Here is a 57,671-nt window from a genome sequence, read left to right as displayed (position 1 = left end):
ATTTTGTCGACTCGGCCCGGCCATTACGACAGTTATCTGACTTCCAATCCGGCGCCTTGCGTACGCGAGGACGGCTCGGTGCTGCTCATCTACAAAGCCCGTAAATACGAAGGCAACGATTTCGGCCGGATGATGGTAGGCGCGGCGGAAGCGCCCTTCTATACGGGCCCGTATCGCGTCATCGGCGACGGCCCGGTCTTTCCGCCGGATACGTTCCATATGGAAGATCCGTTCATCTGGAAGACGGCGGACGGCTATGCGCTGATCGCCAAAGATATGGACGGCGATCTGTGCGGCGAGAAGTACGGCGGGGTGCTGGCTTATTCGGCGGACGGGCTCAATTGGCGATTGGGCCCCGAGCCTCTCGCTTACTCGCGTCTGGTTACCTGGGACGACGGCTCGCAGACGCGGCTAGGGAATATGGAGCGCCCGTTCCTGCTGTTTCAGGACGGCAGGCCGACGCATCTGTTCGCGGCGGTGTCAGACGGGAAGAATGGCTTCCGGGATGCGTCCCAAACGTGGAACCAGGTGTTTATGATCGCGCTTTAACAAGTATGCGCCGCACTTCCCCGAACCGGGCGGCGGCTCGAAAAGTCGTTATTCTTCCCTCAAGCATCGTCTTTATGCACTCCAAATTCCGCTTACAGGGAGTAGGATGATGCTTGGGGGATCTTACCCAATCAAGGAGGCACTAATCGGCGAACACAAGAAAATAGTCCTTGGTGCTTGCTCTGAGCACAGCATTGATTCTGATTCTGGGGGCGTGCGTCGGCAAAGAGTCGCAAACTCCGTACCCGTCGTCCCCGGCAGCAGCTTCGCCGTCCGAGACGGCGAAAGCATCGGACAAGCCTGCAGAGAAGACCAAAATTATTTACTGGACGGCAGGCCGCCATGACGCCGATTATGTCAAAAGCGCGATCGACATTTCAATTCCTCCAATCTGGACAATATTGAAGTGGAAATGACCATCATGGCGGAAAATGGATATCGCTGGAATCGAAAACTTCCTGCCGGAATCGTATGACGGCATGGGCGGGCTGCGCCGCAAGGCTTTAAGCCCGCAGGAAAGACAGGGCAGGAATAATTCATGAAATATATTTTTGTCGACGGTAAATTCGACGGCATCGCGGAAGATCTGAATAACCGCTACAACGCCGCACTGGATAAAGAGAAGACGGCAGGCACGATCAAAACCGATCCGATGCCGGATTTCAACCCGATCAAGCTGTAAGGCGCTGCTCAATAACGGATTCCGATTCCGCACATAGGTGAATGAAATGAGAACATGGAGAAGAAGCGCCGAGCTCTATCTGTTCATCATGCCTAGTCTCGTGCTGAAGCTCGCAGTTATGAATCTTGACAACATTGGTTCATTACACTAAAATCAAATTATAATCGTTTATAATTAAAGGGATGATTAGACTGTCATAAATATATTACGCTAGTGCACTTCTATATTCATTGTTAGGATTTCACTAATATAAAAGCGGTAGTTTCGTTTTTTTTTCAATCAATATTATAAACGTTTATAATTTTGTGTCGGCAAGGAGAGAGACAACGATGACTTTTTACTTGGGGGTAGACGGCGGGGGCAGTCATACGCTGGCAGTCGTAACCGATAGCCAGGGGCGGGTAAGGGGCCATGGCGCAGCCGGTCCTGGGAATCATCAGATCAATGAGGAGCTGGCGTTCAATAATATCGACAGCGCGATCCGGCAAGCGCTTAAGCAGGCGGGATTGCAGCGAGAGGACATTGCCCGCGCCTGCTTCGGCCTGGCGGGAGCCGATCGCGAGGCGGACTTCCGTATTTTAAGACCGATGATTCGAAAACTCGGCTATGACAATTCGGAGATTGTATGCGACACCATCATCGCACTGCGAGCGGGGACGAATCGCTCTTACGGCGTCGTCGTCATATGCGGGTTCGGCATGAATTGCGCGGGCATCGGCAAAACCGGGGAGGTCGTGCAATGCGGCGGCTTCGGCTACGAGTATGGCGATTTCGGCGGCGGAAGAGAGCTGGCCATAGAGGCTTTCAGATCGGCGATCCGCTCTTGGGAAGGGCGTACGGAAGCGACGCTGCTCGCCGATATGGTGCCGCAAGCGCTGGGGTGTTCGTCGGTGCCGCTTATGTACGACGATTTCCTCGATCATGGGCGAACCATTCCGCCGAGTCTTGCCGAGGTGCTGTTCCGGGCGGCGGAGCTTGGCGACGAGACGGCAATCCGCATTTTGCGAATCCAGGGAAGGGAGCTGGGGATGTCCGCACGGGCGGTTATTCAGAGGCTCGGCCTGCATTCGGAGGTGTTCGACCTGGTGCTGGCGGGCAGTATTCTGACCAAAGGGGACAGCAAATATACGCATCCGTATATAGCCGAAGAAGTGCGAAAGATTGCGCCAGGCTGTCGGTTGAAACCGCTGACGTTCGAGCCTGTAGCCGGAGCTCTCCTGCTGGCGATGGATAAGGACGATGCCGCGATTACGGAAGAGGTTTATTCGCAATTCAGTCATCTTCATCATTTGAAAGGAGCGATGAGCGTTGAATAAGCGATTCAAAGTGGCTGTCATCGGAGGGGGTTCATCTTATACTCCGGAGCTGATCGAAGGATTCATTCTCAATTATAGGGAACTGCCCGTCACCGAAATATGGCTGGTTGACATTCCCGAAGGAGAGCGCAAGCTGAACATTGTCGGCAAATTGGCCCAGCGCATGATCGAGAAATCCGGATTGCCGATTAACGTACGGTTGACGCTGAATCGCCGGGAAGCGCTGGACGGCGCCGATTTCGTATCGACGCAGATGCGGGTCGGCTTGCTGCAGGCGAGAATCTGGGATGAGACGATTCCGCTGAAGTACGGAGTCATCGGGCAGGAAACGACTGGTCCGGGCGGGATGATGAAAGCGCTCCGCACGATTCCGGCGCTGCTCGACATCGCCCGCGATATGGAGGAGCTTTGTCCGAACGCCTGGATGCTGAATTTCACGAACCCGGCTGGCATGGTGACGGAGGCGGTCAACAGGCATTCCCGGATCAAGGCGATCGGGCTTTGCAATGCTCCGCTGGGCATCTACAAATGGCTGGAAAATATGTTCGGCGTTCCCGCCGATCGAATCTACGCCGAGTTTGTCGGCCTGAATCATCTGCACTGGGTCACGCAAGTCAGCGTAGACGGGCAGTCGCGTCTGTCCGAAATGATGAACGGAGACGCCTACTCTGCCGTCAACGTTCCGCAGTCCGCCTGGAATCCCGCCCTGATTCGGGCGCTCGGCGCCATCCCGTCCTATTATCTGAAATACTACTACTTACAGAAGGAAATGCTCGAGGAGCAGTTGGACTCGTCGAAGAAGCAGGGGACTCGCGCGGAAGTCGTCAAGAAACTCGAAGACGAACTGTTCGCGTTGTACGAGCAGCCGGATTTGGCGGAGAAGCCCAAGCAGCTTGAATTGCGCGGAGGCGCCTATTATTCGGAGGCGGCGGTGCGGTTGATGAAATCCCTGTATACGGATGCTCGTGACATTCAGACCTTAAACGTACCGAACGGGAGCGTGCTGGACTTTTTGCCCGAAGACGCCTGTATTGAAACGAATTGCGTCGTCACCGCTCAAGGGCCGATCCCGCTTGCGGTTAAGCGGGTCCCGCCAGCGATTAAAGGGTTGATGCACGCCGTCAAAACGTATGAGCGGCTTGCTATCGAAGCAGCCGTAACGGGCGATCGGAATCTGGCCTTGCTTGCGCTCGCCCATCATCCGCTCGTGCCCTCGGCGAACGTCGCCGAGCCGATGCTGGACGAGATGTTGACGTTAAACCGCTCGTATTTGCCGCAATTTTTCCCGCTCAAGGGATAACGACGAAAGGAGCCGTCGGCAATGAAGCAACAAATTGTGCGGTTTTTTCGCCAATGGGACCTGCAAATTATGGTCATTCCGGCCATCGCATTTATTTTTATCTTCTGCTACATCCCCATGTACGGAGTGCTGATGGCGTTTCAGGACTTCAGCCTGTTTAAGGGCTTCTATCACAGCTCGTGGGTCGGGTTCCATCATTTCAAAATGTTCTTCGCCGCTCCGGAGCTTGGCAATGTGATGCGCAATACGGTTGTCATCGGCTTGCTGAAGCTGTGCATCGCTTTTCCGGCTCCCATCGTGCTGGCGCTCATGCTCAACGAGGTCCGGAAAATGATTTTCAAGCGCGTTATCCAGACGGTGAGCTATTTGCCGCATTTTCTGTCCTGGGTCATCGTGTCCGGCTATGCGATTTCGATCTTGTCCGTGGACAACGGCAGTCTCAATATTTTGCTGGAAAAGCTGCGGCTGATCGACGGACCGATCAACTTCCTGTCCATTCCCGAGTATTTCTGGACGATTCTGATAACGACTAACGTTTGGAAAGAGATTGGTTTCGGTTCTATCGTCTATCTGGCGGCGATCTCGGGCATCGATCCGAATATGTACGAGGCGGCGTCGATGGACGGGGCCAGCCGGTTCAAGCAGATTTATTTGATTACGCTGCCATCGATGCTGCCGGTGATCATCATTTTCGGCATATTGGCCATCGGGGACTTTTTGAACGCAGGCTTTGAGGATATTTTGCTGCTCGGGTCCAATCCCGTGCTCAGGGACGTGGCGGATGTGATTGACACGTACGTGTACCGCATCGGCATACAGAACAATCGCTATTCCTATGCAACCGCCGCCGGATTGTTCAAGGCGCTGATCAGTATCGGATTGCTCGCTATGGCTAACTATATGGCCCGCAAGACGGACAATAGCTTATGGTAAGCAGCAAGTGCCAACGGGCATTCGACAATATTTCGTAAAGGTTGATGCGATCATGATTCGAGCAAGCGCAAGCGACAGGCTGCTCTCTATCTTCGTTTACTTTTGCCTGACGATTCTTGGCTTTGTCGCTTTCTATCCGTTCTGGAACGCGGCTGTCATCTCGTTTAACGAAGGTACGGATACGAGTATGGGCGGCATTACCTTCTGGCCGAGAGCGTTCACGCTCGCGAACTACCAAATCGTGCTGGAGAATAACCAACTGGTAAGCGCTTTCGTCGTATCGATTCTTCGAACGACGATCGGCACGGCGCTGGCCATCCTGGCCACCGCGATCTTCGCTTTCGGAATGTCGAGGAAAGAGCTGGCGGCGCGCAAATTTTACATGATCTTTTGCGTCGTCACGATGTATTTTAGCGGAGGCTTAATCCCCTACTATTTGCTGATACGGGACTTGGGGCTGATGGATACGTTCTGGGTAATGGTCATTCCCGGGCTCGTCAGCGTGTGGAACATGATCATTTTCAGAACCTTTTTTCAGGGACTTCCTGCGGGACTTGCCGAATCGGCCAAGATCGACGGCTGTGGGAATTGGGGCGTTCTGTTTCGGATCGTGCTACCGCTGTCGGGTCCGGTAATCGCCACGCTGGCTTTGTTTACCGCGATCAATCATTGGAACGACTGGTTCGCGCCCGGCCTGTTCATCTCGAACGCCGATCTGCTGCCGATCCAGACGAAGCTGCAGCAAATTCTGAACTCGAATCTGATGTCCCAGCAGATGTCTTTTCTGGATTCCGCGGCGGCAAGCCACATGCAAAGCATGAAGACGGTAACCTCCCGCTCGCTGACGATGGCGACGATGATGGTGGCGACGGTGCCGATCATCCTCGTCTATCCGTTTGTGCAGAAGTATTTTGTGAAAGGCGTCCTGATCGGGTCCATGAAAGAGTAACGTTGCGTCTAAGCCTTATGGCCTTGACGATAGATATCATCCATTTTTGAAAGGGGTAGAAGCAAATTGAAACAGAGAACGAAGATGACCGCTCTGCTGCTCGCGGGGGCGATGGCCCTCCTGCCGGCGATGACGGGATGCAGCAAGGGAGAACAGACCGAGGGAAGTCCGAGCGCAAGTTCGAGCCCAAGCGCAAGCACGGCAACAGGCGCCGCGTCGCCATCGCCGGCGGGAGACAGGTTCGAACTCGGCAGCGAGCCGCTGGAGTTCAGTTTCTACGGCAACTACGACTGGTACACGATGCCGAAGTGGGGCGGCGATCTGTCGTCGCAATGGATCAAAGAGAATAAGAAGGTCGACGTCATTGCTGTGAATTCGGGCGGATCCGCCATGCAGAAGCTCAGCACGATGATCGTGTCGAACAACTTGCCTGACGTGATTTGGACCGAGCGCGACGCGGAAGTCGAGAAGCTGCGCGCAGCCGGAATGCTCGTTCCGTTCGACGACTACCTGGACAAATATCCGAACTTGAAAAAATGGGCCGGCGAGGAGACGCTCAACATGCTTCGTTCTTCGGACGGCAAGCTGTATCAATTTCCGAACTGGTACACGAGCACGCCGCAAGGGAATGCGGGTTACGTTGTAAATTCGAAAATCTACAAGGAACTCGGCTCTCCGAAGCTGGAGACGACGGACGATCTGTACGCCTATTTGAAACAGGTCAAGGAGAAGTATCCGGATGTCGTTCCGTTCGAAGCGGGAGAAGGAGCGGTAGGGATAGATACGATGTATTCGGCATTCGGCGAAAATCGCACCGCCTATTTCACCGGGATGATGGGCGTTCCGGAAGGAAACGAACTGAAAAGTCTGTTCCTCGATCCGGCGTACCGCGAGTCTCTGCAATTCGCCAACAAGCTGTACCGTGAGAAGCTGATGACCCAGGACGCCTTCTCGCAGAATGGGGACCATGTGTCCGAGAAAGTGACGACAGGCCGCGTTGCGGTATTCGCTTCGGCGACTCCGACTCAGCTTGGAGCAAGAGGGGACACCGCTTTACGGGAAAAGGATCCGGAGGCTGGCTATTTCATGATTTGGCCGATTCACAAAGCAGGATTGGATAAAAACAAAATTTATCCCGGCAATTACAATCAATTGGGATGGAACGTCAGCGTCATTACGAAAGCGGCGAAAAATCCGGAGGCGATCTTTGCGTTCCTCGATTGGTTCACGGGGCCCGAAGGACAGCGAATCATTATTTGGGGGCCGGAAGGGATGTACTGGGAAGGAGCCGGTGAGGACGGCGCGCCCAAATTCACCGAGAAGTTCGTGACCGATCCCGTCGGGCGCAACAAGCTCATGGATTCGACAGGGGACTTGCAATGGAATGGCAATACGACCTTCATCGATCAGTCGAAGATGAAGTTCGAGCAGACGCTGGCCCCGGATCAGCAGAACTGGGAAACGCGCTGGCAGTCGCAAATTACTTGGAAAACGCAAATGAACGTGACTGAATTTTCGAATCTGGATCCGACCAAGGATTCTCCCGAAGGCATTATCGCTCAAAGCGTAAACGATATTTTGCTCAAAGTACGGGCGCAAGCCGTGCTGAATGCCAAGAGCGAGGAGGAAGTCGCGGCGATGCTCGATCAGGCGGAGAAGGACGCGCAGAAGGTCGGGTACGCTCAGTTGCTCAAGTACAAAACGGACAGCTGGCAGGAAAACTTAAAGCGCATCGGCAAATAAGCCATCTATCATTCAGAATGGATTTGGGCGGCGAGCTTGTTGGAACGGAGACGGCGGCAGGGTAGAATAGATTGTATATAGTAGAAGCAATAAGCGTGAGGGAGCTCTGTCGCCATGAAAAAAGCAAGCATTCTGGACGTTGTCGCGAAATCGGGCGTATCGCTGGCCACTGTCTCAAAGGTATTGAACAATTCGCCGACCGTGCGGGAAAGCAACCGGCAGAAGGTGCTGCAGGCGATCAAGGAGCTGGACTATCGGCCCAACTCCGCTGCTCGCAGTCTGGCCCGGGGATCGACCGGCGTTATCGGGCTGACGCTCGTCACTTTGCAGGACACCGTGTTCGACGGCATTGTGCAGGCAGTGAACGAGTATTTGGAGGATAACGGTTATTTCCTGGCGTTGTCCATCTACAATCCTGAGAAGCACGATACCGAACATGTTTTGTTCCAGGAGGATCGCGTGGACGGCATCATCGTCCTCTCGCCGCTGAACGAGGAACGTTACGTCTCCGAGTTGGAGCGCAAGGGCATTCCTTTCGTCATTATTGATAACCATGATGAACGGACAAGGGCGATCACGATAAACGTGGATAACGATAAGGGCGGCTACGACGCGACGAGGCACTTGCTTGAGCTAGGTCACACGAAGATTGCGCATCTGAGCGGTCCGGGGCATTTTATGAGCGTTAGGCAGCGCAGGCAAGGATTTGAACGAGCGCTGGGCGAAGCCGGATTGCGGCCGCTTTGCGTTACGCACACGAGATTCGGCATACGGAGCGGGTTTAACGTAGGGATGGAATGGCTGCAATCCGGCGGCGAAATGCCGACGGCGGTATTTGCCGGAGACGACGCGTTGGCGCTTGGGTTTATGGAAGCTCTGAAGAGCCAAGGATATCGTATTCCGCAGGAGATATCCGTGATCGGCTACGACGATCAGGTCTTCGCGCAGGAAATTCATCCGCGGCTCACGACGATCCGCCAGCCGATGGAGCAGATGGGCCTGCAGGCCGCTCGCCGGCTGCTCAAGCTGATCGGAGGAGCGAAGCGCAACTCTTCGATCTTGCTGCAGCCCGAACTGATCGCCCGCGAATCGACGGCGCGGGTGCCGAGCGGCCGCTCGCAGCCGTCTTGATGGTCTAATTTTATTGATGTAGGTGCCGGCGGTTTCCATTCTGTTCGCAAGAAGGCGTGCAGACGACACCGGAGACCGCCGCGCCGTTTCGCATGAACCGAATTGTAAGCGGCATCATCCTTACGGGCCCTGCGACGATACAGCAAGCGGAGGAATGGAAAATGAAAGGCTCCTTGTTGAAGAAGCAAAAATGGGCGGTCGGAAGCGCGCTGTTGATCGCGCTGTGCGTTGCGTCGGCGCTTGTGGTTACCGCTTTCACCCGCAGCTCGCATGCCGTGGTTGGGCATATCAACGGCGATTCCGTGTCGGCGGAATGGTTCCGCATGCAGCTGCAGCAAGAAGCCGCCGGTACGTTCCAGTACTTTCATGAACAATACGGAGCCGAGGACAGCGCAGAATTCTGGAACCGCGCTCATGGCGGCGAAGTCCCGATCGAACATGCCAGGCGAGCCGCGAAGCGCAATCTCGTCGCCGTTATGGTTCAACTGCAGTTGGCGAAGGCACACGGTCTTCTGGACGACATCCGCTACGAAACATTCGAGCAAGAGCTCAAGGAAGAGAACGAGCGGAGGCGGGAAGCGCTGGCTACGGGCAAAATCATTTACGGGCCGACGGAATATGCCGAGCCGGATTTTTTCAACTACAGGTTCAGCAATCTGGTTATCCGCTTGAAGGAGAAGTTGCGGGAAAGCGATTTCCGGATGTCCGACGAAGAGTTGAGGCGCATGTATGAGTTCGACAAACGCAGCTTCAGCTTTATGAACAAGAGAGTTGTGCGAGTATCGGTGCCGACAGGCGAGGACGGCGCCAAGGCCGCCATTGAGGAAGCGCGAAATCGGGCGCTGGAAGAGGAAAATGGGGAAGCGTCTGCCGACGCTTACCGTTCTCCGCTCAAGGCGGAGGAGTTTTTGTTCGACAATCGGGCCGGCCGGGCGGATTATGCGGCTACCGGCGTGTCCAGAGAAGTCGCCAACCCATTGACGCAGGGTCAAGTCAGCGGAATCTATAAGGAGAACGGGTTTTACTGCTTCCTGAAAGTTGTCGAACTCTTCCAGGCGGAATTTCCCGATTTCGAAAGCCGGGTCGACGCGATGAAGCAGGAGCATACGGAACAGGAGTATGCGAGGCGGGTAGACCGGTTGGTTCGGGAAGCGAAGACGGAATGGAACCCGGAGGCATTGAAGCGTATGAAGATCAGATAAGAGTTTCCGGAACATAGAGGGAGATGAGAAGATGCGTACAGTAATTCGACAAGCCGTCTCGATCATGGCCATCGTCGCCCTTCTCGCGGGTGCGCTGATAACGGCGCCTGCCGAGACGGCGGCGGATGCGGGTCTCGGCACCAGCTACTATGTAGATTCGGTGGGCGGCAATGACGACAATGCGGGGACGAGCCCCCATACCGCATGGAAGACGCTGGAGAGTGTGAACGAGGTCGCGGCGTTCCAGCCGGGAGACCGCATTCTGCTCAAAGCGGGCAGCATCTGGACCGGCATGTTGAACCCGAAAGGCTCGGGCGCGGACGGCAGTCCAATCGTCGTCGACATGTACGGCACGGGGAACAAGCCGATCATTAACGGAGCCGGAATCGAATATCCCGATGCTCCTCTGCGGCTAGGAAATCAGTCTTATTGGGAGATTCGCAATCTTGAAATCACGAACAACGATTACGAAGAAGGCTATCGCGCGGCCGTGCTGGTCCGATCCGACAATCTACAGGTGAACCGTCACCTGGTGTTCTCCGGTCTGAACATTCACGATGTCAGAGGGGACAATCACTTCGGAGCGGGGAAATCCACCGGAGGCATCATCATCGACGCCCTGGGCTCCATCGGCACACGCTACGACGACGTACGGGTGGAGGGAAGCACCTTCACGACGGTAGACCGTACGGGGATCAATATCGGCTGGGTCGACGAGACGCTCAGCGGTCAGACGGGGTCTCCGAACTACCATACGAACATCGTCGTGAGGAACAACACGCTCAGCGATATCGGCGGCGACGGCATCATGGTCATGCACGCGAAGGCGCCGCTGGTCGAGTATAACGTAAGCCAGAGCGGCAATGTCAGAGCTTCCCTGAAGAGCCCGGCCGACGGCTTCTCGGTTGCGATGTGGCCGTGGTCCACGGATGACGCGGTGTTCCAGTTTAACGAAGTGTACGGAGAAAAGTGGAACGAGGCGCAATATCGCGTGTACGGCGGCTTCGGCGAAGACGGCACCGCATTTGACGTAGACGGGTTTAATTTCAGGAGCATTCATCAATACAATTATAGTCATGACAATCAAGGCGGATTTATGATGGTGTGCGGCAATGCGGACGTGTACTCGGACACCTCGATTATCCGGTACAACATCAGCCAGAACGACGGAGACGATCTGTTCGATATCAACGGTCCGAATCTTAACACTTATATTTACAATAATGTGTTCTATACCAAGGAAGGCATGAACGTCAAACCCTATCATTTCAGGGGCAACGGAGGATACTCCGACAATACGCAGAGCTATAACAATATTTTCTATAACCTGGGCACCGGGGACAACGTATGGGGCGAGGCGACGAACGTCGTGTTCGACTACAACGCGTTTTACGGTCATCATTCCGCGACAGAGCCGAACGATCCGCATAAAATCACCGCCGACCCGATGCTCGTCAATCCCGGCAGCGGCACGACCGGTCTGGATTCCCTGGAAGGTTACAAGCTGCTTGAAGGGTCGCCTCTGATCGACGCAGGCATGCCGATCGGCCAACTGGGCGGCATCGACAACGGAGGCCAAGATTTCTGGGGTCATGCGCTGTACAACGGCGCGCCCGACATCGGCGCTTATGAATTTACGACAAGCAATCTGCTCGTCAATCCGGGATTCGAAACCGGTGATCCAACGGGCTGGAGCTCGGCGGCGGGAACGGCGGCCGTGATTGGCGGCGGAAGCGCGCGCAGCGGCAACTATGCGATTCAGGCGAGCGCGGGCGGCGACATTGCGCAGAGCGTGTCCGGCAGCGTGTATGACAGCCGGGCGTACACGTTGTCCGCATGGGTGAAGACTGAGACGGGAGCCGTCGGAACGATCGGCGTCAATGCTTACGATAGTTCGAATGCGCCGCTTGCGACTGCGCTAATTGAAATGTCGGCATCGAATGCGTCGGCGTATGAAAAGGTGGAGCAAGCTTTCACGGCGCCGGCGGGAACCGCAAGATTGGAAATCTACTTCAAGGCGGCAGGCGGAGCGGCGTATGCGGACGACTTCTCGCTGGAGGCCGGGAATCCGGTCGGGCAGCCGCCAGCCGTACCGATGGGGCTTACTGCCGTTGCGGACAGTTCATCGCAGATTCGGGTAAGCTGGCAGACAGTCGCCGGAGCTGCGAGCTACGATTTGATGGTGGACGGCATGGAGATCGGACAAGTGTACAGCCCTTATACGCATGCCGGATTATCGCCGGGCTCATCGCATACTTATCGGGTAAGAGCCGTAAACGGGGACGGAGTCGGCGCCTGGAGCCCGACCGTCAGCGCGGTTACGCCGGCTGCGGCGACCAACCTTGTCGGCAATGCCGGATTTGAAGCGAGCGCGCTCGCGGATTGGGGCATTTGGGGCGGGACGCCGACGGTTGTCGCCGATACGCCGTCCGTTAAAATTGCACACGGGGGCGTCCAGGCGCTTCATCTGGCAGACGGGGCCAGCGTTTATCAGGATATCGCCTCGAATGTCATCGCGGACAAGCACTACACGTTCTCGTTCTGGGCGAACAATCCGGAGGACGAAGCCTGGATCGGGATCAGTTGTCTGGATCAAGCCGGCAACGGCATAGACGGCTGCGGTCTGGATTTTACGCTGGACGTCGGCGAAGGCTACAAACCGTACGTCGGCACTTTACGTACGCTGCCCGGCGTGAAGACGCTGCAGATCTACGCTGTTGCAGGCGCTTCCGTTTATTTGGACGACGTGCTGCTGGAGCGTTCGCCGCCGGTGCCTTCGGGCGTATCGACGATCCCTGCGGGCGGCTCCCGGATCGATGTCGTCTGGGCGGCTGTCGAAGGCGCGATGGGTTACGACATCCTGATCGACGATCAATTGATAACCGACGTGAGCAGCCCGTATGCCCATACGGGTCTGGAAGAAGGCGAGACGCATACTTATCGTATCCGGTCCAAGCACGGAGGCGGAGCCAGCGCTTGGACGCCAAGCGTCAGCGCAAGCCTGACCGAGCAGTCGAACCTGCTTACGAATCCCGGCTTCGAGGCAGGGACGACCGGATGGGAAGTAAGCTGGGGGGCGGAAGTCGTTGCGGGCATCGGTTATAACGGCGCCTATGGTCTCAGGGGAGACGGCTGGGACGGCCGCTCGCAGATGGTCTCCAAAGGCGTGGAAGGCGATAAGACGTATCTGGTGTCCTTGTGGGGCAAAGTGTCCGCGATCGAAGCGGGCAAACCGGATGCGGGCAAACCGGGACTGGGCACCATCGACGTCGTGTTCTACGACGGCAACAACGTTATGCTGCAAGGACACGCAACTCCGATCAGCGTCACGAGCGAGACGTTCCAGCATTATACGGGATCGTTCGTCACGCCTCCGGGCACTGCCAAGATGGAATTTTCGTTCCAGGCGAACGATCAGGGCGTCTTCGTCGCGGACGATATCGTTCTGGAGGCCAGCGTGCCTGCCGGATTGAAGGCGGCGCCGGTGAGCGAAACGCAGATTCAAGTGACGTGGAACGACGTGACGGGAGCAACCGAGTACGATCTGCTTGTGGACGGAACGCTTGCCAGCAATGTGACGTCTCCGTACCAGCATCAGGGGTTGGCCGAGGGCTCTGCGCATACTTACCAAGTGAGGGCGACGAGAAGCGACACGGGGACGAGTACTTGGAGCGCGCCGATTACTGCGGTTGCGCAGAAGTCGATCGTCAACCTGCTGCCGAACCCGGGGTTCGAGAAAGGGGACATGTCCGGCTGGAACCATGATGCCCCCGACAATGAAATTTACGGCGACGTGACTGTGGTGAAGGACGAGGTGCGCAGCGGTTTGTTCGCGCTGAGGTCCGGCGCGGCCTCCGGATTTCTGCATACCGGGATTACCGGGTTCACGCCTGGGCAATCCTACACGCTGCTCGTATGGGCCAAGGCGGTAGACGGAGCGGTCGGGTACATCGGCGTCAACTGCATCGACAGCGAAGGGAAGAAGATCAAGGACGGGGTTGTCGAGCTTGCGGTGACCAACGCCGATTACAAGCAACTCGGCGGCAAGTTTACGATCCCGGCCGGCACGGCGAGCCTGCAGCTCTACTTGACTGCGACCGGGAAGGGCGCCATCTATGCGGACGATTTCATGCTAACGAAGACTCAGCCTTCGTTTACGATCGTTGCTGCGGGACTAGACAGATCGTTTGGCATCCAGGCGGCGGCCAGCATCAAGCCGACTTCCGGAGCCATCGATCACAGCGGCAAGGAAACGGTCGTCTTCCAACTAATGGACGGGGACGTTCCCGTCAGCATCGTCTCGCTTATCGAAGATATTCAGACGACGAAGGAATTGACTGCGGAATTCCATGTAGCCGATCCGCAGAAGCCGTCGTATCGCGTAAAAGTATTCGTATTTGATCGGTTGGGCAGCAGCGCCGGCGCGGCGGAAAATTTGGCAGCGCCGAGAACGATGGAGTAACGGGGTGGCTGCCATGTTCAAGAAGGCAATGACCGCATTGATCGGCCTGTTCATTTTCCTTCAGCCGTCGGCTTGGGTAGGGGCTGAAGCGACGCAGATTACGCTGAACGCTGTCGAAGACAAGGCTCCGGGCGGCATGGTGACGATCTCCGGCAGCACGACGCTTGAAGAGTTGACGATAACCGTGCTGCGGCCGAACGGAACGATCCTCCATACGGACGTTCTGAACGGCGGCGGTTTCAGCGGACGGTTCAAGCTGCCGAACGATCTCGCCGCGGGCGCATATCGGGTGATCGCGGGGAACGCAACGACAAGCGCGACAACGTCGTTTAACGTTGCGGCGGCGCGCCCGGGTTCCGGAGGAGGCGGAGGGGGTTCCGCTCAGCCACCCGCAGCGCCTAAGGACGCGCGTATGGTCAAAATATCGTCTCCGTCGTTCGATGCGGCTAAGAGCAATGCCAGCGCCGACGTTCCGGAGAGCGATATGGTCCGGGCCCTTGCCGGCGGTGCGCAAGGAGAAGAACCCGTCACCGCGATTATCGAATTTCCGAAAGTCGAGGGCGCCGTCTCCTACACGGTGGGCATACCGGTTCCGTATCTCAACACAGCCGTCGAAACGCATCGCATCGAAATCAAAACCGAATGGGGACGGCTCTTGCTCCCGAGCCACATGTTAAATTCGCTGCGCCTGCAAAGAGCCGAAATCGCCAGGCTGACGATCAGATCGCTCGATCCTTCCGAACTGAACGCCAAGGCGCAAACCGTCATCGGAAACAGGCCCGCCATCGGAATCGAGCTGGCGGTCGATAACAGGAAGATCGCTTGGCATAATCCGCTTGCGCCCGTCGTCGTCTCGATTCCTTACGTCCTGACCGATGCCGAACGGGCTGCCACCGAGCATATCGTCGTTCTGTCGATCGATGAATCCGGCCGCGCCGTTCCGGTCCCGACCGGGCGGTACGACGCTTCGGCGGGGACAGTTTCTTTCAAGACGACCCGGTTCGAACGGTATGCGACGGCGTTTGTTTTTCGGACTTTTAACGACATCGACCGTTACGGATGGGCCAAAAAAGCGATAGAGGTGCTGGCTTCCAAAGGGGTGATCAGCGGGACATCCGAGCTTGCTTTCGACCCGGGAGCGCCCATCCGGAGAGCGGACTTCGTCCTGCTGCTGGTCAAGGCGCTAGGCCTGACCGCAACGGCAGGGGAGAGATTCGCCGATGTCGGAGAGCTGGATTATTATGCGGACGCCGTGGCTATCGCAAGGGAGCTGGGCATCGCATCCGGCGTCGGGAATAACGCGTTCAACCCCCGCGCTTCGATCTCGAGGCAGGAAATGATGGCAATGAGTCACAGAGCGCTTATCGTTGCGAACAAGCGGCTGGACGCCGGAGCGCCGGAAGAGCTGAGCGGGTTCGTCGATCGCGACCGCATTGCTTCCTATGCGGCGGATAGCGTGGCGACGTTTGTCCGCAACGGCATTGTTGCCGGCGACGGCAAGCGAATCAATCCGCTCGGCGATGCAACCCGCGCGGAAACGGCCGTTTTAATTTACAAAATTTATAATTTGCAATAATTGATTGCCGCAAACCGAACATACGACTCTTCGTAAAAAGGAAGCTCCCCCGTGAACAAGATTCATGGGGGTTGCTGCGTTTGCGGTCAAAAAAAGTAATCTTTCATGCACCATTTAACCCGATTTTTTCAGGGGCTACTACGTAATGGTCATCATCGGATACATTTTGTTTACATCTTGGACAGCTTTTTTTTACAACCTTGATATAGGATGAACCTTGGAATCGCGATTCATGGATGGGAGAGAAGCAGATGAGAAGAGTAACCTTGTTGATTGTTGGCTTTGCGATGCTTTTGACGATGGCGGCTTGCAGCGGCAGCGGCAGCAATGGGAGCGTCGGAAGGAATGACATTGCAATCCCGGACGGAGGCACAGGAACGGAGAGCGTGCGGAACGAAGACAAGCAGCCGGATCGAAGCGCCGGAGTTTCCCCAGGGGAAACGGAGAAAAATAAAGGCGGAAAAAAGACCATTGTATTGGCGACAGGAGGAAGCTCGGACTATTTCAAGGAAGCCAAAAAGAAATACGAAGACCGGCATCCCGATATCACGATTCAGTTGAAAGATTATCGTGGCGAAGGAAAGCTCGACGAAAGCGAGTACGATAAAATCGTAACCAAGATGAACACGGAGCTGCTATCGGGAAAAGGGGCGGCTGATTTGATCGTCCTGGACTTTTTGCCTGTCGGCAAATATGTGAATAAGAAAATGCTGGTTGACTTGAGCGAAATGATGGAGCAGGATTCGTCGTTCCAGAAAGAGCAGTATTACAGCAACATATGGGACAACAGCAAGCTGAATGGCGGGCTATACAGCATGCCGCTCCATTTTTATATGGATTTCTTTTGGGTGGACGAAGAAGCCGTTTCGAAGACAGGCGTGAACATCGACGACAAAACATGGACATTCGACCAGTTTATCGATACGACAAAGGAATTGATCAAGAAAGGCAGTTATCCGCACGGGTTATTGGGCATAAGCAAGACAGGCGCCCTGGAGCTGCTGTTTCAAGATAATTACGCTGCGTTTGTAGATGAAGCCGGCAGGAAAGCGAATTTTGACTCCGACCTCTTCGTCCGGCTGCTTGAACAAGTGAACACCTTATTCGACGAACAGGTCATGACCGAAAACTATGAAGGGCTGCAAGGCTACTTTGATTTCAGAGCTTCAATCCGGTCGATCGAAGATTATTTCACCTATCCCGTCATGTTTCATGGCACAGGAAAGCTGTACCAAAAGCCGATTGCCGAGGGGCAGCAGACAGGCACGTATTTTACGACAGGCTATAACGTAGGCATCTATTCGAACTCAGCCGTGAAAAAGGAAGCATGGGACTTTATCAAGTTTTTGCTGTCCGACGAGATGCAAGGGTCAAAAAACAGGCAGGACCAAAACCGTTCGTATTTAATGTTCCCCATGAACAAAGCGACGCTGGAAGGACAATTAAAGGAATTGCTGAAAGAAGGAACGGTCAAGTTTGAAGATATGGATGGCAAGGTCAAAACCGTAAACATCACGGAGGCGGGGCTGAGCATATTCAAGCAACGAATCGCCGCGGCAAATAAACCGTTGCACCAAACGCCGTCACAAATCAGTGAGATCCTGTTTGAGGAAGCCAAAGCGTTCTTCAACAAGCAGAAATCGGCTGAAGACGCAGCGAAGCTCATTCAAAGCAGAGTCGGGATTTATTTGAATGAATAATACAGGAACAGGGAGTGGCGAGCATGAACATTCATTGGCGGAAAAAAGAGATTGCCGCGGCCTTCATGTTCCTGATGCCGAGTGCAGGAGGCTTCGCTCTTTTCTATGTCATTCCGTTTGCGATGGGACTCGTCTATTCCTTTCAGGACGGCACGCCGGATGGCGCATTTGTCGGATTGGCGGGCTATCGGGAGCTGCTGGCAAGCGCCTCCTTCCGCAAAGCGGCATGGAACACTGCGTTGTTCACATTCATGAGCGTGCCGCTCATGATCGGCAGTTCTTTATGCTTGGCGATTCTGCTGAACAAGAGCGTCTACCTCCGCAAATGGCTGAGAACGGCCTTTATCCTGCCGCTTGTCGTGCCCGTTGCCTCTGTCGTTTTTATATGGCAGATCGGATTCGACTGGAACGGGGCGGTCAACGCATGGATGCACAGCTTCGGGATGGAGCGAATCGATTGGATGAAATCGGACTGGGCCATCGTGACCGTAACGCTGGTCTATGCATGGAAGAACATGGGGTACAACGTCATTTTATTTTTGGCCGGCTTGCAGAACATTCCGGAAAGCTACTATGAAATCGCGAGGCTGGAAGGGGCGGGGCCCTTCACGTCATGGCGCAGCATTACGATGGTTTATTTGATGCCAACCTTGTTTTTTGTTGTTTTGATGTCGATTATCGGTTCGTTCAAGGTGTTTCGGGAAACGTACTTGATTGCAGGCAATTATCCGCATGACAGCATTTACATGCTTCAGCATTATATGAACAACATGTTTTTGTCGCTTGATATACAGAAGTTGACAGCTGCGGCCAGCTTGATGGTCGGAAGCATCATGATCCTGGTCGCCGGTCTTTATTTGCTGGAACGCCGTTTCAGGACATTCATGGAATAATGGGGGGAGGTCAAGATGGTTCAATTGCATAAATACGCGTTAACCGTTCTCCTTCTCCTTTTTGCCTTGATCACGCTGTTTCCGATTGTGCTGACCGTAACCGGTTCGTTCATGACAGAGCGCGAAATCGGGTTGAATTACGATCTGATCGGTAATATGACGAGCGCTGACGGAGGACCGCAAGGGCAGTTTGTCAATTGGAAGCTCGTTCCCGATTGGGTGACGCTTGAGCAATTCCGCAACGTCTTGATCGACTCCCCGACGTTTTTATTGCGATTTTGGAATTCGATGATGCTGGTTGCTCCCATTATCGCGGGACAAACAATCGTGGCGTCGCTTGCCGCCTTTGCGCTTGCCAATCTGCGTCTCCCTGGCAAGGATGCCTTGTTTCTTGTGTATATTGTGGCGATGCTGATGCCTTTTCAAGTTACGCTCGTCCCGAATTATATCATGGCGGATGAGTTGGGCATCTTGAACCGCGCGGCGGCCATTGTTTTACCGGGCATTTTCGCTCCATTCGGCGTGTTTTTGCTTCGCCAGTTTTACTTGCATATTCCGAGCCCGATTATCGAAGCTGCACGAATGGATGGGGCGGGATATGCTCGAATTTTCCTCGCGATCGTACTGCCGCTTGCAAAATCCGGCATTGCTGCTCTGGTTGTATTATTGTTTGCCGATTACTGGAATATGGTCGAGCAGCCGCTCGTTTTTATTGACGACCCGCTCAAGCATCCGCTATCCGTTTATTTGTCCCGCATCCTTGAAGGGGAGCGCGGCGTCGGATTTGCGGCATCCTTGCTCTACATGAGTCCGGTTATTTTGCTGTTCCTGTACGCGGAAACCTATTTTGTTCAAGGCATACAATCATCCGGCATCAAGGGATAGGGGGGAAAGGATGGAGCTGCAGGGAACGGATTTATCGGATGGAATCAGAAAACGGAAGCTCAGGTGGATTGCCGGGCTGTTCTTTGGGATATTGCTTCTCCTCACGTTTTTTAGCAATACCCTGCTCTCTGTCACGTTGCCTAAAGTAACAACGGAACAGCCGGTGCCAGGCGAACTAAACCGTATCATTGAAGGCAGCGGTGTTTTGAAGCCGCTGGAGGAAACGGAGCTTGCGCATGAGCTCGGGTGGAGGGTAAAGAAGGTAGAGGTAAAACAAGGGGACACGGTGGAAAAAGGCCAAGTATTGATCACCTATGAAACGAAGACGGTTGAACGACAGCTCGCGGACGAGCAAGCTGCGCTCAAAATTCAAAGGATACGCCTGGAAGCATTATTTGACGCTTTCAAAGCAGCGGGCAGGAACCAGGATTCCACGCTTATGGACAACGCAAAACGGGATCTCGAGACGCTCCGGCTTGAGATCGGTATCCAGGAACGCAAGATACAAGCACTGCAAGAAGATATGGAGCTCCATAGCCGTATCGTCGCTCCGTTTGCCGGCATCGTGACCAAGCTTGGCGCGACCGAAGGCTTGTCATCGTCCCCCGGCGCATCTGTCGTGAGCATTGCGAATCGAAGCAAAGGCTTCATGCTTTCCCTGACTTTGCCGGCTGACCGCGCTGAGCTGCTGAGTACGCAGGAAAAATTGGAGGTGGTCGTGAAAGACCGGGAAGTCAGGGTGCTGGAAGGAGAAGTTGTGGGCATTCAAGATGCAGAGCAATCGGAGACGGAATCAATGGAATCGCCCCCCATTTCCAAAATCGTTCAGATTCAAGTCCGGGACGAAGTACTGAAAGGCGGCGAAAAAGCGAGCATCCGAGTGAAAAAAACGCTGGTCGGCAAGGACCATCTCATGATCTCGAATGCGGCCGTTCACAACGACCGCGGCGGAAAATTCGTCTATGTCATTGATGAAAAGAAAGGGCCGCTCGGCAATGCCTTCCATGTACGCAAATCCTATATCTTGATCGCAGATGCGAATGAAAATGAAGCGGCGGTTCAGGAAGGATTGTATCCGATGGATACGATCGTCGTTGGAAGCAGCGAACCCTTGCAAGAAGGGGATCGCGTAAGATTAAAGTAGACTTTTATTAGGCATTGCGTTGCATCGGCAACAATCTGTAGCTTCGGCAAAAACAGGCGTTACCGTCCTGTCGATCGAATTGTGTTATAATACCTATGTGTCAAGCAGTGTCTGAATTGGGCATGGAGGTGATCGTAATGCATCATAAGATGAAATCATTTGCTACAATCGATTCGAAGCCCGTGATTTCGAGCGATCATTTGGGTTGGACGTCAATCAAGGTTTCGATGTGGGATCGGGTGTCTCCAAATGAAGCTTATGATGCCGCGCTGTCTTCCAAACACCTCGTCATGATACATGGATCAGCAGACCAGGTGAAATTGCATGCATTTGAACAGGCGGACCAACAGAGAGGCATCACTCGATCGGGTGATGTTCAAATTGTTCCCGTACAAACGAAGTTGTTTTGTCAATGGGAGCAATCGATTTCCTTCTTGAAGATGGAAATCGTTCCGACCTTCTTAGAGGAGGTTGCAGATGAATCCGGATTTGGCGAAACGGGTGAATTGATGTTGGAGCGCAAATTTCTGGTGCAGGACAAGAAGCTCCTACAGCTTGGCGAGTGGATGCTGGAAGAATTGTATAACGGAGGGGCGAGCGGTAAGCTTTATCGCGACTCCTTGGCGAACATGACGGCCGTTCATTTACTGCAGCACTACACGACAAGTTCCGAGAAGTGTATCAAGCTTTCCAAATTAACAAATCAGCAAATCACTCTCGTTATCGAATATATGCAAGCACATTTGGAAAAGGATATGTCGCTCGAAGAGTTGGCCGCGGCAGCCAATGTAAGTATATCTCATCTCGTGCGGCTCTTTAAAAAACAGACGGGATTAACGCCGCATCAATATTTGATTCAACTCCGGATTGAGCAAGCGAAAACGTTAATACGCTGCGGCCGACTGGGCATGAAGGAGATCGCAGTTCAAGTCGGTTTTGCAGATCAAGGTCATTTCACCAAGCTGTTTAAACGAACAACCGGTTTGACACCGGTACAATATGCCAAACGCTGACGGATGCGAACCATCGCTCCGTCGGCGTTTTTTATTTGCTCACTTTTCGGGTGACGCTTCATGCGTATTTTTGCCAAAAACGAACGTATTTTGATCAATCCAGTGCTACTCCGTTCCAGATATACTTGGGATAGTTCTTAACCAAAAGGAGTGAATGTTTATGGCTGATGTGCATCAAGATCGCGCCGAAATTTTCGACCTGTTCAACCTTTACGCAGATGCACTGGATTACAAACGGTGGGACATGTTGCAGGAACTGTTTACCGAGGATGTGACGACTGACTGGTTCGGTGTGTATCAGGTAAACGGAAGGAAAGAAGTCATCGCTTATATTAGCGAGCTTGTTGGCAAAGTTGGCAATACGCATCATATTTTGGGCAACTACACTGCAAAAATAAACGGGGATACGGCCGAAGCATCGGCACGTGTTCGCGCTTACCATGTCGGAGCTGGCGATAAAGCGCATTTGTTTGAAGAGTCGCTTGCCGCTTTCGAAGCGAAATTGATTCGAACGAAGGAAGGATGGCGCTTCAGCCATTTTGCCGAGCCGCTGTATGTGATGCTGGGCACGCAAGAAGTTTTCGGACTCGAAGATCCGCAATGATCTGAACAAAACAATGGAAAAGAGGAACTTGGAATGAATGGCAAAGAGATAGTCAACAAATTACTCGAAGCGGAAGCAAAGCAGGATGTTCACGGAATGGCCGTTTTCATGGCGGACAACATTATTTATGAAACGCCGTTTGCCTTGCCGGGCGTACCTGACCGCGTTGAAGGAAAGGGTACATTGATTGAAATGCTGGATCAGTTTATCGGCAAGGAAAGCGGCATGTATACCTCCTGGGATATTTATAATATTCGGGTTTATCCCGGAGGCGAACCGGATCTGTTCTTCGCTGAAATGAAAGGGCAAGGTGTGGTGGCCCAAAACGGGCATCAATACCGGCAATCCTATATCAGCTTGTTTCGTGTCACCGACGGGCGTATCAGCCTCTGGCGCGAATACTTCAATCCCATTCCGTTGCAGGAGGCTATTGCTTCCCTGCAAACCGGGCAAGCATCGAACTGAGTGATTTCTTTTACTTATGTTGGCGATAACGGAAGTAGCTGTTACCATCGCAGCACATTCAAGGGGTGAACAGTCTAAATGAAGGTGGATATCTTTTTTGATACGATTTGTCCTTGGTGCCGGATCGGCAAAAATCATTTGATTCAAGCGATAGAAACCTGGAAGGGAGATAAGGTCGACGTCCGCTTCCGGGCGTTCTTACTGGATGCCAGCGTACCGACAGAAGGCCGGGATTACAGCCTTGTGATCGATCAATTCGGGGGTAAGGCTAGAGTCGATACGATGTTTGCCCAAGTGTGTAAAATTGGTGAGGTATGCGGGCTCAATTTTCACTTTGACCGTATTAAAAAAATGCCCAACACCATGCTTTCGCACCGTTTGATAAAACTAGCGCCGAAGGAACGAAAATCTGCGGTTATAGAGTTGATATCCAAAGCTTATTTTGAAGATGGTTTGGATATTGGCCGAATGGACACGCTGTTGGAAATAGCCGATCGTGCCGAATTAAACCAAGCTGAAATGAAGAAGCAATTGCTTAGCCAAGAAGGGATTGCGGAAATACATGAAGATGTAACATTGGCGCAGAAGGTGGGCATTCGGTCGATTCCGTATTTTATTATCAACGATCGTTATTCACTTCAAAATCCTCAATCAGCTGATAGCTTCTTAGAAGCTTTTGAACGCATTAAGGAGAAGCAGTTTTCATGAGCCGTACGGGACGAGTCTGACGGTCGCGATATGAGCGGGAACTTCGATGTTAAGGGATTGGTGGCTGTTAAACATCAGGCTGGGCGTGTAGTTACCGTAGCCAAGGCTCTGAGAAAGGGATGGGGAGACTGATCGGTCGGGTCTGCATTTCGTTTAGATAAGGAGCCTATCAGGTTTTAGACAATGGTCTTCATAGCGCGAATATTACTTATTTGAAAACGAAAATCCCGGATTTACGAGTTAAAACGGAATCCGGGGTAATGACAAAAAACTGCGGAAGCAACAGGATAGAATTGGGAACTCAATGCTTACCCAGTTTTGGGAAAGCGTCTTCGCCGCTCAAGCAATTTCTCGAAATGTCCGGTTCGTTGTGAGCACAAGGAAAGCTGACCAATAAAATCTATCGACCAGAATAATAGCCAGGAATCTGCAAGGAGGTCAGATAAAGTATTAGGTCTGGTTTAGGGCAAGTGACCACGCGATATAGAAATTGACTTTTGAATATATATGTAGTAGTATTTTGAAATACCAACAAAAACGAAAAGGAGGTCTTGTCTTGATTCATGAGCTTCGAAATATCGGCTTATCCGATCTTGAAGCCCGGTGTTACATGGTGCTTCATGAAGAACCTAAAATTTCCGGGTATGAGGTTGCCAAGAAAGTATCTGTTTCCCGCACGAATGTATACGCGGCACTTCGCTCATTAACGGATAAAGGGGTTTGCCGCACCATAGAAACCGACCCCGTCCTTTATGACGCGGTCCCCATACGTGAGCTTATTCGACAGCTAAAATCGGATTTTGAGCAAACAGCCCAAACACTTCTGGAGAAATTGCACGCTCCTCCAAAGGCGTCCTATTCGTTTTATAGTTGGCAGGGGGAAGAGCCGATTAGGACGGCCATTCAGCGAATCATCGCCAACGCGGATAAAACTGTTATCGTTGACATATGGGCTGAAGATATTCATTGGGTTGAGAATTATTTGCTTGAAGCAGAAAATCGGGGCGTTGCCGTCACGTTGATATCGATTGGCAATTGTCATACCCGCCTCAAACATGTGTTGGTGCATAGACGGAGCGAGGAATGGATAAACGTTGCTTCCAGGAAGTTCTCTATCCTTGTCGATTCCCGTTCCGCCCTGCTTGGAAGCTTTGGACATATGCTTAAAACAACGGTCGTGGAAACTGACCATCCATCCCTTATCGAGTTGTTGCAAAACGAGTTTTACCACGATATTATTATGGAACGGATCGAGCAGGATTTTAACCATGAGTTGGTTAAAAAGTACGGGAATCATTATGAACATATTATTCAGCAGTATAAGGAATACTTTTAGCCTTCCAATGAAGTATTCCCTTTTTTTGTTGATTTTTTAGTAGTATTCATCAATACTCCCTTGATTAAATGAATTATCGAAGGAAAGGATAAAGAAGAATATGAACTTAACTACAGAAAATAGGCCAGATCCAAAACGATGGTGGGCATTGGCTGTTTTATTGCTTGGAACGTTTATGGTGATTTTGGATTCGTTTATTGTGAATGTCGCAATTCCAACGATTCAGGAACAATTGAGTGCCAGTTCAACACAAATTCAATTTATTGTGGCAGCTTACGTTATTTCGTATGCAGTTGTATTGATTACCGGTGCTCGAATGGGAGACTGGTTAGGTAGAAAGAATCTGTTTATTATTGGCATGGGTCTGTTTATTGTTGCATCTGTGCTATGTGGATTTTCAACAAGCGCAAATTTTCTCATTTTCTCCCGGGTCATTCAAGGAATCGGGGCTGCGTTACTGATTCCCCAGGTCCTGGCTATTATTCAGATCATTTTTCCGCCAGAGGAAAAAGGAAAAGCGGTTGGATTTTACGGGGCTGTAAGCGGACTCGGATTAATCGCGGGTCAAATTATCGGTGGTGTGATGATTCACTGGAATGTCTGGGCGCTTGGCTGGCGTTCAGTCTTTTTGATTAATCTTCCGATTGGTGTACTTGCCATACTGCTCATTATTCCGTTAATTCAAGAAACGCGTTCGGCTGGAAAAAAGAACATTGACATGCTCGGTATTCTCATTCTGACAGGCACTTTGCTTTTGCTTACTTATCCTCTTGTTGTGGGAAGAGAGTCGGGATGGCCTATTTGGATCTACCTCAGCTTTGCAGGTGCGATTGCTGCCTTCTTTTTGTTCCTGGCCCATGAGAAAAGAATGGTCCGGCACGGAAAAAATCCGCTAATACCGACAACCATTTTTCATGAACGTACTTTTAGCATAGGCGTATTATCCATTCTAGCGTATCAAATCGGCAACAGTGGTTTTTTCTTTGTCGTCTCTTTGACTTTACAGGACGGCTTATTTCTATCGGCCATCGATTCGGCACTAGCATTTGTTCCGATCGGTGCAGCCTTTTTCCTTGCATCCATGCTTGGACCCAAGTGGGCAAAAAACAAACCTTCCATACTGAAATGGGGAGCTGTCGTACTGATTGTCGGCTATGCCGCCGTGATTGCAGTCTGTGTCTTTACCGCGGCTGAATTGCACTGGCAACAACTGATCGTACCGTTCTTCTTCATCGGATTAGGGCAAGGACTAGTTGGAGCGCCACTGATGGGAACGATTATGTCGGGAGTACGAAAGGAATATGCAGGATCGGCCTCGGGTATATTGAGCACATCCATGCAAACCGCAAATGCGCTAGGTATTGCCGTGATCGGTACGATCTTTTTCTCCTCCCTTATTCAGAATGACGACATTCATACAAGACCTGGGCTCGAATCCTATCTGCATGCATTTACGTGGTCTTTAGTTTGCAGTATTTTACTTGCTCTTGTCACTTTAGTCTTGCTCTATTACTTAAAACCCCGAAAAGTGGAACAAACAAAACATGAACAAATGACATCCAATACGACAAGGGAGTTGAAACAAACATGATACTGTCAATCATCAGGATATTCAAGAAAGTTTGAACGTATTTGCGAACAATTGCAGGTTGATAATAATCACTGGAAGCACCAGTGAATCGAAAAGAAATGTTTAATCGTTTTCGGCAGCAACCACTGGGTAGAGTACGAGATGAAGGCTGCTTTAAATGAACGATACCCTGAGGTATAATGGTCGGATGCCGATTTGGACTTTGAAAAACAAAAAATCCGAGAGCCGTGACGCGCAAAACGAGGCTGCCATACTCCAGGCAGCCTCGTTCATGCCATCGGTGCTATCGTGTCCAGGAAACGAATCGGCCTCCCCAGTACGTTACCTTCATGAGTTCTCCCTATTCCCCAAGCTTTTGTTACTGATAAGGAATATGCTGCTTTTTTAGTAACGAGCACAAACTATTCTCTGATCTCAATAACTTTCTTGAAATGAATTCGCGCTGACTGCCAGCAGTGCTCAATTGAGATGACAATAGTCAATTCGCATGTGCCCGCAAAAAACATCCAGTTAATTACAAATGTCTTGAAGTATCAGACTCATTATAACTATTATATAATGAAGAGAATGTGTCCAATTAAATGTTTATTATATTTTCTATATAAAGGATATGCCCCAATTCTAAATTGAATGATTTGTTCTCGCTCGTTCATGGCATCATTCTTTGTGCCCGACGCAAGAACATTACACAGATCCTTAACGCTCCAAGACAAGGCTCTCATCTGAGGGAAATACCCATTTTCTGTATCACGCGCCTTAGTGCGTCAATCGCATGCGGCGAAGGCGGATGCAATTTGAGCAAATTCATGCAAAACGCCTAAAAGACGGTTATATCAGGCGCCTTGATTCTTTCATAGTGGAAGCGACATGGGTGCTGGTGGAGAAATCGCTGACGGAGTCATTTAAAAAAGGATTTTAGCATCCCCGTGTCCAATTTAATATAGTAGAAATAAGCAGAAATTCGACAGACCCCTATTACATCTAACAGGAGGCCTGAACATGAAATTACTTATTGCAGTCATTCAGGATAAGGACAGCAACCGGCTGTCCAACGCGTTGATCAAGGAAGGGTTTCGGGCGACCAAGCTGGCCAGTACCGGCGGATTTCTTCGCGCCGGCAATACGACGTTCCTGATCGGGATCGAAGACGATCGGGTGCAGGGCGCGCTGGACGTCATTCGTTCGAGCTGTAAGGTGCGCGACCAGCTGGTTACCCCGGTATCGCCTGTCAGCGGAGCGGCGGATTCCTACATTCCTTTCCCCGTCGAGGTGCAGGTGGGCGGAGCGGCCGTATTCGTGCTTCCGGTCGAAAGGTTCGAACATTTCTAACGGTTGGGCGGTGTGAACGGACATGAAAATCCAACCGGGGTTATATCCCGTCGGCAAGACGATCCAACGCGGAGATTTGCCGGCCAGGCCCGCGCAGTCCCAGAGCTTCGGCGATCTGATGCAGCAGCAGGACGAACAGCGGACGCACGAGGAGCTGCAGCGCAAGCTGGAGGACATCCGGATGCAGGGGGATCGGTTGACCCGTTCCATGACGATTCGGGAGCTGGTGCTGTACCGGCAGATGGTCAAGGCGTTCCTGGAGGATACGGTTCGCCGCGGCATCGCCTTGAAGGAGACGAGAGGCTGGGACCGGAGAGGCCGCGGCAAGCGCTACAAGCTGCTCGAAGAAGTCGACGCGATGCTCGTGGGCATGGGCGAAGAACTGCTGCAGAGCGAAGAAGGACGGATCGATTTGCTTCAGAAGGTCGGGGAGATTCGCGGCCTTCTGATCAACATCGCATTTTGAGTCTCGACTAAGGAGCTTTCGTTAGATGGGTTTTCAACAGATTGCGGGACAAGACAGGGCGAAATCGCTTCTGCGCAATGCGCTTGCGGCGAACCGGCTTGCGCATGCCTACCTGTTCGCGGGACCGCCGGGATCGGGACGAATGGAGATGGCGCAAGCGTTCGCGCAGGCGATTTTTTGCGAGAGAGGCGGCGGAGACGCTTGCGGAGAATGTCTGGAATGCCGCAAGGTGCTGCACGGCAACCATCCGGATCTGCACGTCATTCAGCCGGACGGCGCGACCGTGAAGATCGAGCAGATTCGTTCGCTGCAGCGCGAGCTCTCCTATCGCAGCTCTGGAGCGGGCTATAAAGTGTACATCATCCAAGCGGCCGAGACGATGACGGTCCAGGCAAGCAACAGCCTGCTGAAGTTTCTGGAGGAGCCTCCTTCCCCCGTCGTCGCCATCCTGCTTGCACCGAGCGCGCAAGCCGTGCTGCCGACCATCCTGTCGCGGACGCAGCTCGTCCCGTTCGTTCCGGGCGATCGTCAGGCGCTGGAGAATCTTCTCGTACAAGAGGGCAAATCGCCGCTGCTGGCGCGAGCGGCCGTCCATTTGTCGTCCGGGCTTTCGTCCAGCCGGAAATTGGTAGACGAGAATTGGTTTGCAGATATCCGAAACGTAGTGATACAATTAGGCAAGGAGAGTCCGTCCCGGTTCGCCGCCAGCGTGCTTCAAGCACAGCAGCAGGTGTTTAAGACGGAGCTCGCCGAACATGTTGACATTTTGCTACAATTGTTAGCTTTGTGGTATAGAGATATGATTTACGCCATGACCGACCGTCACAGCCATATGGTGTTCCCGGATCAGGCGGAATGGATCTCCAAGACGGCTTGGAGCCGTTCGATCGGGTCTTGGGTAACCATCATGGAGTCCGCGTTGACGGCGGCAAGGAGAATTAAAGCTCACGTGGCGCCGCAACTGGCGCTGGAGCAATTTCTGGTGAACGTGCGGGAGGGGTAGATTTGTACGATGTGGTGGGAGTCCGCTTCAAGAAAGCGGGCAAAATCTATTATTTCGATCCCGCCGAGCATCCGGTATCCAAAGATCAGCATGTCATCGTGGAGACGGCACGCGGCGTTGAATACGGCAAAGTCGTCGTCGGCCCGAAGACGGTAGGAGAAGAGGATGTCGTTCTTCCTCTGAAGAAGGTCATTCGAATCGCGGGGGACCCCGACGCCAAGGCCGTCGAGGAGAACCGCAACGCAGCCAAGAACGCATTTACCGTCGGACTGCAGAAAATCAAGGATCACGCGCTCAAGATGAAGCTCGTGGACGTGGAATACACGTTTGACCGGAACAAAATCATTTTCTACTTCACGGCCGAAGGGCGAGTCGATTTCCGGGAGCTCGTGAAGGATTTGGCCGGCGTATTCCGGACCCGCATCGAATTGCGGCAGATCGGGGTGCGCGACGAAGCCAAGATGCTTGGCGGAATAGGGCCGTGCGGGCGAGTGCTGTGCTGCTCCTCGTGGCTGGGGGATTTCGAGCCGGTATCCATCAAGATGGCGAAGGATCAGAATCTGTCGCTGAATCCGACGAAAATCTCCGGTTTGTGCGGCCGATTGATGTGTTGCTTGAAGTACGAGCATGACAACTATGAAAGCGCCAAAGAAGAATTGCCGGCGGTAGGCAAGACGGTCGTGACGTCGCTCGGAGAGGGTAAGGTCGTGGGCATTAACCTCGGTTCCCGAAGCGTGCACGTACAGCTGTTCGAGCTGGGCAAGGTCAAAGAAATGCCCTTCGACGATGTCGTCTTGAAGTGATCGGACCTTCCGAAATGACATAAGCGGATGCCTTGAGGTGGATATCTGTTCATGAAAGACACTTTCCTTCATATGGATGAACTCGAATCGCATTTGGGTAAAGTATATGCCGAATTCGGAGATCTCAAGCTGAAGTTCAAGGAGCTGCTGGAGGAGAACCAGCGGCTGCGAATCGAAAATCAGCAGCTCAGAAAAGTATTGAAGCGGGAAACGGAATCTGTAGCGGTCACCCAGGAAGCGGCGGAAGAACCGGCTGTCGCGAAGGGGACCGCCGAGCAAGCGCCCGCGGCCAGCGCGAGTGTCGGGGAAGGGTACGACAACCTTGCCCGGCTGTATCACGAAGGCTTCCATATCTGCAACGTGTACTACGGTCATCTGCGGATGGAAGGCGATTGCTTGTTCTGTTTGTCTTTTTTAAGTAAATAATAGATGAAAGCAACGGGCCCGATCGGCACGTTGCTTTTTTGCGGCATTGGAGATTTGCCGTACGTTTCGTCGGGAGGTTGCCCTATGCAGGAACACAAGCTGTTTTTCAAAATATGGTCTTACTTCATCTCGCTGTTGGTTCCGATTCTGCTGATCGGTTATATCGTCTACGTGAACGTGGACCGGCTGATGAACAAGGACGTGTCGGACAGGCTCCAGGCCAATCTGACGGCATCGGTATCCAACATCGACGTGAATCTGGAGATGGTGCGGACGACGCATAACAACCTGATGATCAACGACATCGTCCAGCAGTATCTGAAACCGCATTCGCTTCAAACCGCGCAAGACAAGATCAACGTTCCCTCCATCATTCGGACGATCGCGGCCAATCGAAGCACGCTCAGTTCTTTTATCGATACGGTGTTCTTGTACAGCGACGTGGAGAAAGTGTATACGGCCGATGGCGTAGTCGATTTCGAGACGTTCTTCAACAAGTTTTACGCGTTCGACCAGTTCCCGGAAGCTTATTGGAGGGATCGTCTCAGCCAGGACAGCATTTTCGAAATTCTCCCTCCAACCGAGGTGCGGCTTGAAGGCGGAGGACGGCGCACGGTCATTCCGGAAGTGACGACGCAGTACGTTAACGGCCATCTCATTACGTCCGTTACGACGATTCCCGCCCGTTCAGTGTTGCGCGCGCTGACCGGCAATTCCATCTACGAATCGACGGCCTATGTCGTGACCGATGCGGATCGCTCGATCATGATGCGTTCGGATCAATGGACGGAAGAGCAACTGGAAGAGCTGAAGACCAAGCTGGAGCGCGAAGGCGAGCCTGATCAATTGCAAACGACGATCGACGGCGAGAAGATGCTCGTTACCCGGTTGATCTCCCCGTCGTTTGGATGGCATTATTTCTCGGTGACTCCCGTAGACGCGTTTAATTACGAGTCATCCGGCATATTGACGATGATCGTCTGGATCTGCGTGGCGCTTATCGTGATTGGCATCGTATTTTCGCTCATTTTCAGCCTGAGATTGTATAACCCGATTCGGAACATTCGCAGCATTCTGCAAAACGAGCCCCATCCGGACGCCCGTCGCGATAATTCGAGAGGGAGAGGAGAGTTCGGGGAGATCAACCAGCGCATTTATGAGTTGATGGACGAGAAGCTGGATATTACGGAACGGCTTCGGCATATTTCCAATGACCGCGTGGAGCGATATTTTCTCGATCTGGTGAACGGAAGCCCATGGCAGGACGAGGACGGCGAGTCGCGGATCATGGCCGATATCGGGTTCGTCGAAGGCAAATATTTGTGCTGCTGCTTCATGTTCCAATTCCGCGACAGGTTCTATCACGAGATTGCCGAAGCGGATCGGGTCATGATTCTCGAAAAATTAAAAGTCGTGCTCTGGGGCATTATGAGGAGACACGTGAACTGCTACATGGTCGAATGCGAGCACAATCTCTACGTATGCATGGTCAATCTTCGGACGGAGGGAGACCGGGCGGGGTTGGACGAAGCGCTCAAGACGATCCGCCTGACGTTCGAATACGATATGGTTTACTGCGATCTTCTTATCGGCATCGGCAACGTATATCCGGACACGACTTCGCTGGCCGCGTCCTATTCGGAAGCGATCACCGCGCTCGACAAGATGCGTTCGCGTCCGGACTCCTCGGTCGTCGACGCGGCCGAACTGAATATCGGCCAGGTCTATTACTACTCGTTCCTCGACGAGACGAAGATCGTGAACGCGCTTAAGATTGGAGAGCCCGATCTGCTGAGGAAAGAAATCGAGACGATCGTCGAGACGAACCGGAGCCGCGGCGTATCCTATTCTCATCTGGGCGCGCTGCTCGCCGCCGTCTATCAGACGGGCTATCGCTACCTGACGGAGAGGAAGCAGGACGTGTTCCGCTTCGCGACCGAGAAGCAGCATCAGAAGCTGACGCAGAAGACCGTGCTGCCGACGGAATGGCAGGAGAGGACGGAGGAACTGTACGCCTTCTTCGATCGGATCATCGAAGCGACGGCCGTGAAGCCGGAGCGCCGGTCGAGCAGCGTCGTGGCGCTCATCTCGGAATACATCGCGCTTCATTACGCGAAGGATCTTCATCTGGAGATGATTGCCGATGAGATCGGCCTGTCTCCGAAATACGTGTCCAAGCTATTCAAGGAGACGACGGGAAGCAGCATCACCGATACGATCAGCCGGACGCGGATGGAGAAGGCGAAGGAACTGCTGCTGGAGACCGATCTGAAAGTCGGGGAAATCGCCGAGATGACCGGAATCGCCAGTCGAACGACGTTCCTGCGGGTGTTCAAGAAATACGAGGGAATCTCCCCGATGGATTATCGGAACGCCCATGGCCGTAGGGATGACGGGGAAAAGTGACTTTTTGGATCAAGGCGGATAATTGAATCATAGGGGCATAGAGCGGAATAACGGCACACGTTATTCCGTTTTGTTTATTTTCGGCGACGGCGGGGTCGGCTTACGATGAGGGTGCACGACGATCCACATTTCACGGGAGGGTATACCGAATGAACAGAAACAAGAAACTTCGGATTTCCGGCAGCGCGGCGGCGTTATCGATTTTCCTGCTCGGAGGAACTCTGGCGGGCTGCGGCGATTCGAACAACTCGGGCAATTCCGGTTCGGAAGACGGAGCGCTGAGCTTGACCTGGATGAGGTACGAGCATCCGAGCCAGGCGATCGTAAGCGACTCCAAGGCGGTACGGGAGATCGAGAAAAGACAGAACGTCAAGCTGAATCTTCAGAGCGTTCCGCAGAGCAACTACGACGACAAGAAAAAGACGCTCATCGCGACGAACACGATCCCGGACGTCATTCTCGTCAAGCAGGACGACATTCAGAATTATTCGGATACGGGCGTGTTCCTCGATCTGACTCCGTATATCGATCAGATGCCGAACTTCAAAAAGGTGCTGGAGGAGCATCCGGAGGTCAAAAACAACTATATCGACGGCAAGCTGTTCGGGTTCCCGTTAGTTACCAAGTGGGACCTTCAGGCGGGTCAGATTCCGATGATTCGGATGGACCTGCTGAAAAAGAACGACTTGGCGGTTCCGACGACCTACGACGAGCTCTACGAGACGCTGAAGAAGCTGAAGGAAGCCAATCCCGCCTCGTTCCCGTTCGCGTCCCGCGCCGCCAACGGCCTGACCGGCACGGAAAATCTGATCAACCCGATCGCGTTCGGCTTCGGCAGCGGCTATACGACGAGCAACGGCACGAAAGTGTATTACGATCCGGCGACGAAGCGCTACGAGTTCGGACCGTACTCGGACGCGTTCAAGGACGCGATCTCCTGGCTGCATAAGCTGTACAGCGAGAAGCTGCTCGACCAGGATTACACAACGGCGACGTCCCAGACATGGCAGGAGAAGCTGAATTCGGGCAAATCGTTCTACTTCCAGGACAATAACGGCTTCGGCAATACGTTCAACACGATTATGCAGCAGCAGGATCCGGAAGCGAAGTTCGACATGATTCCGGTATTGGAAGGACCGGGCGGCGTGAAGCGCAATCTCGTGTACAGCCTGGACCATCTGAGCGAATCGTACGTCATCAGCACCAAGGTGAAAAATCCGGACAAGGTCATCGCGTTCATCGATTGGATGTACGGAGAAGAAGGGACGAACATTACTTCCCTGGGTGTGGAAAACGAGGATTACGTCATCGAGAACGGGGAATTCAAGCTGACCGAAGAAGCGAAGAGCAAGTACATGGATAAGCCGGTTCCTTATTATGCGATGCAGTCGGATCTGGGCACGGGTTATCTGGGATTGGCGATGCATTACGACGACCGTCCGAACATTCCGTTCCAGGCGCCGGATTCGTTGGCCTGGAGCGATACGAATCTGAAGAACGTAGAAGCCGGCATCAACTTCCGCTTCACGAACGATCCTCCGTTCAACAAGGAGGAGCGGGAGCGTCTGAAGCAGCTCAGAACCGAACTGGACTCGTTCATCACTTCGAACATGGACAAGTTCATCATTAAGGACGGAGCGCTGGAAAGCGAGTGGGCTTCCTTCGTCGAGCAGTGCAAAGCCAAAGGCGCGGACGAGCTTCTGAAGATCTACAACGACGCGTTGGCAAGAGTTCAGTCTTAAGGAGAGAAGCAGAGCTGTTGCCCCAGGGCCCTTCGCGGGGCGGCGGCTCTTGCCGTGTGAAGGGAGAGAGAACCGATGGCCTCATCAAGCAAATCCGCAGTATCCGGCTGGAGCGAAGCGCGCAGAAAAATAAAGAAAAGCAAGGCGCTGTACGCGATGTTTGCATTTCCGCTGGTTTATTTTCTGATCTTTCATTACGCGCCGATGGTCGGCAATCTGATGGCTTTCCAGGATTATTCGATTATAAAAGGCTTCTTCGGAAGCCCCTGGGCCGGTACGAAATACTTCGAGCAATTTCTGAACGACTCTTACTTCTGGCAAGTGGTGCGCAATACCGTCCTGCTGAATCTGTATTCGTTGATTTTCTTTTTCCCGGCGCCGATCGTCTTCGCGCTTCTCCTGAACGAACTGCGCCTCCAGCTGTTCAAGCGGTTCGTCCAATCGATTACGTATATTCCGCATTTCCTGTCCACCGTGGTGGTGGCGGGCATGCTGGTCAACTTCCTGTCCTCGGACGGCTTGATCAATCAGTTCCGGGGCATGCTCGGCGCCGATTCGATCACCTTCCTGTCGATGCCGGAGTGGTTCCGGACGATCTTCATCGGTTCGGACATCTGGCAGGGGCTCGGTTGGGGTTCGATCATCTACTTGGCCGCGTTGACCGGCATCGACCCGACGCTCTACGAGGCGGCGACGATTGACGGCGCCAGCCGGTGGAGGAAAATGCGTCACATTACGATTCCCGGCATTATGACGGTCATTATGGTCATGCTGCTGCTGAATCTCGGGCATATGCTGTCCGTCGGCTTCGAGAAAATCCTGCTGCTGTACAGCGGACCGACCTATGAGACGGCGGACGTTATTCAAACCTACGTTTATCGCAGAGGGCTGATCGACAGTGACTTCAGCTTCGCGGCCGCGGTCGGCATTTTCCAATCGGTGCTGTCGTTCGTGCTCGTCATCTCCGCCAACCAGCTCTCGAAAAAATTCAACGGCGCCAGGCTGTTCTAAGGGGAGAGAGCGATGACAACCAAAAAAACGTGGTTCGACGGGGTTAATCTCGTTCTGATGCTGCTGCTGATCGTAATTACGCTGTATCCGCTCTATTATATGGGCATCGTGTCGATCAGCTCGGGCGGAGCGGTCAGCCGCGGCGAGGTGCTGTGGCTTCCGAAGGGGATCAACCTGCAGGCTTACAAGTACGTGTTCGACGATCCTGCGGTGCTGCGGTCGTACGGCAACACGATTCTGTATACGGCGTTGGGAACGCTGATCAGTCTGGTGCTGACGACGCTGTGCGCGTATCCGCTGTCCCGCAACCATTTCTACGGACGGGCGATCTTCTCGCTGTTTGTTATTTTCACGATGTTTTTCGACGGGGGGCTGATTCCTCGGTTCATGGTCGTGCACGGGCTGGGCATGGTCGACACGATCTGGGCGCTCGTCATTCCGACGGCGATCAGCGTGTTCAATATGATTCTCATGCGAACGTTCTTCGAACAAATTCCCGAGGCGCTTCATGAATCTGCGACCGTCGACGGAGCGGGAGAGTACCGGACGCTGCTGCAGATCGTGCTTCCGCTGTCGATGCCGGTCATGGCCACGATGTTCCTGTTCTATGCGGTCGGACAGTGGAACAGCTTCTTCCCTGCGCTGATCTATCTGAACGAGAAGGAGCTGTACCCGCTGCAGATTATTTTGCGCAATATCGTCATTCAAGGGGATATGGCTTCGCAGACGACGCAGATGGGCGCCGATATGGCGACGATGTCGGCTACGATCAAGTACGCGGTCGTGTACGTGGCGATTCTCCCCGTGCTGTGCATTTATCCGTTCGTGCAGAAATATTTCGTTCAAGGCGCGATGCTTGGTTCGGTAAAAGGGTAAGCGGAGAGGAGACCGGTTGGCGATGAAATCGGCGAGTTTAAGAGAAGCGTTCCGCAATCCGGGTGCGGAGTTTCGCTCCGCGCCGTTCTGGGCCTGGAACGACAAGCTGGAGCGGGGCGAACTGGTGCGGCAAATCGAGAGCATGAAGGAGCAAGGAGCGGGCGGTTTCTTCATGCATTCTCGGGACGGGCTGGAAACCCGATATATGAGCGAGGAATGGATGGAACACGTCCGCACGGCCGTACAAGCTGCCTCCGAGCGGGGGATGACCGCATGGATATATGACGAGGACCGCTGGCCATCCGGCTCTGCAGGCGGCATCGTCCCGTCACAGGGCGACGCTTATCGGGCTAAAGGGTTGACGATCGAGGTCGTTCGGGAAGCGATGGAAGTGGATGAGTCCTTCGTTGCGCTGTTCCGGGCAGAGATCGACGGGATGCAGATCGGGCGCTGCGAACGGCTGGAATGCCGTCCGGGCATCCGCTGCCCGCAGCCGGGCGAAGGGGAAGCGCTGCTAGCGCTGCGGATCGAAGTGGCGGAGGCGTGCGAATGGTTCAACGACGAATCGCCGCACGATACGCTTAATCCGGATTCCGTTCGGCTGTTCATCGAGACGACTTACGAAGCGTATAAGGAGGCGGTGGGAGAGCAGTTCGGCAAGACGATCGCCGGGGTGTTCACGGACGAGCCGAGCGCGGCCGACCGGCACTGCAAGTTCACCGAAGGCAGAGGCTGGCTGCCGTGGACGTATTCGTTCCCCGATTATTATCGGGCGAAGCGGGGAGCGGACGTGCTGGATACGATTCCTTACGTCTTCTTCAACGGCGAGCGGTCGGCGGCCGCCCGCCACGATTACTGGCGCACGATCTCAGAGCTGTTCTCCGAGTCGTACTCCGGGCAGCTCGGGCAATGGTGCGAGGACAACGGGCTGCTGTTCACCGGACATTATCTGTGGGAGAACAAGCTGGGCGTGGCGACGCGCGTCTGCGGGGCGATCATGCCGAACTACCGTTACCAGCACGTACCCGGCATCGACATGCTGATGGAGCAGACCGACGAGACGATTACGGTAAAGCAATGCACCAGTGTGGCCAACCAGTACGGCAGAGAACGGGTCATTACGGAAACGTATGGCTGCGCCGGCTGGGAGTTTACTTTCGAGGGGCAAAAGTGGGTCGGGGACTTCCAATACGTATTGGGCGTGAATTTGCGTTCCCAGCACCTCGCGCTCTATTCCATTAAAGGCTGTCGGAAGCGGGATTATCCTCCCGTATTCAACTACAACACGACCTGGTGGAGCCGCAATCGCATCGTCGAAGACTACTTCGCTCGGGTCGGAGCGGTTATGACGCCTGGAACGGCGGTGCGCGACGTGCTCGTCCTGCATCCGGCCTCGACCGCTTGGGCGATGCTGGGCGCGAATCCGTACGGCATTCCTGACCGCAACAAGGACCGCGACATTCCCGGCATCAATCGCTACGGCGACGAATTCAACGGTTTTCTGCGAGGGTTGCTCGGCGCGCACTACGATTTCGATCTGGGAGACGAGACGATTATGTCAGAGGCAGGACGCGTGGAGACGGACCGCTTGTTCGTAGGACAGGCGGGCTATCGCGCGGTCATTCTTCCCGAGATGAGGACAATGCTGGTGAGCACGCACCGGCTGCTGACTGATTTTCTGGAGGCGGGCGGACGGGCGGTCGCCATAGCGCCTATACCGGGGATGATCGAAGGACGGGCGGACGACCGCGCCGCAGCACTGTTCGCGCATCCGAATATGATCGTCGTGCCGAGCGAGCGGTCGGTCGTTCCGGCGTTGGAGAATGTCTTGCCCCGCCGGGTGAGCCTGGCGGGCGAATCGCTGGGCGAAGCTCCCGAGATGCTGTATCTGCTTAAAGAGCAGGACGACTGCCGCACGTTGTTCGTCGTGAACAACGACCGAGAGAAAGCGCTGAAGGTGCGGCTGACGACGGATTTCTCGGGAAGGGTGGAGGAATGGGACCCACTGACCGGGGACATCTTCGAGGTCGGCGCGGAACCGATAAAGAACGGCGGAATGACGCTCGAAGCGAGCTTTCCGCCCGCAGGCTCTAAGCTGTACGTCATCTCCAAGGAAGGCGGTCCAGCCGCGACGCTGCCGCTCGTCGACGACGGGGAGACAGCGCTGAATCCTTTTGCGGTGAAGCTGCACGCCTCGCTCGGTCCCTCCTGCTCCTTCACCCGGACGATGCCGAATACGCTCGTATTGGACAGATGCGCGTACCGGATGGGCGGCGGACCATGGTTGGGGGAGACAGACGTCTGGCAGGCGCAGCGAGACATTCGCGACCGGCTTGGCATGCGGCAGATTTATTATAACGGGCTGCCTCAGCGGTACAAGTGGATCGAAGAGCCGCATCCGCGGAATGGAACGCTGGTGGAGCTGCGCTTCCGGTTCAGAGTCGAGACGCTGCCGAGGACTCCGGTTTATTTGGCGCTGGAGGAGGCCGAGCATTTCACGGCGACGCTGAACGGGGTGAGGGCGCCGGTCGGGCCGGAAGGCTGGTTCGTCGATCGGTCCACTCGCAAGGTGCGATTGGACGGAATGCGCGTGGGCGAGAACGAGCTGATTCTCTCCTGCGCCTATCTGAACCGGATGGAACTGGAGGATTGTTATCTGATCGGAGACTTCGGCGTAAGTCCCGAGCGAACGGTCGTCGCCGAGCCGGAGCGGCTGAGGTTCGGGGATTGGGGATTGCAGGGATATTTTCATTATGCCGGCAGCATTGTTTATCACTTTGAATTTGATTGTCGCATGGAAGCGGGAGAACGGGCGTACTTGTTCATGGGCGACTATTCGGCGGTGACGCTTGACGTGACCGTCAACGGGGTGGAAGCGGGAGCCGTTCCATGGCGGGCGGCGAACGGGCTGGACATTACGGGGCTGATTAGGGATGGGGCGAACCGGGTGGACATCGAAGTTACGGGCAGCCCGCGCAATCTGTTCGGGCCGTTCCATCAGGCGCGGGGAGCCGTTCCTTCGACGGGCTGGGAATCATTCCGCACGGAAGGCGTGGAATATACTTCGGAATACATCGTGCATCCTTATGGCATTTTCGAGCCGATTCAGATTCGCAAGAGCAAATAGGGAAGGAAGAGAGCCAAGATGAACGAAACGATCCGCAGCGGCGTATGGCCGACGATGCTGACCCCATACACGGCGGGAGGAGAAGTCGATTACGACGCGTTGGGACGGCTGATCGAATGGTATTTGGACAGAGGCGTGGACGGCTTGTTTGCGGTCTGCCAGTCCAGCGAGATGTTCTATCTGAGCTTGGAGGAGCGGGTCAAGGTCGCGGAGTATACGGTGCGCCGGGCGGCCGGCCGCGTGCCGGTCATCGCCTCCGGACATATTGCCGACGGCTTCGAGGAGCAGGTCGAGGAGCTGAACGCGATGGCAGCGACCGGTATCGACGCGCTCGTGCTCATCACGAACCGACTGGCCGGGCCGGAGGAGAGCGACGAGACGCTGAAAAGCCGGCTCGAGCGGTTGCTGGAACGGCTTCCTCAGGAGCTGCCGCTAGGGTTCTATGAATGTCCGTACCCCTATAAGCGACTGGTCACCCCGGAATTGCTTCGTTGGTGCGCCGAGACGGGGAGATTTGCGTTCCTTAAGGACACGTGCTGCGATCTGGAGATGCTAAGAAGCCGGATGGAAGCCGTTCGGGACAGCGGGCTGAAAATCTACAATGCGAACACGACCACCTTGCTGGAATCGCTGAAATTCGGCATCTCGGGATACAGCGGCGTGATGGCGAACTTCCATCCGGAGCTGTACGTCTGGCTGCTGCGGCATTGGAAGGACCGCCCGGAGGAAGCGCAGCGACTGATACCGATACTGACAGCGGCTTCGTGGGTGGAGAAGCAGCTGTATCCGATCAACGCCAAGTATTATTTGACGCTCGAAGGGGTGCTCGAAAACTTCGTCGGCCGCTCCAAGGACGCCGGGGAGTTGAACGCCACCTACAGACTGGAAGTCGAGCAGATGCGTGAGTTGTCTCTGCGGTTGGCGGCAGAACTTTCATCCTAAACGACAGTTCGTCCTCAGCCTTAGCTCGACCAAACAAATGAATGCCGGGGCTTCGGGGGGAGGTCCGCAAGGGGAAATCTCCATGAACGTCTATCCCAGCTCGCTTCTTAACCTTGAATAGTCCTCCGCCCAAGTCGACACTTGAGCGGCATCGGTTCGGTCGAAGCCGAGAAACACGGCCAGATCGGGATGCCGTTCCGCGAATTCCGGACGGTCGTAGAGCCCTTGCGCGAGCTCCGAGAAGTGAATCGTGTGCAAGCACCACTTGTATACGTACAGAATGCTGCTGCCGTGGCCCCATTTGAGCTGACCGTCGCAGGCCTTCTCCAGGAATTCCGGAACGTTGCGTCCCCAGGCCGCCTTCGTGACGTCGAACACGTCGTTCTTGGCGGCAAGCAGTTCGAGCTTCATGCGGGCCGGATGGTCCGTTACTCCGAAAACCTTCGTAAAAAGGACATAAAGGTCGGGGCTGCCCAGCTTCGGGGTGTGGCGTTTCAGCAAATAGACGGTCCGGTTTTGGCTGCGGGGCAGAATGCCGTGCTGCCAGTAGAAGGCGAGCATTAGCTCGTTCACGGCCAGACGCAGAGCCGCCAGAGCGCTGTTCCCGCGGCCCTGCTCCAGCAGGCTCTCGGCGATGTCGTATCGCTCGTCCGCGCGGGCCAGCGCTTCCTCCTGCTTGATCGTCTTAATCCGGTCGTCGAACAAGGAGCGATCGTAGATCGCCTTGAATGCAGAGATCAGTCCGTCGGGATCGTGGACGATGCGGCATTGGTACGCTTGAATCGGAAATTTAAGCGCGTCGCGGATGCCCCCATCCTCGGCATGGCGATCAATCCACGCCTGGACGTTGGGGACCCCGATCTGAATGATCTCTACGCCGAGGCCGTCGATGACGTTAAAATAGTCGAACGCCGGATCGTACGCATCGACGAACAGCAGCAGCTCCAGATCCGAGTGCTTCCATACCGTTCCCCGCGCGACGCTTCCGCCGATCGCGACGCCCCGCACGCTGTTCTTCGAGCGATAGCTTTCGGCGATTTGCTTCGCTTTGCGGTAAAGCTCCGATTTCCAATTCATGCAACGCGCCCCTCTCGTTCTGTCTCACAAGGAGAATTCTACTGCGTCGTTTCTATTTTGCCGTTTCGATGACGTATCCTTCACCGGACACCGTGATGAATTCGGCCTGACCGCTCTCATCGGAAGCGCAAATCCGCCTCCCGGTTCCGGCCGACACGACGACGAACGGCACATCGGCCCCAATCCGGCAAGGTTTGCTGCCATGGGAGACGATCTCGGCTCTCTCCAGCTTGCCGCCGCGCCATTCCATCGACACCTCGAAGCCGCCGCGCGCACGCAAGCCGCGGATGCGGCCGTCGGGCCAGGCCGATGGAAGCGCGGGCAAGAAGCGGATTTCTCCGGCATGACTCTGCAGCAGCAGCTCCGCGATGCCGGCGGTGGCTCCGAAATTCGCTTCGATGGTGAGCGGATAGAAAACCAGCTTCGGATGCCGGTGTGCGTTGAACAAATTCGGGAACGGATTGCGAAGCAGCTTTTCCAAGTAATCGTGCGCCGTTTCGCCATCCTTCAGCCGAGCGTACATGCTGATCATCCAGGCGAAGCACCAGCCGATCGTGTCCAGTTTCTCGTGCTCCCGCCTGCGTTCGAGCGTTTTCCTGACCGCCCTGGCCAGCTCGGGATGATGGGCCGGCACAATCTCACTTCCCGGATGGAGCGCGTACAGGTGGGCGGTATGCCGATGCCCCGGCTCGTTTTCCTCGAAATCCCGATACCATTCCTGTAGTTGGCCGTGTTGTCCGATCTGCAGCGGCAGCAGTCGGCTGCGGGCTTGCTCGAGCGAGTCTCTGAACGCATCGTCGATGCCCAGAATCGAAGCGGCTTCAATGCAGTGGGTAAACAGCTCCCTGATCAGGGAGAGATCCATCGTCGCGCCGAGGCTGACGGCGGCTTTGCGTCCGTCCGGTCCGATAAACGTATTTTCCGGCGAAGTGGACGGGTTCGTCACCAGATGGCCTTCTCCATCCTCCACCAGCCAATCGAGGCAGAACTGCGCGGCACCCTTCATGATCGGATAAGCCCGGTCCCGCAGGAAGATTTCGTTCCCGCCGAAGGCATAATGCTCCCACAGGTGCTGACAGAGCCAGACGCCGCCCATCGGCCAGAACGCCCAGCTAGCCGGACCCTTTGTCGGACCGCCGGACGGAGTTGCCGTGCGCCATAAGTCGGTCGAGTGATGGGTCACCCATCCGCCGCAGTTATAATGAATCTTCGCCGTTTGTTCTCCGGTGACTTGCAGATCGGCGATCAGGTCGAACAAAGGCTCGTGGCACTCGGCCAGATGATTGGCCTCGGCCGCCCAGTAATTCATCTGCGTGTTGATGTTGATCGTATAGCAGCATGCCCATGGCGGCCGGGTCATATCGTTCCAGATGCCCTGAAGCGTGGCCGCCTGCGTGCCGGGCCGGGAGCTGGCGATGAGCAGATAGCGGCCGAATTGGTAGAAGAGCACCGCCATCTGCGGATCGCAGCTCCCGGCGCGCAGCGCTTCGATCCGTTCGTCCGTCGGCTGCTCCTCGAGACCGGGCGCATCGAGCTGCCAATCGACCCGGTCGAACAGGCCGCTGAAATCGGCCGTGTGCCGGGCGTACAGCTCATCGTAGCTCCGCTTCGAGGCCGCATCCAGCCAGGACAGGCACAGGGCGCCGGGATCCTTGCCGTCCAGCCGCGGGTCGCGGTCGAACCCGTTGTAGCTCGTTGCGGCGGTCAGCAGCAATACGGCCTCAGTCGCACCTCTGACGACGATGCGGTTGCCATGCGTTTCCGTTCGTCCGTCCGTCTTCGCCGCAAGAAGCTGAATGTCGAACTTCAGGCCTTGCTGCTCCTCGTAGAAGACGGACTGTTCGGTATCGACATGGTAAGGCTCGACATGGACCGGGCTTTGGCCGGACAGCACGATGCGGCGGCCGTCCGCACGCCGGACCGAGTAGTTAAGCGGGCTGTCCAGAGAGGCTTGAACGTGCAGCTTGCCCGGTTGATCGACGGTCAGGCGGACGACCATGACCTGGTCCGGCTCGGAGACGAACACATCCCGCGTATGGCGAACTCCGCGGCGGACGAAGGTCGTGCGAAATATGGCGTTCCGCAGATCCAGCTCGCGTCGGTAATCTTCGACCTGCTCGTCGCCGTCGAATTCCAGCCGCAGATCGCCCATCGCTTGATACGACTCGACCCACGGGCCGAGCATGTGTTCCTCGATCAGGGCCTGGGCATCGGCGTATCGACCTTCAAGGTTCAACCGCCGAACCTCTTCCAGGTGCGCGGCGGCTTCGTAATTGTTCGGATCGACCGGCCGGCCGGACCATAGCGTATCTTCGTTTAACTGGATGCGCTCGTGCTTGATGCCCCCGAACGCCATGCCGCCCAGCCTTCCGTTGCCTAGTGGAAGCGCCTCGACCCATTCCAGAGCGGGACGGCGGTACCAGAGCTTGAGCTTGTTGGTTGCGGTCACTGGCCTGCTCCTTTCGGGGACTCGCTTTGCAGAATCAGGACACCCTTCGGAGGAAGGGAGAACGTTCCTTGCAGGACGGCGCCGGAGAGCAGCTCCTTGCGCGCTTCGTTTCCGAGGTCCAGAGTCGCTTCGTCGTCCCGGTGGTTCAGCACGAAGGTGAAGCTTCCGTTGGCGTTGACGCGGCGCGTCGCTTCGACGTCGCGCGGCGTGTCCAGCAGCGGTTCGATGCCGCTGCGCTCGCACAACTCTCCGATGAAGTCGGACAGGAAGCGCGGCTCCGGGCTCGAGGCCAAGTACCAGGCTTCGCCCTGGCCGAAGCGGTTGCGCGTCACGGCAGGCTTGCCGCGATAGAAATCGTCGCCGTATTCGGCCACCACCTCCGCGCCTTCCGAGTGGATCAGATCGCACAGGAGACCGCAGGCATACGTCCCTTGAACGGCGCCCAGCGGCTGTTGGATGATGAACGAATTGTTCTGCTCGGGGAACAGCGCGTCGATCTCTTCCGCCCACAGCCCGAGCAGCTTGCGCAGCTCTCCCGGATAGCCGCCGAGAGTGACGAGATCGCTCTCCCCGACGATGCCGCTGAAGAAGGTCGTCACGAACGTTCCGCCGTTGTTCACGTAATCTTCCAGCTTGTCGGCGTAGCCCGGCTTCACCATGTACAGCACTGGAGCGAGCACGAGGTCGTAGGCGCCCAGATCGTCTTCGACGCCGATCAGGTCGACCGGAATGTTCCGCTCGTAGAAGGCGTCGTAGTACCGTTGAATTTGATCCAGGTACTTTAGAGCGATGGTCGGCCCGCTGGAATATTCGAGTGCCCACCAGTTGTCCCAGTCGAAGACGATGGCTGCCCGGGAAGGCGATCGGGCGTCGAGCAGCGTGTCTCCGAGGTTTTTCAGCTCCTCGCCCAGCTCGGCGATTTCGCGGAAGACGCGGGTGTTTTCATGGCCCGCATGATCGATGATCGCGCCATGGAATTTCTCGAAAGCTCCGGCGTTGCGGCGCATCTGGAAGAACATGACGCTCTCGGCGCCGCGCGCGATCGACTGATAGCTCCACAGCCGCATGACGCCAGGGCGTTTGAGCGGATTGACGTCCTTCCAGTTCAGCACGCTCGGACTTTGCTCCATCAGCAGGAATGGGTCTCCGCCCTTCGAACCGCGCATCAGATCGTGGCGCATGGCGATCTGGCTCATCGGCATGTCGTTCGTCGGGTAGCTATCCAGCGCGATAACGTCGATCTCCTTCGCCCACTTGAAGTAATCGAGCGGCTTATACGCGCCGTTGCCCTGGAAATTGGTCGTGACGACGGCATCCGGAATGACGGCCTTGATGGCGTCCCGTTCGAGCTTGTAGCATTCCAGCAAGCTGTCCGAGGCGAAGCGGGCGTAGTCGAGGGAGATGCCCTGGAACGCTGTTTTGTCCGGATGGGCCGGATCGATATGCTCGGAGAGAAGGCTCGGCAGAACGATCTCGTCCCAATCGTAGAACGTATGGCTCCAGAACCGCGTATACCAAGCTGCGTTTAGCGCCTCCAGCGTGCCATAGCGCTTCTTCAGCCATTCCCGGAAGCCCCGCTCGCAATTGTCGCAGTAGCAGCGCCAGCCCATTTCGTTGTTGACGTGCCATAGCAGCAGGGCGGGATGGTCCTTGTAACGCTCGGCAAGCTTGCCCGCCATAGCGGTCGAATACCGACGAAAGGTCGGGCTGTTCGGACAGGAGTTGTGCCTTCTGCCGAATTTTTTCTTGCGGCCTTCGGGATCGACGGTCAGTATGTCCGGGTAACGTTGCGCCATCCAGGCCGGATGGGCCGCCGTGCTCGTGCCCAAGCAGACCGCGACTCCGTTGACGTGCATCAGGTCCATCGCCTCGTCTAGCCAATCGAACCGGTAAGTATGCTCATCAGGCTGATTCAACGCCCAGGAAAATACATTTAAGGTTACTATATCAATGCCGGCCAGCTTGAACAGGCGCATATCCTCGTCCCAAACCTCCCTGGGCCATTGCTCGGGATTGTAGTCGCCTCCGTAGACGATTTTCGACCATTTGCGTGTCATTATCTTGCAGCCTCCTTGATCTCTAATAGGGCGAACTGATGCAAAAGGGCACATGGCCGATCAAGCATCCGCTCCCGAGAGCGGACGGAATGCGATCCGGAACGCCAGCGGCGCGGCCGGAATCAAGTATTGCGGGAGCGTCGGCGCGTAGCCGCAACTGTGATTGCCGACGCCGGAATGGTAGCCGTCAACGTTCACGACGGTTTCCGGAAGCGGCTTCAGGTCAGCCAAGTGCTTCGCCGAGCCGAGGTTTTCGGTTGTATAGTGGCGGGCGCTCAGCTGCATAGGGGACCCCGATGCGATCCGCAATCCCGCCCCGTCCGAATTGGTCAGATCGGCCCAGCGAACATCTGTCTTGCCGCCGTTTTCCTGCGGTTTGATATACGGCACGAACTGCTGCGACACCGTTCCTGCATAACGGCCCATCTTGCCGCTCTCCCGGCGGTCTGGATAGCCTTCATGCGGTCCCCGGCCCAACCAAGTCAGCCGCTCGAAGCCGCCCGGCATCCGGAATTCCAGGCCGAGCCGCGGAAGCGGAGGAAGATTGTCCTTCACCGGTTCGATCCGGGTGTCGACTTCCAACTCTCCTGCTGCGGAGATCGAGTAGCGCTGACGGACGGAGAACAGAGGCCCCGAGCCCTTGACGCCCAGAATGCCTTCCAACTCGACTTTCGCTCTGCCGTCCGGGAGGAGCTTCCCGCCGAAGTTCCTCTTGAAGAACTCCAGCTCGTGATAGCCGGCTTCCCTCCATTGCTTGGCCAAGTGAACGTCGTTGTCGAGAGGCGCCCGCCACAGTTGAACGGAAGGGCTTGCTGCAAGCAGATCGACCCCGCTTGCGGTCCAGCGATCGAGACAGCCGCGCGCCTTATCGAATTCGAGCCGAAAGCCCGATCCCGAGACAAGGAAGCGGCGGCCGGCTTCCGTCACGGAGAGCGGTTTGGCCGCGATGCACAACGCGGGGGACGTCCGCGTCACGTCCGATGTTTGCTCTTCTCGCACCGCGCCGGCAGATTGGAGAGGAAGATCCGCCCACGCGACCTCGTGTCCGGCGTCCGCCCATGCTGTCGCGTCTCGCAGCGTAAAGCTCAGATGCACCCAATATTCCCCGGCTGGCGCTTCCGACTGCGTCCGATAGGCAATGGCGATTTCTTCGTCTGCGCCCGGGGGAGTCGCGAGCGAAGGGAGACGGCCGTGCTCGACGATGTCGCCCTCGCGCAGCAGCGTCCAGCGCGCGTCCAAATGCTCCAACGTGACATGGTCGTAACGATTCGAGACGCGCACGATCAGCCGCCGGATGTCCGCTTCCGGTCCGTCTTCCGTTCGCAGCAGCTCGGCTCGGACCGGTTCAATCGCTTTCTTGAATTCCAGAAGCGCGGGTTTGATTCCGCGATCCGGGAACACGAGACCGTCCACGCAGAAATGCCCGCTGTTGGGCACGTCTCCGAAATCCCCGCCGTAGGCGTATTCTCCTGCATCGGCACCATCGACGGAGCGCTTGCGCAGCGCCAGATCCGACCATTCCCAGATCAGCCCGCCGCACAGCCGGGGATAGCGGTACACCGCTTCCCAATATTCCTTCTGATTGCCGAGCGCGTTGCCCATCGCATGGCCGAATTCCACCATCAGATAGGGACGGCTGTCGTCCGTCTTGCGGCCTTCTTCGATCAGCATCTCGACGGAAGGGTACATGCTGCTGACGATGTCCGTTATCGGCGCGTCCTTAGCCCGCTCGTAATGGATCAGGCGCGTCGGATCGGCCTTCCGCACCCAGTCGGCCATGGCGTCGTGGTTGGGACCGTAGCCGGACTCGTTGCCGAGCGACCACACGAGGATGGAAGGATGGTTCTTATCCCTTTCCACCATCCGTTTTGCCCGATCGAGGAAGGCTTCGCGCCAACTCGGATCTTCAGCCAGCCGACTCTCGTAGGCCGTCTTCTCGTCCGGATTGTCGATCCAGCGGCTGATTTCGCCGAGGAAGACGCAGCCGTGCGTCTCCAGATCGGCTTCGTCCACGACGTACAGACCGTAGGCATCACACAGTTCCAGCCAGCGTGAATCGTTCGGATAGTGCGAGCAGCGGACCGTATTGACGTTATGGCGCTTCAGGAGCAGAATGTCCCGTTTCATCGCTTCGATCGTCGTCACGTGGCCCAGATCCGGGTCGAATTCGTTGCGGTTGACGCCCCGGACGACGATCGGACGGCCATTGACGAGCAATTGGCCGTCCCGTACGCGAACGTCCCGGAAGCCGACCGGATAACGATGCACCTCCTGCACGAAGCCCGCATCGTCCGACAAGATCAGCAGCAGCGTATACAGCTCGGGGGTTTCGGCCGACCACAGACGCGGAGCGCGCAGAGGCAGCTCGGCGGAGAGACGAAATTCGCCGCCCGGGGGCGGCAGCTCTCCGTCCAATTGATGCTCCAGCACGGTGCGAAGCTCTCCGTCGAGCAGTTCGGCCCGCAGCCGGAAGCCGCCGGCTGCCGCATCGTCCGAGGCGCCGCGGCACAGTTGAACGCACGCCTCGAGCGTCCCGTTGGCATAGGCCTCGTCCAGCCGCGCCCGAAGGCGCACGTCGCGCAGATGCGCGGAAGGAACAGAGAGCAGGAAGACATCGCGGAAAATACCGCTCAGTCGCCACTTGTCCTGATCCTCCAGATAGCTGCCTGTCGACCATTGATAGACGCGGACGGCGATGCGGTTGTGCCCCGGCTTTAAGAACTCGGTCGCATCGAATTCCATCCGGTTATGGCTGCCTTGGCCGAAGCCGACGAACCGGCCGTTTAGCCAGACATGGAAAGCCGCGTCGACGCCTTCGAACGCCAGAATCGCGCTCCGGCCCGTCCAATGCTCGGGAACCTCGAACGTACGCAAGTAGCTGCCTGTCGGGTTGAGCGCCGGAACGTGCGGAGGGTCGACGGGAAACGGATATTTACTGCTGCTGTACAGGGGAACGCCGTAGCCGTGCAGCTGCCAGTTCGAAGGAACCGGCAGGTCGTCCCAGTCCTCGAAGGAGAACGATTCCTCGTAAAACCGTTGGGGCGCGTCCTCCGGACAGTCTGAGTAGCAAAATTTCCATGGACCGTTCAGCGACAAGTAGTAGGGCGACGATTCCCGGTCGTGCGCGATCGCTTGCAGCCGGTCGGCATAAGGAATCGAAGTCGCGCGGGGCGACAGCGTATGGCGCTGCAGCACCTGCAGATTGGCCCAATCTTGCAGCTCGTCGATCCTTGGATTCATAGGGTACGGCCTCCTCGTCTTACGAGTTCGAAATAATCGGCTCCGCCGACCTGTCCGCCCTTCAGCGACAGCTCCAGACCGTCCAGCCGGGGATCCTCGGAGTAGCAGCGGCAGAGCGGTCCGCCGGGAACGATCGCGCTCCGGAACGTGATCGCGTCGATGCCCAGCTCCCGGGTGACGTACCCGGACGTATCGCCGCCGGCAATGAGAATCCGGCGCAGCCTGGCCGCCGCGACCAGGTTGCGGGCCAATCCGCCCAGACGCGTGCCGATGGCACGCGCAGAATCCGCGGTCTCCCAGCCCAGTTCGTCCAATCTGGTGCGCAGGGCTCCGATCGACGGGTCGTCCGGTCCCGCAGCGGAGTAGAGAATGACGCTTTGACCTTCCCCCAGGCGGCGGAGCGCCTGCTTGAACACCTCGGCGCACGAAGCCTCTACCCGGTCCGGGTCCAGCCAGTCCAAGGCAGGTATTTGAATCCCGGCGAAGCCGTGCGCCAAAGCCCACTCGATCTGTGTCTGCGTCACGGGCGAACAGCTGCCGGACAGAACGAGCAGCCGATCGGTCTCCCCGGGCGGAACCGTCGCTTCCGTCCTCGGACGGAGCAATCCCTGGCGTCTCCACCAAGCGGCCAGACCGTCCGACAAGCCGGAAGAGCCGACGGCAAACAGACTTTCGCCGGCAGCCTCCACTTCCTGCCAAATCAGCCGGCCTGTCATCTCCAGCCCTTCCTCGTCCAGCACGTCAAACAGCACGGCCTTCGCGTCCGAGCCTTCCAAGCGTTCGCGCAGACGAGACCCGGCCTCTTCTCCGGTACCCGTCAGCGCAGTCCAGTCCATCAACGCCACGGGCAGATCGGTCTGCTCCCGCAGATGAAGGCGAAGGTCCGACTCGGCCATCGGCGTTATCGGATGGCGGGACATCGTCGGATGACGGTCCAGCCGGTGAGTCGCTCCATCCCCTCCGGCGGCGAAATGGTGGCCGAAGAGGGTATACCGCTTCAGCCGGGGAGCCCCGGCCACGACGGGCACGAAGGACTGCCGCGGGTAGAGCTCGCGTCCCAACTCCAACACCTTGCCGATGCTGCCGGCCCGGGGGGAGGAATCGAAGGTGGAACAGATTTTATAATGAACGGTGGCCGCGCCGCAGTTCTTCAGCCGCTCCAGCAACGGCCGCAGCTCGCGCTCCATCCGCTCCGGAGACATCGAGCGTCCGACGCCGGCCACGCCGAAGCACTGCGCATCCGGAAAATGCGCCAGTCGCGCCTCCGACGGCGGCTCCAGAAACAGCACCGTTTCCGCACCGCCTTCCGTCAGCGACTCGAGCACGTCCGTCGATCCGGTAAAGTCGTCTCCGTAGTAACAAAGCAGCCGTTGGCCGCGCGCATTCTTCTTGGTCATCTCGAAGCATCCTTGGGTTTGAATTTATCGAAGGCGCGGCGCAGCTCCGGATGTGTCTGCGCGTAGTTTTCGGCTGGTATGCCGCGCATCGCCGCCTCCCAGCCTTGCTTCATGCTCTCGACGCCGGCCGTCGGTCCGTCCGGGTGGGCGAGTATACCGCCTCCAGCCAGATGCATGACGTCCACCGTCTTCGTCCTCGCATACGTAATCTCCGCCGTTCCAGCCCATTGGCCGGAGGACAGCACCGGCATCGTCTCGTAGCCGCCGAGCAGCGGCTGCATACAAGCGCGCACGGAAGCGACCACGGAATCGTCGCTTTCATAGAATTTGCTGCCCAGCCCGTTGACGTGCAGATGATCGGCGCCGGCCAGCCGGCACAGCTTCTGATAGGCTTGGAAGCTCATGCCGAGCTGACCGTGCCGGGTCAGCATGCCCCATTGGTTGCGGTGGCCGTGAATCGGCACTTCGCTGAACGTGTTAAGGTAAGCCAGGCCCGCGAGGCCGACGCTGTTCATGCTGACCATAACGCAGTTGCCCCCGGCGTTTACGACCGTGTCGTGGTTGCGCTTCAGCGTCTCGATGTCGCCGGTAATATTGTACGCGTACATGATTTTGCGCCCTGTCGCATCCGCAGCCCGCTCAATCGCGCGGGAGACCGCGGCGACCTTGTCGGGCAGGGGGCAATAAGGCGGATCGGCGTTCAACTCGTCGTCCTTGATGAAGTCCAGGCCTGAGGCTGCCAGCTCGTAGACGAGCGTCTCCAGCTCGAGAGGCGAGAGGCCGACGCTCGGCTTAACGATCGTCCCGATGATCGGGCGTCCGCGAACGCCCGTCAACCGCCGTGTGCCGTCGATGCCGAAGCGCGGTCCGGGATAGGCCGACGCGAAGGCGTCCGGCAGCTCCAGGTCGAGCAGGCGCAGGCCGGACAGCTCCCGCAGCTCGAACAGGTTCCCGGCTACGCAGGCCATCAGGTTCGGAATCGACGGCCCGAAATTATGCAAAGGGAAGGAGACCGCGATCTCCCCCCGCGAGTAGATTCCGTGATGTCCCGGCGGCACGGCCGCTCCCGGAAGCGAAGGCTGGCGAACCTGCTCGAGCGGGGTAACCCGTTCGAGGCGGGCGCCGAAGCGTTCCTTCAGCGACGCCGTCTCGCCTGGCACCGCCGTGAACGTGCCTGTCGATTGCTCCCCGGCGATCGCGACGGCCGCGCGCTCGAGAGAGAACGGGGTTTCCACCAGATAGGTGGCGATGACCCGATTCATCTGCAATGCCTCATCATTGGATTTCATCTTGGGCCTCCAGCAGACGCTTGACCGCCAGCACGCCGAGCCTTGGGCTGGAGAGCACCGGCTTGCCGGTCCTCTCTCGCAGCGAGGCTTCCATTCTCGCCATCGATCCTTGCGCGAGCACGATCGCATCGACGGAAGCCGCCAACTCCGCCGCCGTCTCCGCGATTCGGCGATCATGCTCCTCCGGCTTGCCGTCGACGAGCGCGTCGTAGGCGCCCGCGGCCAGCCCCTCCGTCAGCGACAACGTGCGTCCGGCCGCTTCGGCCTGGGCCCGCAGCAGCGCCATCGTCGGCGCCAGCGTAGTCGGCAGCGTCGCGATGACGCCGATGCGCGCGTAGCGGGAGACCGCCTCCAGCGCCATCGCTTCATCGATCTTCACGATAGGTACGTCCACGAAGCCTCTCGCCCGCTCGACGACCTCTCCGACCGAGGAGCAGGTGTTCAGGATGACGTCGGCGCCGAGATCCGCCGCACTGCGATAATAGCCGAGCAGACGGCCGGACACTTGCGGTGTGACGCCGCCCGCCCGCATGACGTCGGCGATCAGACTATCGTCGATGAGATTTACCAGCCGGCAACCCGGCAGCACTTCGTTGAATACTTGTTTCAGCGGCTCCGCCAATCCTTGGCCGGTATAGACGGCCGCAACCGTTTTGGTCATTTGCAGTTCCTCCTTGGGGGTCCGTTCAGCGTTCGTTTCGCTTACCAGACGAATTCGCGTTCCGGACGGTGGTAGTCGCCTTTGCGCAGCGGCGCTTGGTCCGCGATCGGACGGCCGCTGTACAGCGGCTTGCGCTTGCCGCGCGGCGAGATATCGACCACGTCGTCTCCGCGCCAATGGGTCACGAATTGCTCGCCGAGCGCCGTCTCCGTCGTCGTGCGGACGCTAAGCGGGAACGTTACGGTGATGGTCTCCCCGGCGCGCGCCGCGCCCAACTGCAGGAAGCATTGGCCCGCCCAGCGGCTCGGCTCCGAGCCTGTGCCTTCGGTCGTCTCTCCGTCGAGCTCGCGAACGATGCGTACCTTGGTGAAGCCGGCCCATTCCGGAATCCGTACTTGAAGCTTGGGGATATCCTCGCGAACGTCCAGCACGACTTTGCCTTCGTAAGGAAGGTAGCTGCTGACGTCGAGCTTGCGGGACCCCCGGCTGAGCAGGAAGTTCACGCTCACCGTGCCGAGCTCCTCCGTGATCGTGTTGCTCCAGCCCATGAACAGGCCGCGCGTGCCCGAACCGAGGCAGCAGATTTGCAGATCGCTCGTATGGCCGCGGCCGTGGCTATGGTCGCAGATGAAATCGTTCGGAGCCGAATAGCCGGCGAACGAGCCCCGCGTGCGCTGCGCGACCTTATAGTAGGACAACCAGCCCTGAACGTCCTTGGATTTGTCGTCCGTCTCTTCCACCCAGCTCAGGTCGAGCAGCTGTGATTCAGCGAGATGGTTGCGGATGAAGCGTTCGACGACGCCCCAATAATTCGTGTAGCCGCTTCGTGCCAGCGTGATGCCGGTGGTAATCAGGTCGACGAGCGAGCATGTCTCGTGCTCGTAGGCCTGCTCCTGCATATCGCCCGGCGTCCAGCCGAACGACGTGCACCAGGTCAGCGCCCAGTCGTAGCTTTTCTTCACAAAATTCAGAATCGAGGCGTCGCGGGTATGGTAGCCGAAGCGCGCGATTGCGTCGAGCGTGCCGAGCCGCGTATGGAAATGTCCGCTGCGGTAGGCGAGCGAGGAATTAAAGCTGCCGTCCTCATTAAACACGCCGCTGCGGTGAATGATCAGATTCGTGAAAAACTGGCACAGCTCGTAAGCGTCGGCATTGCCCGTCAGCTCGTAATATTTCAGCAGGGGCATGACGAGACGTCCGCAGAACGCAGCCGGATCGGGCGCCAGGCGAAGCTGCACCGCGTTCAGCGAGGGCCAGCCGCTGTCCTTGTATTCCGAAGCGGGGTAGTACCAGACGTCCCGTTCCTTGACTGCGATCCGCTTGAGGGCCGCCACGTGACGGTCCGCCGCTTCCTTCGCCCGGGCGTCGCCCGTCGTCATGTACCAACTGGTCAGAGCGAGCAAGACGGCGCGCTGGTCGATCAGGTTTGCGTTCGACTCCCAAGACATCACCGGATTGACGCCGCGATAACTTAGGCCGTCTTCCTTGAAGAAGCTGAGCAGATTTTCCTTGTACCGTTTCTCCGTTTCGACGCCGTAGGTCGAGCCCGACATGATTCTGGCCAGCGTCATAGCGTCGATCATGCGGCCGTGCGAGGAACCGTAATCCCAGTCCCCGTGCGTCATGAACGCCGGTTTATGGTTCAGGTCGGCGTTGAAAAAGGGAATGCCCCCGTGGTCCTCGTCCGCCATGCCCACCGTCGCGTTCAGCGCATGTATCGCCCGTTCCTCCAGCAGCAGCGTATCCGGAATCCGTCGTTTACTCATTGCCGTCTCCACTCCCGTGTTCGATTTGCTCCGCGACGATGACGCCCGCGGGCTCCAATTCCAACGTTCCTTCCAGCGGCGCGCCGTCGGACAGCCTTTTGAGTTTCAGCGAGCCCAGCGGAACCGGGCGCGGTTCGTCGGCGTGATTCAACAAGAACCAGAACGCCTTACCGTCCTTCTCGCGTTTCGTGACCTCCACGCCGGCCGGCGCTCCTTCGAGCAGCGGCGCCAGACCGAGTCCGCGGCATAGCTCCGCCGTCCAGTCGAGCAGGAAGGCGGCATCCGGACTGGAGGCGAGATACCAGGCCTCGCCTTGTCCGAAGCGGTTGCGGGTCAGCGCCGGCATCCCCCGGTAAAATTCCTCTCCATAGACGGCGACGGCCTCCGCGCCTTCAAGATGCGGCAGATCGCAGACGATGCCGCAGGCGTATTCCGTCTTCCCGCCGGCGAACACCTCTCGCATCACGAGCCGGTTATGCTGGCTCGGATACAGCGCATCGGTCTCCTCGACCCAGATGCCGAACAGCTTCCTCAGCTCTCCGGGATAGCCGCCCAATGCGATCAAGTCGGACTCGCCCGCGATGCCGCTGAAATACGTCGCGACGAGCGTGCCGCCTCCTTCGACGTACCGTTCCAGCTTGTCGGCATAGCCCGGCTTCACCATGTACAGCATCGGGGCGACGACCAGCGCGTAGCGGTCGAGGTCGCCGTCGGTGTTGACGATGTCGACGGGGATGTTTTGCGCGAAGAACGCGTCGTAATATTTCTGCACCTCGTCGACGTACTTCAGATAGACGCTCGGTCCGCTGCACAGCTCGGCCGCCCACCAAACCTCCCAATCGAACACGATCGCGACGCGGGCTTCAATGCGCGAGCCGAGCAGCGCGTCGCCGACCGCCTTCAGTTCGGAGCCGAGCGAGGAGACCTCCTCGAATACTCTCGTATGCTCGTGGCCGACATGCTCGATGACGGCGCCGTGAAATTTCTCGCAGGCGCCGAACGAGCGGCGCAGTTGGAAGAACATGACGGTGTCCGCGCCGCGCGCGACCGCCTGCCAGCTCCAGAGCCGCATGACGCCCGGGCGCTTAAGCGAGTTGTAGGGCTGCCAGTTCTGCTGGCTGGGCGTCTGCTCCATCAGCAGGAACGGATCCCCGTTTTTCAAGCCGCGCATCAGGTCGAGGCGGAAGGCGGTCACGCCGGTCGGCGTATCGAACGCCGGATAGTTATCCCAGGCGACGATGTCGCAATGCTTGCCCCATTGAAAATAATCGAGCGGCTTGTACGTGCCGTGCCCGTGCAGGTTGCTCGTAATCGGAACGTTCGGCGACAACTCCCGGATGGCGTCGCGTTCGAGCAAATACGTCTCGAGCACGCTCTCCGAGTTGAAGCGGTAGTAGTCCAAGGAAATCGCCTGGAAGGCGGTTTTGTCGGGGTCCTTCGGATCGAGATGCTCGCTGAGCAGGTTCGGCAGCACAATCTCGTTCCAGTCGTAGAACGTATGACCCCAGAATCGGGTGTACCAGGCTTGGTTCAAGGCGTCCAGCGTGCCGTATCTTTTCTTCAGCCACTCCCGGAAAGCCCGCTCGCAATTGTCGCAATAGCACTGGCAGCCCATCTCGTTGTTGACGTGCCAGACGAGCAGCGCCGGATGGCTTCCGTACCGTTCCGCGAGCTTGCGGCTCAGGCGCTCCGCGTACAGCCGCCAGGTCGGGCTGGTCGGGCAGTTGTTGTGGCGCATGCCGTACTTGCGCTTCCTGCCGGCGAAATCGACCGACAGCACGTCGGGATGACGCGTCGCCATCCAGGCCGGATACATGGCCGTTCCCGTGCCGAGCACGATGCGGATGCCGTTGCGGTGCAGCAGATCGACGATCTCGTCCAACTGCTCGAAACGGTACGTCTCCTCGTCCGGCTGCAACGACGCCCAGGAGAAGACATTGATCGTCGCGACGTCGATGCCCGCCAGCTTGAACAGGCGCATGTCCTCGTCCCAGACTTCCTTCGGCCATTGCTCGGGGTTGTAATCCCCGCCGTAATAGATTTTGTTCCACCCTGTGGTGATCATATCGCTTCGCTCCTTGTGAACGTGAACGTACCCGGCCCGGTCCGGTAGACCGCGCAGCCTTCCTCGTACCCGACGAAACGCGCGCCTTCGCCCTCAACGGCGACGGAATCCGTATCCTTCGCGGGAAGATGAACCGTGCCTTCGGCGTTGGGAGGAATGACGACGGCGACTTGCAACTTGCGGTCCTCCCCGCGATCCCAACGGATCGAGGCGACGCCGGCCCGCAGCTCGAAGCGGGCTTCCGCCCATTGCACGTCTCCGACGACGCCGGGTTTCGCTTGGACGGAGAAGCGTCCGGTATCCGGCACATAGCGGTAATCCAGTCCCGCCAGGCCGGTGTACAGCCATTCTTCCAGATGGCCGAGCATGAAATGGTTTTGCGATTTGCCGACGGTCGGCCCGTCCCAAGCTTCGGTCAGCGTCGTCGCCCCGTTGGCGATCTGATAGCCGTAGCCCGGCGTATCGGAGCGCCGCGTCATCCGGTAGACGAGATCGGAGCGGCCTCCCCGGGCAAGCGTCAGCAGCACGTACCGGTGTCCGACGTCGCCCGACGTCGTCCGGTCGCCGCGCTCCTCGATGTTGCGAACGAGCCGCGCGAACAGCGCTTCCCGGTGCGCTTCGGGCGCGAGCCCGATCGCCAGCGGCATGGCCAGGGCGGCATCGCTCCCCTCGGCGTACGAGGACGCCGCTTCGTCGAAAAATTCCCGGTTAAAGGCGACTTTAATCTCTTCGGCCAGCCGCCCGTAAGCGGCCGCGTCGTCTTCGCGGCCCAGACGCCGCGCGATGACGCGCATGACGACGGCCAATCCGTAGTAGATGGCGGTTTCGGCCAGCGCGACCGGCGTGTTCTGCGAGAAGCCGGGCCCCTTCGGGCCGACGTCGTACCAATCTCCGAGTCCGGCGCGCAGGATGCGGCCGTCGGCGGTCGCCGTCAAATAGTCGAGATAGCGGCCCAGCGTTCCGTAGTGCCGGCTCATCGCCCCGGCATTGCCGTAGCGCTGAAGCAGCTCCCACGAAGCCAGCACGCAGGCGCCTCCCCAGGCGGCCGCATCGCGGAAAACTTCCCACGGCTCGGGGAAGACGACGTATTCCGGCGCGGTCGTCGGAATGAGCCCATTGGGCTGCTGGGCGTCGGCGATATCGGACAGCACCTTCATCAGCAGCGCCTCGACGTCGTAATTGAACATCATCGAAGGGCCCATCAGATGGACCTGCTCCAGCCAGCCGAGCTTCTCACGGTGCGGACAATCCGTCAGCACGCTCTTCATGTTGCTGAGCATGGCGCGGCCGATGATGTCGTGGATCCGGTTCAGCAGCTCGTCGGAGCAGCGGAAGCTTCCCGTCGTCCGCACGTCCG

General features: G+C 56.5%; 43 protein-coding genes (2 of these 43 running past the window's edge). 33 read left to right on the top strand and 10 right to left on the bottom strand.

Annotated features, from left to right (window positions below; genetic code table 11):
- The 33 genes from B0G52_RS25985 to B0G52_RS25830 all read left to right on the top strand — a co-directional run.
- A protein-coding gene (locus B0G52_RS25985; RefSeq protein WP_094048724.1) for a glycoside hydrolase family protein crosses the window boundary here: on the top strand, nt 1-549 show its 3' portion. The gene continues 465 nt to the left of window position 1, outside the view; only the last 549 of its 1,014 coding nucleotides appear in the window; its start codon lies beyond the left edge, outside the window; it ends in the stop codon at nt 547-549.
- Between the two features lie 194 nt (nt 550-743).
- Nucleotides 744-965, top strand: coding sequence for a hypothetical protein (locus tag B0G52_RS35400; RefSeq protein WP_143762651.1), 222 nt, complete (start codon nt 744-746; stop codon nt 963-965).
- A 122-nt stretch (nt 966-1,087) separates the two neighbouring features.
- Nucleotides 1,088-1,231, top strand: coding sequence for a hypothetical protein (locus B0G52_RS35700; protein ID WP_158223871.1), 144 nt, complete (start codon nt 1,088-1,090; stop codon nt 1,229-1,231).
- A 329-nt stretch (nt 1,232-1,560) separates the two neighbouring features.
- Nucleotides 1,561-2,547: an N-acetylglucosamine kinase gene (locus B0G52_RS25980; RefSeq protein ID WP_094048719.1), complete on the top strand. Its 987-nt coding sequence runs from the start codon at nt 1,561-1,563 to the stop codon at nt 2,545-2,547.
- Entirely contained in the window at nt 2,540-3,847 is a 1,308-nt protein-coding gene (locus tag B0G52_RS25975) for a 6-phospho-beta-glucosidase (RefSeq protein WP_094048717.1), read from the top strand. The genes B0G52_RS25980 and B0G52_RS25975 overlap by 8 nt, the downstream gene beginning before the upstream one ends.
- 21 nt (nt 3,848-3,868) lie before the next feature.
- Nucleotides 3,869-4,780, top strand: coding sequence for an ABC transporter permease (locus B0G52_RS25970; protein ID WP_094048715.1), 912 nt, complete (start codon nt 3,869-3,871; stop codon nt 4,778-4,780).
- Between the two features lie 52 nt (nt 4,781-4,832).
- Entirely contained in the window at nt 4,833-5,729 is an 897-nt protein-coding gene (locus B0G52_RS25965) for a carbohydrate ABC transporter permease (RefSeq protein ID WP_094048713.1), read from the top strand.
- An 84-nt stretch (nt 5,730-5,813) separates the two neighbouring features.
- Nucleotides 5,814-7,472 (top strand): extracellular solute-binding protein, encoded by a 1,659-nt coding sequence (locus tag B0G52_RS25960; protein WP_233163059.1) that lies wholly within the window; start codon nt 5,814-5,816, stop codon nt 7,470-7,472.
- Between the two features lie 114 nt (nt 7,473-7,586).
- Nucleotides 7,587-8,603, top strand: a complete 1,017-nt coding sequence (locus tag B0G52_RS25955; protein ID WP_094048711.1) for a LacI family DNA-binding transcriptional regulator — start codon at nt 7,587-7,589, stop codon at nt 8,601-8,603.
- A gap of 161 nt (nt 8,604-8,764) precedes the next feature.
- Nucleotides 8,765-9,805, top strand: coding sequence for a peptidyl-prolyl cis-trans isomerase (locus B0G52_RS25950; protein WP_143762650.1), 1,041 nt, complete (start codon nt 8,765-8,767; stop codon nt 9,803-9,805).
- A gap of 31 nt (nt 9,806-9,836) precedes the next feature.
- On the top strand, nt 9,837-14,267 hold the full coding sequence (locus tag B0G52_RS25945) for a carbohydrate binding domain-containing protein (protein ID WP_094048707.1): 4,431 nt from the start codon (nt 9,837-9,839) through the stop codon (nt 14,265-14,267).
- A gap of 13 nt (nt 14,268-14,280) precedes the next feature.
- Nucleotides 14,281-15,843: an S-layer homology domain-containing protein gene (locus B0G52_RS25940; RefSeq protein ID WP_094048705.1), complete on the top strand. Its 1,563-nt coding sequence runs from the start codon at nt 14,281-14,283 to the stop codon at nt 15,841-15,843.
- Between the two features lie 251 nt (nt 15,844-16,094).
- A complete protein-coding gene (locus tag B0G52_RS25935) occupies nt 16,095-17,543 on the top strand; it encodes an ABC transporter substrate-binding protein (RefSeq protein ID WP_158223870.1) in 1,449 nt (482 codons plus the stop codon).
- Between the two features lie 23 nt (nt 17,544-17,566).
- The gene (locus B0G52_RS25930; RefSeq protein WP_094048700.1) at nt 17,567-18,436 is read left to right on the top strand and encodes a carbohydrate ABC transporter permease; all 870 of its coding nucleotides are present in this window, start codon (nt 17,567-17,569) and stop codon (nt 18,434-18,436) included.
- 15 nt (nt 18,437-18,451) lie between these two features.
- Nucleotides 18,452-19,321, top strand: coding sequence for a carbohydrate ABC transporter permease (locus tag B0G52_RS25925; protein WP_094048698.1), 870 nt, complete (start codon nt 18,452-18,454; stop codon nt 19,319-19,321).
- 10 nt (nt 19,322-19,331) lie between these two features.
- Complete coding sequence (locus B0G52_RS25920; RefSeq protein ID WP_094048696.1) at nt 19,332-20,465, top strand: efflux RND transporter periplasmic adaptor subunit; 1,134 nt, start codon at nt 19,332-19,334, stop codon at nt 20,463-20,465.
- Nucleotides 20,466-20,602: 137 nt separating this feature from the next.
- A complete protein-coding gene (locus tag B0G52_RS25915) occupies nt 20,603-21,478 on the top strand; it encodes a helix-turn-helix domain-containing protein (protein ID WP_198960728.1) in 876 nt (291 codons plus the stop codon).
- 160 nt (nt 21,479-21,638) lie between these two features.
- On the top strand, nt 21,639-22,082 hold the full coding sequence (locus tag B0G52_RS25910) for a nuclear transport factor 2 family protein (protein ID WP_158223869.1): 444 nt from the start codon (nt 21,639-21,641) through the stop codon (nt 22,080-22,082).
- Between the two features lie 33 nt (nt 22,083-22,115).
- The gene (locus B0G52_RS25905; RefSeq protein ID WP_094048692.1) at nt 22,116-22,547 is read left to right on the top strand and encodes a nuclear transport factor 2 family protein; all 432 of its coding nucleotides are present in this window, start codon (nt 22,116-22,118) and stop codon (nt 22,545-22,547) included.
- A 78-nt stretch (nt 22,548-22,625) separates the two neighbouring features.
- Complete coding sequence (locus tag B0G52_RS25900; protein WP_094048690.1) at nt 22,626-23,255, top strand: DsbA family oxidoreductase; 630 nt, start codon at nt 22,626-22,628, stop codon at nt 23,253-23,255.
- Between the two features lie 556 nt (nt 23,256-23,811).
- Entirely contained in the window at nt 23,812-24,591 is a 780-nt protein-coding gene (locus tag B0G52_RS25895) for a TrmB family transcriptional regulator (protein WP_094048688.1), read from the top strand.
- A 100-nt stretch (nt 24,592-24,691) separates the two neighbouring features.
- Nucleotides 24,692-26,182: an MFS transporter gene (locus B0G52_RS25890; RefSeq protein WP_094048686.1), complete on the top strand. Its 1,491-nt coding sequence runs from the start codon at nt 24,692-24,694 to the stop codon at nt 26,180-26,182.
- A gap of 999 nt (nt 26,183-27,181) precedes the next feature.
- Entirely contained in the window at nt 27,182-27,511 is a 330-nt protein-coding gene (locus tag B0G52_RS25880) for a cyclic-di-AMP receptor (RefSeq protein ID WP_094048682.1), read from the top strand.
- Between the two features lie 22 nt (nt 27,512-27,533).
- Nucleotides 27,534-27,977, top strand: a complete 444-nt coding sequence (locus B0G52_RS25875) for a YaaR family protein (protein ID WP_094048680.1) — start codon at nt 27,534-27,536, stop codon at nt 27,975-27,977.
- Between the two features lie 25 nt (nt 27,978-28,002).
- On the top strand, nt 28,003-28,980 hold the full coding sequence (gene holB, locus B0G52_RS25870) for a DNA polymerase III subunit delta' (protein WP_094048678.1): 978 nt from the start codon (nt 28,003-28,005) through the stop codon (nt 28,978-28,980).
- Between the two features lie 2 nt (nt 28,981-28,982).
- Complete coding sequence (locus tag B0G52_RS25865) at nt 28,983-29,783, top strand: PSP1 domain-containing protein (RefSeq protein WP_094048676.1); 801 nt, start codon at nt 28,983-28,985, stop codon at nt 29,781-29,783.
- Nucleotides 29,784-29,855: 72 nt separating this feature from the next.
- A complete protein-coding gene (locus tag B0G52_RS25860; RefSeq protein ID WP_369827136.1) occupies nt 29,856-30,209 on the top strand; it encodes an initiation-control protein YabA in 354 nt (117 codons plus the stop codon).
- Between the two features lie 84 nt (nt 30,210-30,293).
- Entirely contained in the window at nt 30,294-32,615 is a 2,322-nt protein-coding gene (locus B0G52_RS25855; RefSeq protein ID WP_158223868.1) for a helix-turn-helix domain-containing protein, read from the top strand.
- Between the two features lie 149 nt (nt 32,616-32,764).
- Entirely contained in the window at nt 32,765-34,357 is a 1,593-nt protein-coding gene (locus tag B0G52_RS25850) for an extracellular solute-binding protein (protein WP_094048670.1), read from the top strand.
- 75 nt (nt 34,358-34,432) lie between these two features.
- On the top strand, nt 34,433-35,368 hold the full coding sequence (locus tag B0G52_RS25845; protein WP_094048668.1) for an ABC transporter permease: 936 nt from the start codon (nt 34,433-34,435) through the stop codon (nt 35,366-35,368).
- A 12-nt stretch (nt 35,369-35,380) separates the two neighbouring features.
- Nucleotides 35,381-36,244, top strand: a complete 864-nt coding sequence (locus tag B0G52_RS25840; protein ID WP_094048666.1) for a carbohydrate ABC transporter permease — start codon at nt 35,381-35,383, stop codon at nt 36,242-36,244.
- Between the two features lie 22 nt (nt 36,245-36,266).
- The gene (locus B0G52_RS25835; protein WP_094048664.1) at nt 36,267-39,371 is read left to right on the top strand and encodes a glycosyl hydrolase; all 3,105 of its coding nucleotides are present in this window, start codon (nt 36,267-36,269) and stop codon (nt 39,369-39,371) included.
- 18 nt (nt 39,372-39,389) lie between these two features.
- On the top strand, nt 39,390-40,313 hold the full coding sequence (locus tag B0G52_RS25830; protein WP_094048662.1) for a dihydrodipicolinate synthase family protein: 924 nt from the start codon (nt 39,390-39,392) through the stop codon (nt 40,311-40,313).
- Nucleotides 40,314-40,403: 90 nt separating this feature from the next.
- Here B0G52_RS25830 and B0G52_RS25825 read toward each other — a convergent pair whose 3' ends face one another.
- The 10 genes in view from B0G52_RS25825 to B0G52_RS25780 are tightly spaced (at most 60 nt apart) and all read right to left on the bottom strand, a layout consistent with a single transcriptional unit that may run on beyond the window.
- A complete protein-coding gene (locus tag B0G52_RS25825; RefSeq protein ID WP_094048660.1) occupies nt 40,404-41,390 on the bottom strand; it encodes a hypothetical protein in 987 nt (328 codons plus the stop codon).
- A 52-nt stretch (nt 41,391-41,442) separates the two neighbouring features.
- Nucleotides 41,443-43,839 carry a glycoside hydrolase family 95 protein gene (locus B0G52_RS25820; protein WP_094048658.1) on the bottom strand — a complete coding sequence of 799 codons (2,397 nt, stop codon included), beginning with the start codon at nt 43,837-43,839 and terminating at the stop codon, nt 41,443-41,445.
- Nucleotides 43,836-45,896 (bottom strand): beta-galactosidase, encoded by a 2,061-nt coding sequence (locus tag B0G52_RS25815; protein WP_094048656.1) that lies wholly within the window; start codon nt 45,894-45,896, stop codon nt 43,836-43,838. Before B0G52_RS25815 ends, B0G52_RS25820 begins: the two co-directional genes overlap by 4 nt.
- 60 nt (nt 45,897-45,956) lie before the next feature.
- On the bottom strand, nt 45,957-49,136 hold the full coding sequence (locus tag B0G52_RS25810) for a glycoside hydrolase family 2 TIM barrel-domain containing protein (protein ID WP_094048654.1): 3,180 nt from the start codon (nt 49,134-49,136) through the stop codon (nt 45,957-45,959).
- The gene (locus B0G52_RS25805) at nt 49,133-50,533 is read right to left on the bottom strand and encodes a four-carbon acid sugar kinase family protein (protein WP_094048652.1); all 1,401 of its coding nucleotides are present in this window, start codon (nt 50,531-50,533) and stop codon (nt 49,133-49,135) included. Before B0G52_RS25805 ends, B0G52_RS25810 begins: the two co-directional genes overlap by 4 nt.
- Nucleotides 50,530-51,822, bottom strand: a complete 1,293-nt coding sequence (locus B0G52_RS25800; RefSeq protein ID WP_233163052.1) for a ribulose-bisphosphate carboxylase large subunit family protein — start codon at nt 51,820-51,822, stop codon at nt 50,530-50,532. The genes B0G52_RS25805 and B0G52_RS25800 overlap by 4 nt, the downstream gene beginning before the upstream one ends.
- Nucleotides 51,809-52,483 (bottom strand): aspartate/glutamate racemase family protein, encoded by a 675-nt coding sequence (locus B0G52_RS25795; protein WP_094048650.1) that lies wholly within the window; start codon nt 52,481-52,483, stop codon nt 51,809-51,811. Before B0G52_RS25795 ends, B0G52_RS25800 begins: the two co-directional genes overlap by 14 nt.
- A 41-nt stretch (nt 52,484-52,524) precedes the next feature.
- The gene (locus B0G52_RS25790; RefSeq protein ID WP_094048648.1) at nt 52,525-54,249 is read right to left on the bottom strand and encodes a glycoside hydrolase family protein; all 1,725 of its coding nucleotides are present in this window, start codon (nt 54,247-54,249) and stop codon (nt 52,525-52,527) included.
- On the bottom strand, nt 54,242-56,314 hold the full coding sequence (locus tag B0G52_RS25785) for a beta-galactosidase (RefSeq protein WP_094048646.1): 2,073 nt from the start codon (nt 56,312-56,314) through the stop codon (nt 54,242-54,244). Before B0G52_RS25785 ends, B0G52_RS25790 begins: the two co-directional genes overlap by 8 nt.
- Nucleotides 56,311-57,671 carry the 3' portion of a family 78 glycoside hydrolase catalytic domain gene (locus tag B0G52_RS25780; RefSeq protein WP_094048643.1) on the bottom strand. 1,318 nt of this gene lie beyond the right edge of the window, so the window shows 1,361 of its 2,679 coding nt (coding positions 1,319-2,679); the start codon falls outside the window, past its right edge — the gene reads right to left on this strand; its stop codon occupies nt 56,311-56,313. Before B0G52_RS25780 ends, B0G52_RS25785 begins: the two co-directional genes overlap by 4 nt.

The sequence above is a fragment of the Cohnella sp. SGD-V74 genome (genome assembly GCF_003001675.1).
In the GTDB taxonomy this organism is placed as follows: domain Bacteria; phylum Bacillota; class Bacilli; order Paenibacillales; family Paenibacillaceae; genus Cohnella.
The sequence above is the reverse complement of the archived record's forward strand: the minus strand, read 5'-3'. Positions and strand labels throughout refer to the sequence as shown.

Coding starts and splice junctions, on each gene's coding strand:
- B0G52_RS35700 (WP_158223871.1), top strand. CDS start 1,088: ATGAAATATATTTTTGTCGACGGTAAATTCGACGGCATCGCGGAAGAT.
- B0G52_RS25980 (WP_094048719.1), top strand. CDS start 1,561: ATGACTTTTTACTTGGGGGTAGACGGCGGGGGCAGTCATACGCTGGCA.
- B0G52_RS25970 (WP_094048715.1), top strand. CDS start 3,869: ATGAAGCAACAAATTGTGCGGTTTTTTCGCCAATGGGACCTGCAAATT.
- B0G52_RS25965 (WP_094048713.1), top strand. CDS start 4,833: ATGATTCGAGCAAGCGCAAGCGACAGGCTGCTCTCTATCTTCGTTTAC.
- B0G52_RS25960 (WP_233163059.1), top strand. CDS start 5,814: ATGACCGCTCTGCTGCTCGCGGGGGCGATGGCCCTCCTGCCGGCGATG.
- B0G52_RS25955 (WP_094048711.1), top strand. CDS start 7,587: ATGAAAAAAGCAAGCATTCTGGACGTTGTCGCGAAATCGGGCGTATCG.
- B0G52_RS25950 (WP_143762650.1), top strand. CDS start 8,765: ATGAAAGGCTCCTTGTTGAAGAAGCAAAAATGGGCGGTCGGAAGCGCG.
- B0G52_RS25945 (WP_094048707.1), top strand. CDS start 9,837: ATGCGTACAGTAATTCGACAAGCCGTCTCGATCATGGCCATCGTCGCC.
- B0G52_RS25940 (WP_094048705.1), top strand. CDS start 14,281: ATGTTCAAGAAGGCAATGACCGCATTGATCGGCCTGTTCATTTTCCTT.
- B0G52_RS25935 (WP_158223870.1), top strand. CDS start 16,095: ATGAGAAGAGTAACCTTGTTGATTGTTGGCTTTGCGATGCTTTTGACG.
- B0G52_RS25930 (WP_094048700.1), top strand. CDS start 17,567: ATGAACATTCATTGGCGGAAAAAAGAGATTGCCGCGGCCTTCATGTTC.
- B0G52_RS25925 (WP_094048698.1), top strand. CDS start 18,452: ATGGTTCAATTGCATAAATACGCGTTAACCGTTCTCCTTCTCCTTTTT.
- B0G52_RS25920 (WP_094048696.1), top strand. CDS start 19,332: ATGGAGCTGCAGGGAACGGATTTATCGGATGGAATCAGAAAACGGAAG.
- B0G52_RS25915 (WP_198960728.1), top strand. CDS start 20,603: ATGCATCATAAGATGAAATCATTTGCTACAATCGATTCGAAGCCCGTG.
- B0G52_RS25910 (WP_158223869.1), top strand. CDS start 21,639: ATGGCTGATGTGCATCAAGATCGCGCCGAAATTTTCGACCTGTTCAAC.
- B0G52_RS25905 (WP_094048692.1), top strand. CDS start 22,116: ATGAATGGCAAAGAGATAGTCAACAAATTACTCGAAGCGGAAGCAAAG.
- B0G52_RS25900 (WP_094048690.1), top strand. CDS start 22,626: ATGAAGGTGGATATCTTTTTTGATACGATTTGTCCTTGGTGCCGGATC.
- B0G52_RS25890 (WP_094048686.1), top strand. CDS start 24,692: ATGAACTTAACTACAGAAAATAGGCCAGATCCAAAACGATGGTGGGCA.
- B0G52_RS25880 (WP_094048682.1), top strand. CDS start 27,182: ATGAAATTACTTATTGCAGTCATTCAGGATAAGGACAGCAACCGGCTG.
- B0G52_RS25875 (WP_094048680.1), top strand. CDS start 27,534: ATGAAAATCCAACCGGGGTTATATCCCGTCGGCAAGACGATCCAACGC.
- holB (WP_094048678.1), top strand. CDS start 28,003: ATGGGTTTTCAACAGATTGCGGGACAAGACAGGGCGAAATCGCTTCTG.
- B0G52_RS25860 (WP_369827136.1), top strand. CDS start 29,856: ATGGATGAACTCGAATCGCATTTGGGTAAAGTATATGCCGAATTCGGA.
- B0G52_RS25855 (WP_158223868.1), top strand. CDS start 30,294: ATGCAGGAACACAAGCTGTTTTTCAAAATATGGTCTTACTTCATCTCG.
- B0G52_RS25850 (WP_094048670.1), top strand. CDS start 32,765: ATGAACAGAAACAAGAAACTTCGGATTTCCGGCAGCGCGGCGGCGTTA.
- B0G52_RS25845 (WP_094048668.1), top strand. CDS start 34,433: ATGGCCTCATCAAGCAAATCCGCAGTATCCGGCTGGAGCGAAGCGCGC.
- B0G52_RS25840 (WP_094048666.1), top strand. CDS start 35,381: ATGACAACCAAAAAAACGTGGTTCGACGGGGTTAATCTCGTTCTGATG.
- B0G52_RS25835 (WP_094048664.1), top strand. CDS start 36,267: ATGAAATCGGCGAGTTTAAGAGAAGCGTTCCGCAATCCGGGTGCGGAG.
- B0G52_RS25830 (WP_094048662.1), top strand. CDS start 39,390: ATGAACGAAACGATCCGCAGCGGCGTATGGCCGACGATGCTGACCCCA.
- B0G52_RS25825 (WP_094048660.1), bottom strand. CDS start 41,390: ATGAATTGGAAATCGGAGCTTTACCGCAAAGCGAAGCAAATCGCCGAA.
- B0G52_RS25815 (WP_094048656.1), bottom strand. CDS start 45,896: ATGACACGCAAATGGTCGAAAATCGTCTACGGAGGCGACTACAATCCC.
- B0G52_RS25810 (WP_094048654.1), bottom strand. CDS start 49,136: ATGAATCCAAGGATCGACGAGCTGCAAGATTGGGCCAATCTGCAGGTG.
- B0G52_RS25805 (WP_094048652.1), bottom strand. CDS start 50,533: ATGACCAAGAAGAATGCGCGCGGCCAACGGCTGCTTTGTTACTACGGA.
- B0G52_RS25800 (WP_233163052.1), bottom strand. CDS start 51,822: ATGAAATCCAATGATGAGGCATTGCAGATGAATCGGGTCATCGCCACC.
- B0G52_RS25795 (WP_094048650.1), bottom strand. CDS start 52,483: ATGACCAAAACGGTTGCGGCCGTCTATACCGGCCAAGGATTGGCGGAG.
- B0G52_RS25790 (WP_094048648.1), bottom strand. CDS start 54,249: ATGAGTAAACGACGGATTCCGGATACGCTGCTGCTGGAGGAACGGGCG.
- B0G52_RS25785 (WP_094048646.1), bottom strand. CDS start 56,314: ATGATCACCACAGGGTGGAACAAAATCTATTACGGCGGGGATTACAAC.